This is a genomic window from Croceibacterium soli, assembly GCF_009828065.1.
GTDB lineage: Bacteria > Pseudomonadota > Alphaproteobacteria > Sphingomonadales > Sphingomonadaceae > Croceibacterium_B > Croceibacterium_B soli.
On record NZ_WTYK01000001.1, the window covers coordinates 164,498 to 217,083 of the forward strand.

64 protein-coding genes (2 of these 64 running past the window's edge) are annotated in these 52,586 nt (G+C 67.5%); 38 read left to right on the plus strand and 26 right to left on the minus strand.

Annotation, left to right across the window (positions count from 1 at the left end; all coding sequences use genetic code 11):
• The 3 genes from rho to hemE form a co-directional block, all read right to left on the minus strand.
• On the minus strand, nt 1–335 hold the 5' portion of the coding sequence (gene rho, locus GRI75_RS00845) for a transcription termination factor Rho (RefSeq protein ID WP_160745045.1). It extends 922 nt beyond the left edge of the window; the window shows 335 of its 1,257 coding nt (coding positions 1–335); its start codon is at nt 333–335; its stop codon lies off the left edge, out of view.
• A 179-nt stretch (nt 336–514) separates the two neighbouring features.
• Entirely contained in the window at nt 515–958 is a 444-nt protein-coding gene (locus GRI75_RS00850) for a CopD family protein (RefSeq protein WP_160745046.1), read from the minus strand.
• Between the two features lie 32 nt (nt 959–990).
• Nucleotides 991–2,013 (minus strand): uroporphyrinogen decarboxylase, encoded by a 1,023-nt coding sequence (gene hemE, locus GRI75_RS00855; protein WP_160745047.1) that lies wholly within the window; start codon nt 2,011–2,013, stop codon nt 991–993.
• Nucleotides 2,014–2,310: 297 nt separating this feature from the next.
• Between hemE and GRI75_RS00860 the strand changes: the two genes are divergently transcribed.
• From GRI75_RS00860 to GRI75_RS00905, 10 genes are all read left to right on the plus strand, one after another.
• Complete coding sequence (locus GRI75_RS00860) at nt 2,311–3,150, plus strand: pyruvate, water dikinase regulatory protein (protein ID WP_160745048.1); 840 nt, start codon at nt 2,311–2,313, stop codon at nt 3,148–3,150.
• The gene (locus GRI75_RS00865) at nt 3,147–3,725 is read left to right on the plus strand and encodes a Maf family protein (RefSeq protein WP_160745049.1); all 579 of its coding nucleotides are present in this window, start codon (nt 3,147–3,149) and stop codon (nt 3,723–3,725) included. The genes GRI75_RS00860 and GRI75_RS00865 overlap by 4 nt, the downstream gene beginning before the upstream one ends.
• Entirely contained in the window at nt 3,722–4,591 is an 870-nt protein-coding gene (locus GRI75_RS00870) for a shikimate dehydrogenase family protein (RefSeq protein ID WP_160745050.1), read from the plus strand. The genes GRI75_RS00865 and GRI75_RS00870 overlap by 4 nt, the downstream gene beginning before the upstream one ends.
• Complete coding sequence (coaE, locus tag GRI75_RS00875) at nt 4,588–5,181, plus strand: dephospho-CoA kinase (RefSeq protein ID WP_160745051.1); 594 nt, start codon at nt 4,588–4,590, stop codon at nt 5,179–5,181. The genes GRI75_RS00870 and coaE overlap by 4 nt, the downstream gene beginning before the upstream one ends.
• A gap of 47 nt (nt 5,182–5,228) precedes the next feature.
• Entirely contained in the window at nt 5,229–5,912 is a 684-nt protein-coding gene (gene dnaQ / locus GRI75_RS00880; RefSeq protein WP_160745052.1) for a DNA polymerase III subunit epsilon, read from the plus strand.
• 50 nt (nt 5,913–5,962) lie between these two features.
• Complete coding sequence (gene hpf / locus GRI75_RS00885) at nt 5,963–6,526, plus strand: ribosome hibernation-promoting factor, HPF/YfiA family (protein ID WP_160745053.1); 564 nt, start codon at nt 5,963–5,965, stop codon at nt 6,524–6,526.
• 114 nt (nt 6,527–6,640) lie between these two features.
• On the plus strand, nt 6,641–7,102 hold the full coding sequence (locus tag GRI75_RS00890) for a PTS sugar transporter subunit IIA (protein WP_160745054.1): 462 nt from the start codon (nt 6,641–6,643) through the stop codon (nt 7,100–7,102).
• The gene (locus GRI75_RS00895; RefSeq protein ID WP_160745055.1) at nt 7,077–7,562 is read left to right on the plus strand and encodes a PaaI family thioesterase; all 486 of its coding nucleotides are present in this window, start codon (nt 7,077–7,079) and stop codon (nt 7,560–7,562) included. The genes GRI75_RS00890 and GRI75_RS00895 overlap by 26 nt, the downstream gene beginning before the upstream one ends.
• 3 nt (nt 7,563–7,565) lie before the next feature.
• Nucleotides 7,566–7,907: a DUF1491 family protein gene (locus GRI75_RS00900; protein ID WP_160745056.1), complete on the plus strand. Its 342-nt coding sequence runs from the start codon at nt 7,566–7,568 to the stop codon at nt 7,905–7,907.
• A 209-nt stretch (nt 7,908–8,116) separates the two neighbouring features.
• Entirely contained in the window at nt 8,117–8,791 is a 675-nt protein-coding gene (locus tag GRI75_RS00905) for a cell wall hydrolase (RefSeq protein WP_160745057.1), read from the plus strand.
• Between the two features lie 343 nt (nt 8,792–9,134).
• Here GRI75_RS00905 and xth read toward each other — a convergent pair whose 3' ends face one another.
• From xth to GRI75_RS00920, 3 genes are read right to left on the minus strand one after another with little or no spacing between them, the layout of a single operon-like run.
• Entirely contained in the window at nt 9,135–9,908 is a 774-nt protein-coding gene (gene xth / locus GRI75_RS00910; RefSeq protein ID WP_160745058.1) for an exodeoxyribonuclease III, read from the minus strand.
• 10 nt (nt 9,909–9,918) lie between these two features.
• Complete coding sequence (gene erpA, locus GRI75_RS00915; RefSeq protein ID WP_160745059.1) at nt 9,919–10,248, minus strand: iron-sulfur cluster insertion protein ErpA; 330 nt, start codon at nt 10,246–10,248, stop codon at nt 9,919–9,921.
• Nucleotides 10,249–10,279: 31 nt separating this feature from the next.
• Nucleotides 10,280–10,711 carry a CBS domain-containing protein gene (locus tag GRI75_RS00920; RefSeq protein ID WP_160745060.1) on the minus strand — a complete coding sequence of 144 codons (432 nt, stop codon included), beginning with the start codon at nt 10,709–10,711 and terminating at the stop codon, nt 10,280–10,282.
• 102 nt (nt 10,712–10,813) lie between these two features.
• Between GRI75_RS00920 and GRI75_RS00925 the strand changes: the two genes are divergently transcribed.
• Nucleotides 10,814–11,107, plus strand: a complete 294-nt coding sequence (locus GRI75_RS00925) for a hypothetical protein (protein ID WP_160745061.1) — start codon at nt 10,814–10,816, stop codon at nt 11,105–11,107.
• Here the strand turns inward: GRI75_RS00925 and GRI75_RS00930 are convergent.
• From GRI75_RS00930 to GRI75_RS00945, 4 genes are all read right to left on the minus strand, one after another.
• Complete coding sequence (locus tag GRI75_RS00930; protein WP_328597897.1) at nt 11,104–11,412, minus strand: (2Fe-2S) ferredoxin domain-containing protein; 309 nt, start codon at nt 11,410–11,412, stop codon at nt 11,104–11,106. The genes GRI75_RS00925 and GRI75_RS00930 overlap by 4 nt on opposite strands.
• An 82-nt stretch (nt 11,413–11,494) precedes the next feature.
• A complete protein-coding gene (locus GRI75_RS00935; RefSeq protein ID WP_160745496.1) occupies nt 11,495–11,953 on the minus strand; it encodes a DUF2497 domain-containing protein in 459 nt (152 codons plus the stop codon).
• On the minus strand, nt 11,953–13,416 hold the full coding sequence (locus GRI75_RS00940; protein WP_160745062.1) for a TolC family outer membrane protein: 1,464 nt from the start codon (nt 13,414–13,416) through the stop codon (nt 11,953–11,955). Before GRI75_RS00940 ends, GRI75_RS00935 begins: the two co-directional genes overlap by 1 nt.
• 2 nt (nt 13,417–13,418) lie before the next feature.
• On the minus strand, nt 13,419–14,024 hold the full coding sequence (locus GRI75_RS00945; protein WP_328597898.1) for a protein-L-isoaspartate O-methyltransferase family protein: 606 nt from the start codon (nt 14,022–14,024) through the stop codon (nt 13,419–13,421).
• 189 nt (nt 14,025–14,213) lie between these two features.
• Between GRI75_RS00945 and GRI75_RS00950 the strand changes: the two genes are divergently transcribed.
• The 3 genes from GRI75_RS00950 to GRI75_RS00960 all read left to right on the plus strand — a co-directional run bounded on the left by GRI75_RS00950 (nt 14,214) and on the right by GRI75_RS00960 (nt 17,801).
• Nucleotides 14,214–15,740, plus strand: a complete 1,527-nt coding sequence (locus GRI75_RS00950) for a fumarate hydratase (RefSeq protein ID WP_160745063.1) — start codon at nt 14,214–14,216, stop codon at nt 15,738–15,740.
• A gap of 85 nt (nt 15,741–15,825) precedes the next feature.
• Nucleotides 15,826–17,052 carry a sensor histidine kinase gene (locus GRI75_RS00955; RefSeq protein WP_328597899.1) on the plus strand — a complete coding sequence of 409 codons (1,227 nt, stop codon included), beginning with the start codon at nt 15,826–15,828 and terminating at the stop codon, nt 17,050–17,052.
• Nucleotides 17,049–17,801 (plus strand): LytR/AlgR family response regulator transcription factor, encoded by a 753-nt coding sequence (locus GRI75_RS00960; RefSeq protein WP_160745065.1) that lies wholly within the window; start codon nt 17,049–17,051, stop codon nt 17,799–17,801. The genes GRI75_RS00955 and GRI75_RS00960 overlap by 4 nt, the downstream gene beginning before the upstream one ends.
• A 25-nt stretch (nt 17,802–17,826) precedes the next feature.
• Here the strand turns inward: GRI75_RS00960 and GRI75_RS00965 are convergent, their stop codons facing one another.
• A complete protein-coding gene (locus GRI75_RS00965; RefSeq protein WP_160745066.1) occupies nt 17,827–18,135 on the minus strand; it encodes a UrcA family protein in 309 nt (102 codons plus the stop codon).
• Between the two features lie 212 nt (nt 18,136–18,347).
• On the opposite strand from GRI75_RS00965, the gene GRI75_RS00970 reads away from it, so the two are divergent.
• The 4 genes from GRI75_RS00970 to GRI75_RS00985 are packed head-to-tail and all read left to right on the plus strand — an operon-like array spanning nt 18,348 to nt 21,451.
• Nucleotides 18,348–18,611: a hypothetical protein gene (locus tag GRI75_RS00970; RefSeq protein ID WP_160745067.1), complete on the plus strand. Its 264-nt coding sequence runs from the start codon at nt 18,348–18,350 to the stop codon at nt 18,609–18,611.
• 38 nt (nt 18,612–18,649) lie between these two features.
• Nucleotides 18,650–19,495: a diacylglycerol kinase family protein gene (locus tag GRI75_RS00975; RefSeq protein WP_160745068.1), complete on the plus strand. Its 846-nt coding sequence runs from the start codon at nt 18,650–18,652 to the stop codon at nt 19,493–19,495.
• The gene (locus tag GRI75_RS00980) at nt 19,492–20,352 is read left to right on the plus strand and encodes a metallophosphoesterase family protein (protein WP_407925126.1); all 861 of its coding nucleotides are present in this window, start codon (nt 19,492–19,494) and stop codon (nt 20,350–20,352) included. The genes GRI75_RS00975 and GRI75_RS00980 overlap by 4 nt, the downstream gene beginning before the upstream one ends.
• A 19-nt stretch (nt 20,353–20,371) precedes the next feature.
• A complete protein-coding gene (locus GRI75_RS00985) occupies nt 20,372–21,451 on the plus strand; it encodes a winged helix-turn-helix domain-containing protein (protein WP_160745069.1) in 1,080 nt (359 codons plus the stop codon).
• A 54-nt stretch (nt 21,452–21,505) separates the two neighbouring features.
• Here GRI75_RS00985 and rpsI read toward each other — a convergent pair whose 3' ends face one another.
• The 4 genes from rpsI to GRI75_RS01005 form a co-directional block, all read right to left on the minus strand.
• A complete protein-coding gene (gene rpsI / locus GRI75_RS00990) occupies nt 21,506–22,051 on the minus strand; it encodes a 30S ribosomal protein S9 (RefSeq protein WP_160745070.1) in 546 nt (181 codons plus the stop codon).
• Nucleotides 22,051–22,530: a 50S ribosomal protein L13 gene (gene rplM, locus GRI75_RS00995; RefSeq protein WP_160745071.1), complete on the minus strand. Its 480-nt coding sequence runs from the start codon at nt 22,528–22,530 to the stop codon at nt 22,051–22,053. The genes rpsI and rplM overlap by 1 nt, the downstream gene beginning before the upstream one ends.
• Nucleotides 22,531–22,694: 164 nt before the next feature.
• A complete protein-coding gene (gene cutA / locus GRI75_RS01000) occupies nt 22,695–23,015 on the minus strand; it encodes a divalent-cation tolerance protein CutA (RefSeq protein ID WP_160745072.1) in 321 nt (106 codons plus the stop codon).
• On the minus strand, nt 23,012–24,058 hold the full coding sequence (locus GRI75_RS01005; RefSeq protein ID WP_160745499.1) for a COX15/CtaA family protein: 1,047 nt from the start codon (nt 24,056–24,058) through the stop codon (nt 23,012–23,014). Before GRI75_RS01005 ends, cutA begins: the two co-directional genes overlap by 4 nt.
• A 109-nt stretch (nt 24,059–24,167) precedes the next feature.
• On the opposite strand from GRI75_RS01005, the gene GRI75_RS01010 reads away from it, so the two are divergent.
• The 5 genes from GRI75_RS01010 (at nt 24,168) to GRI75_RS01030 (ending at nt 27,028) form a co-directional block, all read left to right on the plus strand.
• Nucleotides 24,168–24,536, plus strand: a complete 369-nt coding sequence (locus tag GRI75_RS01010) for a MerC domain-containing protein (protein WP_160745073.1) — start codon at nt 24,168–24,170, stop codon at nt 24,534–24,536.
• A 36-nt stretch (nt 24,537–24,572) separates the two neighbouring features.
• Nucleotides 24,573–25,565: a sulfur carrier protein ThiS gene (thiS, locus tag GRI75_RS01015; protein ID WP_160745074.1), complete on the plus strand. Its 993-nt coding sequence runs from the start codon at nt 24,573–24,575 to the stop codon at nt 25,563–25,565.
• Nucleotides 25,566–25,694: 129 nt separating this feature from the next.
• Nucleotides 25,695–25,916, plus strand: a complete 222-nt coding sequence (locus GRI75_RS01020; protein WP_160745075.1) for a hypothetical protein — start codon at nt 25,695–25,697, stop codon at nt 25,914–25,916.
• An 84-nt stretch (nt 25,917–26,000) separates the two neighbouring features.
• On the plus strand, nt 26,001–26,528 hold the full coding sequence (locus GRI75_RS01025; protein WP_160745076.1) for a hypothetical protein: 528 nt from the start codon (nt 26,001–26,003) through the stop codon (nt 26,526–26,528).
• A 2-nt stretch (nt 26,529–26,530) separates the two neighbouring features.
• Nucleotides 26,531–27,028 (plus strand): hypothetical protein, encoded by a 498-nt coding sequence (locus tag GRI75_RS01030; RefSeq protein WP_160745077.1) that lies wholly within the window; start codon nt 26,531–26,533, stop codon nt 27,026–27,028.
• Here GRI75_RS01030 and GRI75_RS01035 read toward each other — a convergent pair.
• The 4 genes from GRI75_RS01035 to GRI75_RS01050 form a co-directional block, all read right to left on the minus strand.
• Nucleotides 27,025–28,824, minus strand: coding sequence for an AMP-dependent synthetase/ligase (locus GRI75_RS01035; protein ID WP_160745078.1), 1,800 nt, complete (start codon nt 28,822–28,824; stop codon nt 27,025–27,027). The genes GRI75_RS01030 and GRI75_RS01035 overlap by 4 nt on opposite strands.
• Nucleotides 28,825–28,903: 79 nt before the next feature.
• A complete protein-coding gene (ggt, locus tag GRI75_RS01040) occupies nt 28,904–30,616 on the minus strand; it encodes a gamma-glutamyltransferase (RefSeq protein WP_160745079.1) in 1,713 nt (570 codons plus the stop codon).
• A gap of 10 nt (nt 30,617–30,626) precedes the next feature.
• The gene (locus tag GRI75_RS01045; protein WP_160745080.1) at nt 30,627–31,664 is read right to left on the minus strand and encodes a quinone-dependent dihydroorotate dehydrogenase; all 1,038 of its coding nucleotides are present in this window, start codon (nt 31,662–31,664) and stop codon (nt 30,627–30,629) included.
• Between the two features lie 236 nt (nt 31,665–31,900).
• Complete coding sequence (locus GRI75_RS01050; protein ID WP_160745081.1) at nt 31,901–32,461, minus strand: hemerythrin domain-containing protein; 561 nt, start codon at nt 32,459–32,461, stop codon at nt 31,901–31,903.
• A 210-nt stretch (nt 32,462–32,671) separates the two neighbouring features.
• Between GRI75_RS01050 and GRI75_RS01055 the strand changes: the two genes are divergently transcribed.
• The 8 genes from GRI75_RS01055 (at nt 32,672) to GRI75_RS01090 (ending at nt 38,908) form a co-directional block, all read left to right on the plus strand.
• A complete protein-coding gene (locus GRI75_RS01055; RefSeq protein ID WP_160745082.1) occupies nt 32,672–33,088 on the plus strand; it encodes an SUF system Fe-S cluster assembly regulator in 417 nt (138 codons plus the stop codon).
• Nucleotides 33,085–34,566: a Fe-S cluster assembly protein SufB gene (gene sufB / locus GRI75_RS01060; protein ID WP_160745083.1), complete on the plus strand. Its 1,482-nt coding sequence runs from the start codon at nt 33,085–33,087 to the stop codon at nt 34,564–34,566. The genes GRI75_RS01055 and sufB overlap by 4 nt, the downstream gene beginning before the upstream one ends.
• A complete protein-coding gene (locus GRI75_RS01065) occupies nt 34,566–35,045 on the plus strand; it encodes an endonuclease domain-containing protein (RefSeq protein WP_160745084.1) in 480 nt (159 codons plus the stop codon). Before sufB ends, GRI75_RS01065 begins: the two co-directional genes overlap by 1 nt.
• Nucleotides 35,029–35,772: a Fe-S cluster assembly ATPase SufC gene (sufC, locus tag GRI75_RS01070; RefSeq protein WP_160745085.1), complete on the plus strand. Its 744-nt coding sequence runs from the start codon at nt 35,029–35,031 to the stop codon at nt 35,770–35,772. The genes GRI75_RS01065 and sufC overlap by 17 nt, the downstream gene beginning before the upstream one ends.
• Before the next feature lie 142 nt (nt 35,773–35,914).
• Nucleotides 35,915–36,667 carry a SufD family Fe-S cluster assembly protein gene (locus tag GRI75_RS01075; protein WP_160745086.1) on the plus strand — a complete coding sequence of 251 codons (753 nt, stop codon included), beginning with the start codon at nt 35,915–35,917 and terminating at the stop codon, nt 36,665–36,667.
• 146 nt (nt 36,668–36,813) lie between these two features.
• Nucleotides 36,814–38,004, plus strand: a complete 1,191-nt coding sequence (locus GRI75_RS01080) for an aminotransferase class V-fold PLP-dependent enzyme (protein WP_235911092.1) — start codon at nt 36,814–36,816, stop codon at nt 38,002–38,004.
• Nucleotides 38,001–38,501, plus strand: a complete 501-nt coding sequence (locus tag GRI75_RS01085; protein WP_160745088.1) for an SUF system Fe-S cluster assembly protein — start codon at nt 38,001–38,003, stop codon at nt 38,499–38,501. The genes GRI75_RS01080 and GRI75_RS01085 overlap by 4 nt, the downstream gene beginning before the upstream one ends.
• A 50-nt stretch (nt 38,502–38,551) precedes the next feature.
• Complete coding sequence (locus GRI75_RS01090) at nt 38,552–38,908, plus strand: HesB/IscA family protein (protein WP_202389517.1); 357 nt, start codon at nt 38,552–38,554, stop codon at nt 38,906–38,908.
• Nucleotides 38,909–39,064: 156 nt separating this feature from the next.
• On the opposite strand, the gene GRI75_RS01095 is transcribed toward GRI75_RS01090, so the two are convergent.
• Complete coding sequence (locus tag GRI75_RS01095) at nt 39,065–39,508, minus strand: hypothetical protein (RefSeq protein WP_160745089.1); 444 nt, start codon at nt 39,506–39,508, stop codon at nt 39,065–39,067.
• Nucleotides 39,498–40,193 carry an EI24 domain-containing protein gene (locus GRI75_RS01100; RefSeq protein WP_160745090.1) on the minus strand — a complete coding sequence of 232 codons (696 nt, stop codon included), beginning with the start codon at nt 40,191–40,193 and terminating at the stop codon, nt 39,498–39,500. Before GRI75_RS01100 ends, GRI75_RS01095 begins: the two co-directional genes overlap by 11 nt.
• A gap of 110 nt (nt 40,194–40,303) precedes the next feature.
• Here GRI75_RS01100 and GRI75_RS01105 point away from each other — a divergent pair, with 110 nt between their 5' ends.
• The gene (locus GRI75_RS01105) at nt 40,304–41,299 is read left to right on the plus strand and encodes an adenosine kinase (protein WP_160745091.1); all 996 of its coding nucleotides are present in this window, start codon (nt 40,304–40,306) and stop codon (nt 41,297–41,299) included.
• A 291-nt stretch (nt 41,300–41,590) separates the two neighbouring features.
• Here GRI75_RS01105 and purD read toward each other — a convergent pair whose 3' ends face one another.
• The gene (gene purD / locus GRI75_RS01110; RefSeq protein WP_160745092.1) at nt 41,591–42,895 is read right to left on the minus strand and encodes a phosphoribosylamine--glycine ligase; all 1,305 of its coding nucleotides are present in this window, start codon (nt 42,893–42,895) and stop codon (nt 41,591–41,593) included.
• Between purD and xseA the strand changes: the two genes are divergently transcribed.
• The 5 genes from xseA to GRI75_RS01135 all read left to right on the plus strand — a co-directional run bounded on the left by xseA (nt 42,894) and on the right by GRI75_RS01135 (nt 49,341).
• Nucleotides 42,894–44,348 (plus strand): exodeoxyribonuclease VII large subunit, encoded by a 1,455-nt coding sequence (xseA, locus tag GRI75_RS01115; RefSeq protein WP_160745093.1) that lies wholly within the window; start codon nt 42,894–42,896, stop codon nt 44,346–44,348. The two genes, purD and xseA, sit on opposite strands and share 2 nt — an antisense overlap.
• Nucleotides 44,349–44,374: 26 nt before the next feature.
• Entirely contained in the window at nt 44,375–44,578 is a 204-nt protein-coding gene (locus GRI75_RS01120; protein WP_160745094.1) for a DUF2093 domain-containing protein, read from the plus strand.
• Nucleotides 44,575–45,507, plus strand: coding sequence for a M23 family metallopeptidase (locus GRI75_RS01125; protein ID WP_160745095.1), 933 nt, complete (start codon nt 44,575–44,577; stop codon nt 45,505–45,507). Before GRI75_RS01120 ends, GRI75_RS01125 begins: the two co-directional genes overlap by 4 nt.
• A gap of 434 nt (nt 45,508–45,941) precedes the next feature.
• Nucleotides 45,942–48,974, plus strand: a complete 3,033-nt coding sequence (locus GRI75_RS01130) for a TonB-dependent receptor domain-containing protein (RefSeq protein ID WP_235911094.1) — start codon at nt 45,942–45,944, stop codon at nt 48,972–48,974.
• Nucleotides 48,975–49,062: 88 nt separating this feature from the next.
• The gene (locus GRI75_RS01135) at nt 49,063–49,341 is read left to right on the plus strand and encodes a hypothetical protein (RefSeq protein ID WP_160745096.1); all 279 of its coding nucleotides are present in this window, start codon (nt 49,063–49,065) and stop codon (nt 49,339–49,341) included.
• A 394-nt stretch (nt 49,342–49,735) separates the two neighbouring features.
• Here the strand turns inward: GRI75_RS01135 and rpmB are convergent, their stop codons facing one another.
• Nucleotides 49,736–50,023, minus strand: a complete 288-nt coding sequence (gene rpmB, locus GRI75_RS01140) for a 50S ribosomal protein L28 (RefSeq protein WP_160745502.1) — start codon at nt 50,021–50,023, stop codon at nt 49,736–49,738.
• A 123-nt stretch (nt 50,024–50,146) separates the two neighbouring features.
• Here rpmB and GRI75_RS01145 point away from each other — a divergent pair, with 123 nt between their 5' ends.
• The gene (locus tag GRI75_RS01145) at nt 50,147–50,602 is read left to right on the plus strand and encodes a nucleoside deaminase (protein ID WP_160745097.1); all 456 of its coding nucleotides are present in this window, start codon (nt 50,147–50,149) and stop codon (nt 50,600–50,602) included.
• On the opposite strand, the gene GRI75_RS01150 is transcribed toward GRI75_RS01145, so the two are convergent.
• The 3 genes from GRI75_RS01150 to nadC all read right to left on the minus strand — a co-directional run.
• Complete coding sequence (locus tag GRI75_RS01150) at nt 50,599–51,306, minus strand: ribonuclease T2 family protein (protein ID WP_235911095.1); 708 nt, start codon at nt 51,304–51,306, stop codon at nt 50,599–50,601. The two genes, GRI75_RS01145 and GRI75_RS01150, sit on opposite strands and share 4 nt — an antisense overlap.
• Nucleotides 51,303–51,740 carry a hypothetical protein gene (locus tag GRI75_RS01155; RefSeq protein WP_160745099.1) on the minus strand — a complete coding sequence of 146 codons (438 nt, stop codon included), beginning with the start codon at nt 51,738–51,740 and terminating at the stop codon, nt 51,303–51,305. Before GRI75_RS01155 ends, GRI75_RS01150 begins: the two co-directional genes overlap by 4 nt.
• Before the next feature lie 63 nt (nt 51,741–51,803).
• Nucleotides 51,804–52,586 carry the 3' portion of a carboxylating nicotinate-nucleotide diphosphorylase gene (gene nadC / locus GRI75_RS01160; protein WP_202389518.1) on the minus strand. The gene runs 81 nt beyond the window's last position, so the window shows 783 of its 864 coding nt (coding positions 82–864); its start codon lies off the right edge, out of view; the stop codon is at nt 51,804–51,806.

A 52,586-nucleotide genomic window follows, 5' to 3' on the forward strand; every position in this document is an offset into this window, starting at 1 on the left:
GCGAAATAGCGCTCGCCATCCTTGGGCGCGCGGATTTCGCCTTCGACCGTGTCGCCGGTGCGCAGGCCCGACTTACGGACCTGGTTCGGCGAAACGTAGATGTCGTCCGGGCCGGCGAGATAATTCGCCTCCGGGCTGCGCAGAAAGCCGAAGCCGTCCTGCAGCACTTCGATCGTGCCCTGGCCGATGATTTCCTCGCCGTCTTCGGCGACTTCCTTGAGGATCGCGAACATGAGATCCTGCCGGCGCATCGTCGAAGCGCCTTCGATCTCGTACTCCTCGGCCATCGAGACGAGCTCGGCCGGCGTCCTTTTCTTTAGTTCTTTCAGATGCATGGCTGTGTTCCAGTATTCGGGGAAGGAGCCGGCAGTCGCAATGGGCTTGGGGAAAGCTGGACTCGGCCGCTCGGGACGGCGGCCTCAGCCGGTCCGGCCGAAATAGGTCGCGCGCTAAAGGCCGTCAATTCGCAATCGCCTGAGCGGCGGCACCGCTCGTCGCAAAGCGTCGGCCGGAATCAGAAGGGCTTGATCACCACCAGGATCACGATCAGCGCCACGGCGACGCCCGGCACTTCGTTGAGCATGCGCAATTTCTTGCCCTCGATCGGCCGTTCGCCGCGAGCCAGCTTCTTGGCGTAGGCGCTCAGGTAGCCGTGATAACCCGACAGGATCAGCACCAGCAGCAGCTTGGCGTGGAGCCAGCCCTGGTCCCAGGCGCCGATCGTCACGGCCAAGGCAATGCCCAGGGCCCAGACGGCGATGATGGAGGGCAGGAGGATGATCTTGAGCAGCTTGCGCTCGCGGTCGACCCATGCCGCCGCCTCGATCGAATCCTTGGCCGCTTCCTGGTGGTAGACGAAGAAGCGCGGCAGCATGAACAGCCCCGCCATCCAGAAAATCACGAAGATGATATGGCCGGCCTTGAGCCAGTAGTATGTGATCGAAAGCACGTCCTGCATGGGGAGCGCTGTAGAGGCCGGCGCGGCTGCCGTCACGCGTTTCCGCGAACCACCTCCAGCAGGCGCTCGACATGGGCGATCGGCGTTTCCTTGTCGATCCCGTGGCCCAGGTTGAACACGTGCGGCCGGCCCTCGAACGCTCTCAGGATCGCCCGCGCCCGCCGCTCGAGCTCTTCGCCGCCGGCGAGCAGCAGCAGCGGATCGAAGTTGCCCTGCACCGGCAGGCCCGCCGGCAGCTCGCGCATGGCCCAGGCCGGATCGACCGTTTCGTCCAGCCCGACTGCATCGACCCCGGTCTCCCTGGCATATGCCGGCAGCTTGGCGCCGGCGCCCTTGGGGAAGCCGATCACCGGCACGCCCGGATGGCGCGCCTTCACTCCGTCGGCGATCGCGGAATTGGGCGCGATTACCCAGCGTTCGAACTGGTCGGGCGCCAGGCTGCCGGCCCAGCTGTCGAACAGTTGCACTGCTTCCGCCCCGGCGGCGATCTGTCCGCTCAGGTACTCGATGGAGACCGCCACGATCGCGTCGATGATCGCCTGGAACGCAGCCGGATCGCGGTAGGCCAGGGCCCGGGTGACATGCTGGTCGCGGCTGCCCTCGCCGGCGACCATGTAGGTCGCGACCGTCCAGGGACTGCCGGCAAAGCCCAGCAGCGTCGTCTCAGGGCCGAGAGTCTCCCGCACCAGGGCCACGGTGCGGTAGATCGGCTCGAGGCGCTCAGGCACGGCTTCCAGGGCACCCAGGGTCGTATCGACGAGCCGGGGCGAGAGCCGCGGGCCTTCGCCGGCCAGAAACGCGAGGTCCTGCCCCATCGCATGGGGAACGATGAGGATGTCGGAAAACAGGATCGCGCCATCGAAACCGAAGCGTCGGATCGGCTGCACGGTGATCTCGGCCGCCGCTTCGCTGTCGTAGACCAGCTGCAGGAACCCACCCTTGGCGGCGCGCAGTTCGCGGTACTCGGGCAGGTAGCGGCCGGCCTGGCGCATCAGCCAGACCGGGCGCCGGGAACCGGATTTACCGCGCAAGGTTTCAAGAAGGAGACCGGGCATCGAGGAGTCCTATCCAAATACTATATTATTTTTAATAGGATTCAGGACTCTGTTGGTCCTGTGGATTGTGGGGATTGGGGCCCCGTGCCCGATTTTTCCCGCGATGAACAGGCCCGGCTGCGGTGCGAATCCGCAAGGCCTCGCGTCAAGCGATGCTTCTCCCCGTTATCCCCAGCCTGTCGAGAACGATGCTCACCTGTCGGCAAGCGCGGGCGGCGAACCGGTTTAGCGGGCACGGAATCCCCCGCCGAACTTGTCCGCAGGCCACTCCCGTGGTTTATGCCGGCACTTGTCCACATGACCCGGCTCCATCTCCACCTCCTTTCGGACTCGACCGGCGAAACGCTGGAGATGATCGCCAAGGCGGCGCTCGCCCAGTTCGACGATGCCGAGGTCATTCGCCACTTCTGGCCGATGGTGCGCAGCCAGCAGCACCTCGACCGGATCGTCGGCGAACTCGCGGCAAACCCCGGGCTCGTGCTCTATACTCTCGTCAACGCGGAGATCCGGCACATGCTGGAGGATCGTTGCCGCAAGCTCGGCCTGCCACACGTGCCGGCGATCGATGCCGTGACGGCTGCGCTCGAGGACCGGCTCGGCCAGCAGGCGAAGGGTCGGCCCGGACGCCAGCACGCGATGGACGATGCCTATTTCGCCCGCGTCGACGCGATCCAGTTCACCATCGCCCATGACGACGGGATCGGCTGGGAGAACTGGGAAGAAGCCGATATCGTGCTCGCCGGCGTCTCGCGCACGTCGAAGACCCCGACCAGCATCTACCTCGCCAACCGCGGCTACAAAGTCGCCAACATCCCGGTCGTCGTGGAGAGCCCGCCGCCGCAGAACCTGTTCGAGCTGCGCCGGCCGCTGGTCGTCGGCCTGACCACCGCGGCCAAGCGGCTGATCGAAATCCGCCGAAACCGCCTGCTCTCGCTCAACCAGACGACCGAGACCGCCTATGTCGAGGAAGAGAAAGTCGAGCGCGAGCTGGCTTTCGCCCGGCGCATGTTCGCCGACAACGGCTGGCCCGTGATCGACGTCACGCGCCGCTCGATCGAGGAAACCGCCGCCGCGATCATCCGCCTGATGGGTGAGCGCGACGGGGACGGCACGATTGCCGGGATCAAGCCGATATGATCGTCCTCGCCTCCAAGAGCGCCTCCCGCCAGGCGATGCTCGCCGCTGCCGGCGTGGCGTTCGAGGCCCGCCGCGCAGCCGTCGACGAGCGCGCGCTCGAAGCCTCCCTTGGCGGCGCGCAGCCGGACCAGGTCGCCCTCGCCCTCGCCGAAGCCAAGGCCCTCGCCATCCCCGACGAGGAGAGGCCGGTCCTCGGCAGCGACTCGCTCGTCGTGGTCGGCGACCGGCGCTTCGACAAGCCCGCCAGCCGCCAGGAAGCGGCCGGACATTTGCGCGCCTTCTCCGGCCGGGTAATGCAGCTTCATTCCGCCGCCGCAATCGCCAAGGATGGCGCTATCGTCTGGCGCCATGCCGCCCTGGCGTCACTCCAGGTGCGCGACCTGTCGGAGCAGTTCATCGCCACCTACCTCGACGCAGAGTGGCCCGAGGTCTCAGGCTGCGTGGGCGTGTTCCGCATCGAGGCGCTCGGCGTGCAGCTGTTCGATCGAATCGAAGGCGATCACTTCACCGTGCTCGGCATGCCGCTCCTCCCCGTGCTCGGCGCCCTGCGTGATCTCGGGGAGCTGCCGGCATGAGCGAGGCGCCACAGGCCTATGCCGAAGTGATCGGCGATCCGATCGCCCAGTCGAAGTCCCCGGCGATCCACGGCTACTGGATCGGCCAGCTCGGCCTCGATGCGCGCTACGAAGCCTGCCACGTCACCGCGGCGGATCTTCCCGACTACATCGCCACCCGGCGCAAGGACCAGGCCTGGCGCGGCTGCAACGTGACCATGCCGCACAAGCTCGCCGTCATGCCCCTGCTCGACCGGCTCGACCCTTTGGCGGTGCGGATCGGCGCCGTGAACACCGTCGTGCGCAGGGAAGACGGTTCGCTCACCGGCTACAACACCGACGCGCCTGGATTCCTCGAACCGCTGAGGCCTTGGCTCGACCGGCGGCACCTGTTCCGCATGGCCCGCGTGCTCGGCACCGGCGGCGCGGCGCGGGCGATCGTCGCCGCACTGGCGGGCGAGAACATGGTCATCGTCCTCGCCGGGCGCGACCCGGCCAAGGCCCGCGCCCTGCTCGACGAGCTGGACCCCGCAGGCGAGCACCACGCCGCCGATCTGGCCCACTTCGCCGATCCGACCGACTTCGCCTTCGACGACCGCGAAGGGTGCCTCGACCTGATCGTCAACGCCAGCCCGCTCGGCATGGCCGGCCAGCCGCCGCTGCCGTTCGACTTCAGCCACGCTCCGCCCGGCAGCCTCGTGTATGACATCGTCACCCACCCGCCCGACACCCAGCTCCTGCAGCAGGCGCGCGCCGAGGGCTTCCGCACGATCGACGGGCTCGCGATGCTGATCGGCCAGGCGGCCGCCGCCTTCGAACGCTTCTTCGGCCGCCCTCCCCCGCGAAAAGACGGCGACACCGGCCTCCGGCGCCTGCTGACGGCATGAGCCGCCCGCTGGTCCTCGGGCTGACCGGCTCCATCGCCATGGGCAAGTCGACCGTGGCAGCAATGTTCGAGCGCCGCGGCGTTCCTGTGTTCGACGCCGACCGCGAAGTTCGCCGCATGCAGGGCCCCGGCGGCCCCCTGGTCGAGCAGATCGAGCACGCATTCCCCGGCACGACCGGCCCCGGCGGCGTCGACCGGGCGACGCTTGGCGCCCGCGTCTTCGGCGATCCCGCGGCCCTGGCCCGCCTCGAAGCCATCGTCCACCCGGCGGTGCGCGCCGCCCGGCGCGACTTCCTCGCCGCGCATGCAGATGCGCCGCTGGTCGTGCTCGACATCCCCCTGCTGTTCGAGAAAGGCGGCGCTGACGAGGTCGATCGCATCGCGGTCGTTTCCGCGCCTGCCCCCATCCAGCGCGAGCGTGCCCTCGCCCGCCCGGGCATGACCGCGCAGCGCCTCGCCGAAGTCCTCGCCCTGCAGATGCCTGACGCAGAAAAGCGCGCCCGGGCCGATTACGTGATCGGCACCGGCGGCACCCTGGCGGAGACCGAGGCGGAAGTCGCGGCGCTCGTGGAGAAGCTTGCCTCGGCATGATTTCTGGCTCTTGCCAGCCGCGCGCGAGAGGCCGATAGTTGCAGCCGATGCGGGAAATTGTGTTCGATACCGAAACCACGGGGCTCGATCCCAGAACCGGGGATCGGATGGTCGAGATCGGTTGCATCGAGCTGGTCAACCGAATGCCCACCGGCCGCACTTTCCACGCCTACTTCAATCCGGAACGGCCGATGCCGCTGGAAGCGGAGCAGGTCCACGGCCTGTGCGACAGCTTCCTGGCCGACAAGCCGTGCTTCCGCGAAGGCGTGCTCGAACTGCTGGACTTCATGGGCGATTCGCCCCTGGTGGCGCACAACGCGCAGTTCGATTTCGGCTTCCTCAACTACGAACTCGATGTCTGCGGCCACCCGTGCATCTCGCTGGATCGCATGGTGGACACGCTGGCCCTCGCCCGCCGCCGCCATCCCGGCGCCAAGCATTCGCTCGACGCGCTGTGCTCGCGCTACGGAATCGACCGCAGCCACCGGGTCCGCCACGGGGCGCTGCTCGATGCCGAGCTCCTGGCGCAAGTCTACGTCGAGCTGACCGGCGGCCGCCAGATCGGTCTCGGCCTGGTCGCCGAACGCGTCGAAACGGTGGTCCAGGTCGCCAGGTTCAGCCCGGCCCGCCGCGAATTCCGTCAGCCGCGCTTCCACGCGGCCAGCGCAGAGGAGCTGGCCCGGCACAAAGCCTTCGTCGAAACGTTGGATTCACCGCTCTGGGCCGCCTGACTTCCGTCGCGGCTCCACCGGTAACCGACAAGACAGGAGATCCCCGACACATGGAAATTCGCGTATCCGGCCATCAGATGGACACCGGCGCGGCGCTGCAGGAGCACGCCGCCGAGCGCCTCGACGGAATCGTCGAAAAGTATTTCAACCGCGCGATGTCCTCGCAGGTCACTTTCGGAAAGGCGCCCGCCAGCGCGTTCGCCTGCGATATCGTGATGCACGTGAACAACGGGCTGGTGCTGAAGGCGCACGGGCAGGCGCAGGATGCGCACCAATCCTTTGATCAGGCGGCCGACAAGATCGAGAAGCAGCTGCGACGCTACAAGCGCCGGCTGAAGGACCGGCACGAGCAGGCGAACCATGCCGCCCGCGAGGAAGACGCCGCCTATACCGTGTTCGCGCCCGAGGAGCCGGAGGCTGAGGAAGCCGCGGATGCTCCGCCGGTGATTGCCGAAACTCGCATCGACGTGCCGGAAGTGAGCGTTTCCGATGCGGTGATGATGCTGGACTTGCGCCACACCAACGCGCTGTTCTTCAAAAACGCTGGCACCGGGCGGCACAATATGGTTTACCGCCGCGATGACGGTTCGATCGGATGGGTCGAGCCGTCCTGAAGGCGGCGTTTCGGCCGCTATCCAGGCCCCACAGGCTCATAGCATTGCGGAGGCTCGGGCGCGCGCCGGCCTCCGCGTTTCGCGCCCGGAAGGCGCGAACCCACGGAACTCTCGATGAACGCACATTTCCTGTTTGAGCCCGATGCCGTCGGCATCGTTTCGGCGAAGTCGAAGGATTCGATCCTGGAGCTTCTGGCCCAGCGATTCGCCGACAGCTATGGGCTGGACGCCGGCGACGTGCTCGATCGGCTGCAGGAGCGTGAACATCTTGGCAGCACCGGCTTCGGGCGCGGCGTGGCCATCCCCCACGCGCGGGTCGACGGCCTGCGCAGGCCCGTGGCGGCCCTGCTCAAGCTGCAGGACCCGGTGGAGTTCGCCGCGGCCGACGGCTTGCCTGTCGATCTCGTTTTCGGCCTGGTCTCGCCCGAGCAGAGCGGCGTTGGCCATCTCCATGCCCTCGCCGCGATCTCGCGCCTGGTGCGCGATGAGCGGGTGCACGATGCCCTCAGCGAAGCGCCGGACGTCGAAGCGCTTTACGGGCTCATCGCCAATGCCGCCGACCGCGACGCGGCCTGACGGGGCCGCTCCCGGGGCTGCGCTGCATTTCCGCGGGCTCGAAGCGCTCTATGCTTCGGCGCCGATCAACGCCCAGTTCGATTCCCGGCTGACGATTCCCGAGGAAGGCCACGCCAGGATCGCTTTCACGGTCGACGAGCGGGTCCACCACGCCGCGGGCGCGGCGCACGGAACGATCTACTTCAAGATGCTCGACGATGCCGCGTTCTACGCGGCGAATTCGCTGGTCACCGATCGCTTCCTGCTTACGACCGCTTTCAACCTGCACTTCACCAAGCCGATCCGTGCCGGCCGCGTGGTGGCGGAAGGGCGCTGGGTCAGCGGGCGGCGGCGGGTCTTCGTCGCCGAAGCGCACCTGACGGATGAGGAAGGCGACGAGATCGGCCGCGGCACCGGCACATTCATGCGCTCCCGCATCGCGCTGTCCGGCCTGCCCGGCTACCGCCCCGAAAGCCGCTGAGCGATGGAAGACCGGCTTCCCGCGCATATGGAAGTAACCGGTTTGCTGCGCGCGGTGGAGACCGCCGGGGGCTTCGGCATGGTTATCGCGAAAGGTGAACGCGACGCCGGCACATTGCTCGTCGTGTGTTGCGAAAACGGCACAGCCTGCCGCGCCTACGAGCGCATGCCCCGCGCCGATGGCACCCGCGGGTGGGCCCTATCCAAAGCACAAGATCCTGAAAATCCCTCCGAATTTGCCGATTACCTGCAGCGGAGGGCGTGCCAGGACCGCGATTTGTGGGTCGTGGAGCTGGACGTCGCGAATGGTGAACGGTTCATCGGTTTGCCGGGAACCATCGATTGACTGCCCGGCCCCGCAGGGTATGGGGCCGCATCTTCCAACAGCGCAGGCGGTCAAACGGCACCGAATACTTCGGTTGCCCGGATCAGCGCGCAGTCGGGGGGCGGCCGGCAGGCTGCAGGACGGATCACGGGGAATTTCCCAGGTTGTCGAACGTACAACCGTGACCGCCAGCCTGCGTCGGGGCGTCAACCGCCTTGAACCGGGTAAGTATGAGTCGCAGGAATCATCGGGTCGCCATTTTCGCGGCGGCCGCCACGTTGCTGTTTTCTTTTATCACCACCGACGGATCCGGTGCTTACGCACAGGCCAACGAACCCCTGACCGCCCAGAGCGTGCCCGCCGGCACCCAGGCGAGCGCTCCTTCAGCTCCGGCGAACGAGCCGCGCTTCGTCGCCCATGAGGTGGTTCAGCCCCTTACCCCAGAAGCCGACGACTCCGTCGAAGACACCGACGATTCCGTCGAAGCTGCCTCCCTGCGCGATCTCGTCGCCATGATGGACACCGGCGCGGAGCCTTCCGGCGACATGCTGTGCCTGGCCCAGGCGATCTACTTCGAAGCGCGCGGCGAACCCCTCGCCGGCCAGCTCGCCGTCGGACGCGTGGTCGTCAATCGCGCCGAATCCTCCGCATTCCCCGACGATTACTGCGGCGTGGTCAAGCAGCCGGCGCAGTTCTCGTTCGTGAAGAATGGCTGGATCCCCCAGGCGAAGAGCGGCTCGCCCGCCTGGCACCGCGCCAAGGCGATCGCCCGCATCGCCCACCAGGAACTGTGGGATAGCGCCGCGCACGACGCCCTGTTCTTCCACGCCACCCGCGTGCGTCCCAGCTGGGCCCGCCAGAAGATCGCCCGCGCCACCATCGAACGCCACGTCTTCTACCGCTGAGGGCGGCTCCAAGCCGCCAGCTACAAACCCTTCACCCGTCATCCCCGCGAAAGCAGGGACCTACCGCCAGATCGCGCCTGGGTCCCCGCCCCCGCGAGGATGACGATGAGGACAACATTCTCCGCGCCTTTGCGCCTCTGCGAGCGCATATCCTGCACCGCATCGCGGCGCTGCCCGGTTGATTGATTGCGCACGCAGAGGCGCGGAGGCGCAAAGGGCCTCTCATCGACGCTGCTATTCTCCAGTATCCGTGCGCCAGCGGCAACCTCCGCCATAGGTTCCCGCTTTCGCGGGATTGACGATGAGGGATAGACGTCGCCGCTGATCCTTCGGCACCGAGGCCCTAATCCCGGATGCCGACCCACACCGGCGCATGATCGCTGGCTTTCTCGCGCCCGCGGTATTCCTTGTCGACTCCGGCGGAGACCATTCGGTCGGCCGTTTCCGGCGACAGCAGCAGGTGATCGATGCGGAAGCCGTGGTCGCGCTGCCAGGCGCCGGCCTGGTAGTCCCAGAAGGTCCACACCCCGCCGCGCGGGTTCAGCGTCGCCAGCGCGTCGGTCCAGCCGTCGCCCAGGATGCGGGCGTAGGCCGCGCGCGATTCCGGCTGCATCAGGGCGTCGTTGGCCATCGCCGAAACCGACCACACGTCGCGGTCCTCCGGGATCACATTAAAATCGCCGACCACCACCGTGGGCCGCTCGCGCTCCAGCAGTTCGCACAACCGGATGCGCAGGCGTTCCATCCAGGCGAGCTTGTAGTCGAACTTCGGCCCGGGCTGCGGATTGCCGTTCGGCAGGTAGAGGTTCACCACCCGCACGCCGCGGACGTCCGCTTCGATGAATCGCGCCTGTTCGTCCAGCGGATCGCCCGGCAGGCCGTGAACGACCTCCAGCGGGTCTTCCCCATCGACCAGGATGGCGACGCCGTTGAAGCCCTTCTGCCCGTGCCACGCGGCGCGGTAGCCGATCTTCTCGAACTCCTCCGCCGGGAAGCTTTCGTCCTGGCACTTGATCTCCTGCAGGCAGGCGACCGCCGGGCGCGTCTCCTCGAGCCACTCCAGAAGGCGCGGCAGGCGCGCCTTGATGCCGTTGATGTTGAAGGAAGCGATCCGCACGAGCGGCAGTCTAGATGCCGAAGCTCGATCCGCAACCGCATCCCGCCGCGGCGTTGGGGTTTTCGACCTTGAAGGCCGCTCCGCCGAGCGATTCGACGAAGTCGATCGTGCTGCCGGCGACGAGGTCCAGGCTGACCGGATCGACCACCAGCCGCACGCCGTCGGTCTCGCTCACGTAATCGTCGCTCTCGCTCGTGTCCGCGAGATCGAACTTGTACTGGAACCCTGAACAGCCCCCTCCTTCCACGGAAAGGCGCAGGATCGGCGGCTTGCCCTGGCGTTCGGCGATCCGGCCGACCCGCTTGGCGGCGGCCGGGGTGAGGGCAAGGTTGGTGCTCATGCGCCCGATGTAGGGTGCCGGGCCGGTGCTCTCAAGCCATCTGGATATATTGGCGCATCTGCTCGGCTTCGGCGGTGACCTCGTCGATCCGGCTTTTCACCAGGTCGCCGATCGAGATGAAGCCGATCATTGCGCCGTGCTGCATAACCGGCAGGTGGCGGATCCGGCGGCGGGTCATCAGCGCCAGGGCTTCGTCCACCGTCGTGCCGGGCGAGATCGTCACCGGCGGCGATGTCATGACGTCGCCCACCTGGCGGTCGAGGCACAGCGAACCCTCGTCGGCCAGGCTGTAGAGCACGTCGCGTTCGGAGAAGATCCCGGCCACTTCGCCGCCGAGCAGGACCGGCATCGCACCGATCCGCTTTTCGGCCAGCAGCTGCACGGCTTCGCGTACCGTGGCCCCGGCTGGACACGTGTAGATGTCGGCGGGATTTCGGGTGGCAATCAACTGGGCGATGTCCATGGCGCTCTCCCTTTGCCCGGCCATTGTGCCACATCACGCGGCGAAGAGCGAATCTGCGCTGGGGGAATTGCCAGTACGCCCGGGGAGGCCCATGTGGGCCCCATGGCCCGACGTTCTCCGCTCGACGATCCGCAGAAGGCCGCGCACGCCTGGGCGCGCTACCGGCGGCTGATGCGCGGGATGTTCCTGTTCACGGTCGCGGTCGTGGTCCTGGCGCTGGCGGCGATCTACAACCAGACCGGCATGGTGTCGGTGCACTTCTTCATCGCCACCGCCCTCGGAATCGGCCTGGCGATGCTGCTGATGGCCGCCCTCATGGGGCTGGTTTTCCTATCGAGCGGGACCGGGCATGACGAATCCGTCTCCGATCACATGCACGAAGATGATAAAGATTAGAGTTCCCGCCCCCGTAGCCGAAACTCCTCCACCGGCACCCCGCCGATGAGGTGTTCCTGGATGATCCGTTCGAGCACCTCCTCGGTGCAGGAATGGTACCAGACCCGGTCCGGCCACACGACCGCGATCGGCCCCGCCGCGCAGATCTGCAGGCAATCCGCCTTGGTCCGCTGAACCCCGCCCTTGCCGACGAGGCCGAGCTGCTTCAGCCGCTTCTTGAGGTACTTCCAGGCGCGCTCGCCTTCCTCGCGACTGCAGCACTCCTGCTTTTCGGACATCGCGCACAGGAAGATCTGGCGGCCCACCGTTTCGCCGCCGATCTTGTCCAGCGCGGCTCTGGCCTGCGCCAGTTCCCCGGCTGTTGTCGCTGGATCGCTAATGAGCCGCTCAGCCCTTCTTGCCGGCGATGCGAGCGATTTCCGCCTGCACCAGGCGATCGACGATCGGGGGAAGATTGGTTTCGAGCCACTGCGCCAGCATCGGCCGCAGCATCTCCCGCACCAGCCCTTCGAGCGACGTCTCGCCGGAACGGACGATCTGCGGCTGGGCGCCAGGTTCGGCGATCATCGCCAGCGCCGCGAGCGATTCGCGCATCGCTCCGGCCGTGCGTTCGGTGGTCAGGCCGTCGGCCCGCGCCTGGTCATCGACCATTTCGCCGGCTTCGGTCAGCTCGAGCACTTCCTCGGTCTCGTCCTCGGCAGCCGTCAGCGGCTGTGCTCCGGCCGTGCTGCCGTTCGACTCACGGCGCCGCCGTTCAAGCTGCGCCATCTCGCGATTGTCGCGCGCGATGACCTTCTTGATCGAGTCGAGGATCTCTTCGACCGAGGGTTCGCCATTCTGCCGCATCATCGGGGCCCTACCAGCTGCTGGGCGGGAATTTCCGCGTCCTGCGCGGGGATGTCAACGGTGCGGGAGGATTGGACTTCGGGATCGGGATCGCGCGCCCAGTCCCACACGATGCCGCGCACGCGATCGTAGTTCACGACGGGATCGTACAGCGGCCCTTCGTCACCCAGGCCGAGATCGCGCGCTTCGGCACGGCCCATCGCCGCGAGCAGGTTGAACCCGGCGACATAGGCGTTGCGGCGGGCGGTCACCAGCTGCACCTGAGCGGACAGCAGCTCCTGCTGCGCGTCGAGGATGTCGAGGATCGTGCGATTGCCGACGCTGTTCTCCGCCCGCACGCCTTCGAGGCTCAGCTCCGCCGCGTCGACCGCACTTTGTGTCGAAGCGATGATCGCGTTGGCGGCCCGCCAGCTCGAGAAGGCCGAGCGAACGTCGGCGATCACGTCCCGCTCCGCGGCGACGACCTCTTCCAGCGCCGCCGAGGCGCGCGCCTGCGCCTGGCGTTCGAACGCGGCCGGCCGGCCGCCCTGGAACAGCGGGATCGTCGCCCGCACGCCGGCGGTGGCGCCGCTGGAGGTATTGTCCCGCACGGCCGCCAGCTCGTCCGGCACGGATCCGAGCGCATTGGCGTAATCGCCGCCGACGAAGACCGAGACCTGCGGCAGCCTGCTCGCACCGGCGACGCGGATGTCGTAGCCGGCGGCGGCAGCGCGCTCCCGCGCCGCGATCAGGTCGGGATTGCTGGCGAGCGCCACTTCGACCGCACCTTCGACCGAGTCGGGCAGGCCGGGCAGCGGCGGCGGAGGCTGGAGGTCGTCGGGGGCATCACCCACGAGGGCGATGTAGCTTTCCCGCGCCGTGATCAGGTTGGCCTGCGCGGTGCGCAAGTCGCCACGAGCGAGCGCGAGGCGGGATTCGGACTGGGCCACGTCGGTGCGGGTGAGATCGCCGATCTCGAACCGGTCGCTCGTGGCCTCAAGGTTCACCGCCAGCACGTCGACGTTGTTCTGGGTCAGGCCGACGAGCGCTTCGTTGCGGATCACGTCCATGTAGGCCGCGACCACCTGGGTGAACAGCGCGCTTTCGGTGCCGCGCAGCTCCGCCCGGCCGGCGCCGACACGGGTCTCCGCGGCGCGGATGGCATTGCGGGTGGCGCCGCCGGAGTAGACCGGCATGCTCAGGCTGAGTTGGCTGCCGAGCTGGCGGCCCTGGCCCGGTGCGTCGCTGCTGTCGTAGAGGTATTCGGTATAGCTCGCGGTGGCGCTGGCCGAAGGCAGCGCCTCGGAACGCTCGATCACCACGTTCTCGTCGGTCGCCCGCAATGTCGCTCGGGCGGCCTCGAGCCGTGGGTTGTCGTGGTAAGCCTTGGTCAGCGCTTCCTTCAGCGTGTCGGCATGAGCCGGCGCCGTGAAGCTGAGGCACGCGCCGGCAAGCAGGGCTATCCGCGTGACCGTCAGGCGCATGATCAGAAGCTCCAGCCCTTGGGCTTGGCGAATTCGGGCAGAGCCGGGATGCCGATTTCAGCAAGCGGGAGCAGGGCCACCTCGCCGGCCGCCAGGCGGCCGGTGGCGAGGCGGGTGATCCCGTCGCGCACCCAGCCGGTGACGACGCGGCCATCGTCTGCAAGTCGGCTGACGAGGCTGTCGGGCAGTTGCTCGATTGCGCCGTCGACGATCAGCAGCGAGAAATCGCCCTGCGCGCCTGCAGCCGCCGCCGCGTCTTCGGGGGAGATCACTTCGAGCGATCCGACCAGCGGGCGCAGCAGCTCCGCAAGATAACCGCTGCCACCATCGACCAGCAACGCCTTGTCCGAACGTTCCGGGCGGGCTTCCTGCAGCATCATGCCCTGCACCAGCGGGGGCGCCAGATAGCGGCCGTTCTCCAGCGAGATCGCCCGGTCCATGTAGGCGAAGCCCTTGGCGGCGGCTGGCACGAAGTCCTCCCGCGGCACGGCGGCCATGCGGGCGAGCACGCCATGATCGTTGACGCCGCTGGTTCGCAGCTGGCTGTCGATCATCGCCTTGCGGGCGGCCTCATATCCGGCTGCGGGCCGGTCCTCCACGATCGTCACTTGTGCAAATCTCTTGTCGGTTAAACCGGGCGAGCCTTAGGGCCTGAGACCGGTGCGGGCAATGGGCGGGATTGTCGCAACTGGTCGCTGTCCTGCGGCGGCAGCCCCTCGGATGAAGTAAGCGCTTTGACGGTAAGCTCCCTACGCGCCTATGGGGCTGCCGTTTCGACGAGAAGGAGTGCTGGCCCGATGGGCGACATGGTGACGATCCGCGAGGAAGATCTGATCGAGAGCGTCGCCGACGCCCTGCAGTACATCTCCTATTACCACCCGATGGACTACATCCGCGCGCTCGGCGCCGCCTACGAGGCGGAGCAGGGGCCGGCGGCGAAAGACGCGATCGCGCAGATCCTGACCAACAGCCGGATGTGCGCCGAAGGGCACAGGCCGATCTGCCAGGACACCGGCATCGTCAACGTGTTCGTGAAGTGGGGCCAGGACTGCCGGCTGGAATCACGCCGCAGCCTGCAGGAGGTCGTCGATGACGGCGTGCGACGGGCCTACACCCACCCGGAGAACACGCTGCGCGCCTCCGTTCTCGCCGATCCCGCCTTCACCCGCCGCAACACCCGCGACAACACGCCTTGCGTGCTGTCGGTAGAGATGGTCCCCGGCAGGACCGTGTCCGTCGATGTCGCCGCGAAGGGCGGCGGCAGCGAGAACAAGAGCAAGTTCAAGATGATGAACCCCAGCGATAATATCGTCGACTGGGTGCTGGAGATGCTCCCCCAGATGGGCGCCGGCTGGTGTCCCCCCGGCATGCTGGGGATCGGCATCGGCGGCACGGCGGAGCACTGCGTCAAGCTCGCCAAGCAGAGCCTGATGGAGCCGATCGACATGGCCCAGCTCAAGGCGCGTGGGCCGCAGAGCGATATCGAGGCGCTGCGGATCGAGATTTTCGACAAGGTCAATGCGCTCGGCATCGGCGCGCAGGGCCTCGGCGGGCTCGCGACGGTGCTCGACGTCAAAATCCTCGACTGGCCCTGCCATGCTGCGGGCAAGCCGGTGGCGATGATCCCGAATTGCGCCGCCACCCGCCACGCGCATTTCACCCTGGAGGGAACGGGCCCCACCTATCTCGAGCCGCCGAAGCTCAGCGAATGGCCCGAAGTGCACTGGAAGCCGGACGCCCAGGCCAAGCGGGTGGATCTCGATACGCTGACGGCGGAGGAAGTGCAGAGCTGGAAGGCCGGCGACCGGCTGCTGCTGAACGGCGCTATGCTTACCGGCCGCGACGCCGCGCACAAGCGCATCCAGGACATGCTCGCCCGCGGCGAGGAGCTGCCGGTCAGCTTCGAGGGGCGGGCGATCTACTACGTCGGACCGGTCGATCCGGTGATGGACGAAGTCGTCGGCCCGGCGGGCCCGACGACCGCCACGCGAATGGACAAGTTCACCGGCACGATGCTCGACCTCGGCCTGCTGGCGATGATCGGCAAGGCCGAGCGCGGGCAAGGCGCGGTACAGGAAATCGCTCGGCACAAAGTGGCTTACCTGATGGCTGTCGGCGGAGCGGCCTATCTGGTAGCGCGGGCGATCAAGCAGGCGAAAGTCGTCGCGTTCGAGGATCTCGGGATGGAGGCGATCTACGAGTTCACCGTGCAGGACATGCCGGTGACGGTGGCCGTCGATAGTGAAGGCAGCAACGTCCATACGATCGCTCCGGCCCATTGGCGGGCGCGCATCGCCGACGAGCGCTTGCTCGAACCGCTCTGACGCCGGGCTCGGCAATCGACCAAGCGCCGACGGGGATCGACATCGGCGCTGGCGAAGCGGCGGGATGAGGGGCTATGCCGGCAAAGTGAACAGCGAACGCCAGGAGCCATCAAGCGCGCGAGTGCCTTTTGCGACGGTGCTCGCCTCGATCGGCGGGCTGTGGCTGTGTTACTTCCTGCTGGTCACGATCCGGTCGCTCCTGCTGGACCTCGGCTTCGAGGATGAGATGCTCTGGCGCCGGGCCGTGGTCTGCGCCGCAAGCGCGGTCATCATGCTGGGGCTGTGGCTGGTCCTGCGGTTGTTCGACACCCGGCCGCTGTGGGCGAAGATCTCCGCCGCCTTGCTGCTGTCGCTGCCGATCTCGGTGCTGCTCGCACAAGCCAACCAGCTGGTGTTCGCGGACCTGGAACTGCGGGCCTGGAAGGAAATGGCCGAGCAACAGGGGCTGCGGGTCCGCATCGAGGAATCGGGCGATCTGCTGGTCGAAGCGCCGGTTCCCAACCTGACGCGCGAAGATGGCGGTCCGGTCATGGTGCCGATAGACAGGAAGTCGGAAGATGCGCGGTTCTGGGAAAGCATCGCCGAGCTCGCCTTCGGCCGCTACTTCATGTCGCTGGCCTGGTGCGCCCTCTATCTCGCGCTGCTGACGGGGGAGAAGGCCCGCGCTGCCGAACGGCGCGAGGGAGAGTTCCGGCGGGCGGCCAAGGCTGCCGAGCTGCGCAGCTTGCGCTACCAGGTCAATCCGCACTTCCTGTTCAACACGCTCAACTCGCTTTCGGCGCTGGTGCTGACCGGCAAGACCGCCGCCGCCGAGCGGATGATCCAGATGCTGTCCACGTTCTATCGCCGCAGCCTGGCGAACGACCCGACAGCGGACGTGCCCCTGCGCGAGGAGTTCGCGCTGCAGAAGCTCTATCTCGATATCGAGACGGTGCGGTTTCCCGAGCGGCTTCAGGCGGAGTACGATCTGCCCGACAGCCTGGCCAATGCGCAAATCCCCGGGATGATCCTGCAGCCGCTGGTGGAGAATTCGGTCCGCCACGCGGTCGCCCCCGCCTCGCGCAAGGTGACGATCACATTGTCCGCGCGGGAGGAATACGGGCGCCTGGTGGTGACTGTTGCCGACGACGGCGCAGGAGGCCGGCGGGAGGCCGATCATCAGCCCGGCTTCGGCATCGGCCTCAACAACGTGCATGAACGCCTTGCCGCGCGCTTCGGGGACGAAGCCAACGTGGTTTCCGGCCCGACTGCCCATGGCTATGCGACCCACATTCGCATACCATTGGTGGGCCAGGCGAGGAATGCGGCGTGACGGAAGAGCTCAAGCCCCCACTGCGGACCCTGATCGTCGACGACGAACCGCTCGCGATCGAGCGGATGCAGGTCCTCTGCGCGGAGATCGATGCGCTGTCGGTGATCGGCACGGCGTCCGACGGTGCGGCGGCCCTGTGCCTCGCGGCCAAGCTCGTGCCCGATCTCGTGCTGCTCGACATGACCATGCCCGGCAGGGACGGGCTGGCCGTTGCCGGCGATCTTGCCCGGCTGGAGAGCCCTCCGGCGGTGATCTTCGTTACTGCCTACGAGGATTTCGCGGTCGAGGCGTTCGACCTCGAAGCGGTCGACTACGTGCTCAAGCCCGTTGCCGTCGAACGGCTAGAGCGGGCGGTTGCGCGGGCCCTGTCACGGCGGGGCGCCAGCCAGGACGGCGGGGGGCGCTGGCTGGAAGAGTTCTGGGTCCCGCACCGGTCGGAACTGCTGCGCATCGAAGCATCGCTGGTCGAGCGGATCGATGCCGAGCGCGACTATGTCCGGCTCCATGTCGGAGAGAATGGCAGCGAGGCGCGCAGCTACCTGCTGTTGCAGACCATCGCCGGGCTGGAGGCGAGGCTCGATCCCGAACGGTTCATCCGCATCCATCGGTCCACCATCCTGCGGCGCGACTGCATCCGCGGGCTCCGGCACGAAGGGCTCGGCGTGTGGTCGGCCGAGCTCGAAAACGGCGAGACCCTGCGGATCGGCCGGACCTATCTGCGTAAGGTGAAGTCGATGGCCGGCCGCTAGGGCCGGCCACCCAATGCGCCGGCGATCAGCCGCGCTCCTTCTTGGCGACAGCGGCTGCGATATTGTCGCCCAGCCGTTCCTTGGTTTCCTTGTAGCACGCACGAGCCTCGCGGGAGGCGATGCGGGTGCCGGTGGCGACCTGGTCGATCTGGCAGACCGATTTCGCGGCCTTGTCGAGCCGCCGGTCGAGTTCGCTCGCGCCTGCAGCCGAGGTAAGATCGAGGTCGTGGTAGCGCACTTCCACCGACCGCGGAGCATCGTCGGCGGCGATCGCAGGTCCGCAGACCAGAGCGGCGGCGATCGCCGATGAGAGAGTAAGGGTACGGATCGTCATGTCGAAATCCTCCTGTGTGCGCCGCGGTTCGTCGGGACTGAGGTCGAACCGCGGCGCAAGAGAAGGAATACCGCAGGCGGACGGCGCGGGCGCGCCGTGATCGACAAGGTATCGGGCCGGGCCGATGAACGATTCCGGCCGCCGACGAACGGCCATCGACACCCGGTGAAGTGCAATTGGCAATTCATGTGCGATGCCTCAGACTAGCGGGAATGGCTGCGCTGCTGCTCACATTCCTGCTCGGAATCGGAAACTTCGCCCTGCACAAAGCGGTATTGGAAAGCCGGCACCCGCTGCTGAGTCGCATGCCGAGCCTTGTCCTCGGCGGCAGGGCGAGCCTCCTGGCCGAGTTCATCGTGCTGCTCGGCGCGCTCCTGCTGGTCGGCAACGGCTATTCCGGCTGGAGCCTGGCATACCTCGGGTACACCGGTTTCAACGCGCTCGCCGCCTGGCTCATTCTGACGCGGCGCATCTGAGCCGGGAACCGGGTCCGGCGCACGAGCGCTTGGGTGCCATGGAACGAACGAAGCGGATCTGGCTCGTTGCGAACGACGCCAGCGGGAGCAACGATGAGCAGGCCCGCGAAGAACTCGAGCAGTGCTGCGGCAATGCCGGCTTCCATGTGGAGCGGATGGTCGGCTTCCCCGCCGAAGACCTGCCCGATGCCGCGGCTCTGGACGCCGCCGGGATCGAGCTGCTTGCGGTGTTCGCCGGCGACGGCACGACCAATGCCGTGATCGGAAACCTCGCCGGATGGGGCGGGGCGGTCCTAGTCCTTCCGGGCGGGACGATGAACCTGCTCTATCACCGGCTGCATGGCGAGCGGACGTTCGACGAAGTGATCCACATGGCAGCTGCGGGCAGGGCCGCCCGCCGCAGGCCCGGCGTGATCCGCTGCGGCCGCGGCACGGCTTACGTCGATCTCCTCGCTGGGCCAGGCACGAGCTGGTACGAGGTGCGCGAAGCGATGCGCGAGTCCGATGTGCTCGGCGTTGCCGAAAGCGCGGCCAACGCCATAGGGGAAACGCTTGCGACTGCGGGGATCGTCTGCCGCGATCCGGCTCTCGGGCGTGAAGAGGGCTACCCTCTGGTCATGCTTACGCCTGAGGATGAGGGCATCCGGGTGTCCGGATACTATGCGGAGACGATCGGGGATTACCTCAAGGAGGGGATGGCCCTGCTCGCGAGGCGGTTCCGCGACGGCCCGCACGACGATCTCGGCACGGCCGGCCAGGTGACCCTCGAAAGCTCTGACGGCGGATCGTACGGGATACTGATGGATGGCGAAAAGGTGGAATCGCCGGCGGCGGAGGTTTTCCGGCTGGTCCCGTGCGAGGTCGACCTGCTAGCCACCGAATGATGGCCGACCAGACGCTCCTGTTCCACCTTTCCGACATCCACTTCGGGCTGGAGGACGACCGCGCGCTCGACTGGGTCATGCAGGAAATCGCGGAGAAGCGACCCGCCGCCGTCGCGATCACCGGCGACCTGACGATGCGCGCCCGACACCGCGAATTCGACGCCGCGACGCACTGGATCAGGAACCTCGACGTGCCGGTGACGGTGGAAGTCGGCAATCACGACTTGCCTTACTTCAACCTGCTCGAGCGGTTCACCACGCCTTACAAGCGCTTCCGCGGGATGCTCGACCTGATCGACCGGGAGCTCGATCTGCCCGGCCTGGCGGTCGTGCCGCTCAAGACCGTGCGCCGCTGGCAGCCGCGCTGGCCGTGGTCCCACGGCTGGGTGACCGACAAGGCGCTGCAACGGACGCTGGCGGCGCTCGACGCACTGCCGGCGGGCACGCGGGCACTGGTGACCTGCCACCATCCGCTGGTCGAGGCCGGCACGCGCGGCAGGGCCTGGACCCGGGGCGGCGACAAGGCGCTCGCCGAACTGGCCAAGCGCAACATCCTCGCCACGCTCAGCGGCCATGTCCACGATGCCTTCGACATTGTCGCGCAGACGTCCAATGGGCCGGTGCGGATGATCGGCGCTGGGACTTTGTCGAAGCGGATCCGTTCCACTCCGCCGAGCTTCAACGAGCTCACCTGGGACGGCACGACGCTGAAAGTCTGCGTGCGCAACATCGACGACGTTCCGACCGAAGCCATGCAGATCAGCGAAGTGCCCGAGGACGCGATGCCGCCGCGCACGCCGGAAGAGCCGGTGGCTCCGGTCCACCAGGTCCCGCGGGTCGACCCCCCGGTCCACTGAGCGGAGAGCGGGGGGAGCGATGACGGATATCCCGAAGAGCCGCGTGGCCTTCGATGGGTTCGTGCTCGATCCCGCCGACCGCCAGCTCAGCCGGGGCGGAACGCCGGTGGAGATCAATGCCCGCTACCTCGACGCGCTCGCCCTGCTGGTGGGCGAGCGTGGCAAGCTGGTCACCAAGGACCGCTTCCTGCAGCAAGTCTGGCGCGGCATCCCTGTGACCGACGAGGCGCTGACGCAGTGCATCCGCACGCTGCGGCGGCAGCTCGGCGACGACGCGGCCGCACCGCGCTTCATCGAAACGGTGCCCAAGCACGGCTACCGCTTCATCGCCGCAGTCCGGGCGGCCGATGACGAGAGCGCTGCTTCGGCGATAAGGGAAGCGCCCGCCGATCCGCGTTGGCGGCAGGTCCGCACGCTGGGCGTCGCCGGCACTCTGGGCGGCGGGCTGGCCGGCGCCATGGGCGGGCTGTTCTACGGCTTCGCCGGGGCCAGCCAGACGGCGCAGCCCGGCATGGGCGCGGCTTCGGTGCTGATCGTTCTGGTCTGCGTTACGGTTGTCGTCGCGCTGATCGGCGCGGCGGGTGTCGCCTTCGGGATCTGCGCAGCGACCCTGGCCACCAAGCGGCAGTGGCAGTGGAGCGTTGCGGGCGGAGCTTTCGGTGGGCTGGTCGTCGGGGCGGTCGTCAATCTCCTCGGGATCGACGCGTTCAACCTTCTGCTCGGCAGCGCGCCCGCGGGGATCACGGGTGCTCCCGAAGGCGCTGTGCTCGGTGCAGCGGTGGGGTTCGGAGCCGGGCTGGCGAGGAGTGGCCGGGTCTCCGTCCGCCGCGGGGTAGCCTTCGCTGCCCTGGCGGGCGGCGTCACCGGGGTAGCGATCCCGCTGCTCGGCGGCCGGCTGATGGGCGGAAGCCTGGCCCTGCTGGCGGACAGCTTCCCCGGCTCGCGCCTGTCCCTCGACCGGATCGGCAGTTGGTTCGGCGAAGACGGGTTCGGCCCAACGAGCCAGGCAGTCACAGGCGGCCTTGAAGGCCTGCTGTTCGCCGGCTGCATCGTCGGCGCGATGCTGTTCGCCGAACAGGCCGACAGAACGCGCGCATAAAGAAAGGGCGGCCCCTCGCGGCGCCGCCCTTCTCGTGTCCTGGTCTCGCGAAGCTTAGCGCTTCGAGAACTGGAAGCTCTTGCGGGCCTTGGCGCGGCCGTACTTCTTGCGCTCGACGACGCGCGGGTCGCGGGTGAGGAAGCCGGCGGCCTTCACGGTGGTGCGCAGTTCCGGTTCGAACTTCGACAGTGCCTGGCTGATGCCGTGCTTCACCGCACCGGCCTGGCCCGAAAGTCCGCCGCCCTTGACGGTGCAGACGACGTCGTACTGGCCTTCGCGGTCGGCGATCTGGAACGGCTGGTTGATGACCAGGCGCAGCGTCGGACGGGCGAAGTAGACTTCCTGTTCGCGGCCGTTGACGACGATCTTGCCGGTGCCGGGCTTGAGCCAGACGCGGGCAACCGCGTCCTTGCGGCGGCCGGTCGCGTAAGCGCGGCCCAGCGAGTCGACTTCCTTCTCGCGCAGCACGGCGGCGGGGCCGGTGCGGACGACGGGAGCGGCCGAGGCTTCACCTTCTGCAGCGGCCTCTGGAGCCGGAGCGCCGGCGCCAAGGTTCTTCAGATCGGCGAGATCGGAGACGGTGTTGTTTTCGTCAGCCATTACTTGGCAACCTTGTTCTTGCGGTTCATCGAAGCGACGTCGAGCGGCTGCGGCTGGGTGCCGGCATGCGGGTGCTCGGTGCCGGCATAAAGGTGCAGCGCACGCATCTGCGCACGGCCGAGCGGCCCGCGCGGGACCATCCGCTCGACAGCCTTCTCGAGCACGCGCTCGGGGAAGCGGCCTTCCAGCACTTTGCCGGCGGTCACGTCCTTGATGCCACCCGGGTAACCGGTGTGCTTGTAGTAGTGCTTGTCCTTCAGCTTATTGCCGGTGAAGTGCACTTTGTCGGCGTTGATCACGACGACATGGTCGCCGCAATCGACGTGCGGGGTGAAGCTCGGCTTGTGCTTGCCGCGCAGGAGGTTGGCTACGATCACCGCAAGACGGCCTACGACCAGTCCTTCGGCATCGATCAGGTGCCATTTCTTCTCGACCTCGGCCGGCTTGATCGACCGGGTCGTCTTGCTGAGCGCCTTCATGGCTGGGAAATCCTTAGTTTTACGAAAAGCATGCGCGCGCCGGAGTCGCACCGGCTGCCGCGAATGGGCGCCGTTTGTCGCCTGAGGCTGCGGAAGTCAAGGTTTCTGCGGTTCAGCGGGGAGGTAAAATAATACCGTCACCCCCCGGCGCATTCCCGCTGCGGCTAGACGAGGCTCCCGAGCCAGGCTGCCGTGGCAGGAGCCGCTGCGTCGGCGCGCCAGCCGGTCACCGCGGGAGTGTCGTAAGGGTGGATCGCGGCCAGGCGGGCGATCGCTTTCTCGAGCAGCGCGGCGTCGGTCTTGAACAGCGCGCCGCATTCGCGCGAATCGCCGCGTTCCCCCTGCCACACGTAAAGCGAGCGGATGCCCGGCAGGATATTGGCACAGGCGACGAGTCCTTCGTCGAGCAGCTGGCCGGCGATGCGGGCGGCATCGTCCTCGCCGCCGAACGGGCACCAGATCAGTGCCGGGCCTTCGGCACTCATGTGCGCTTGCCCACGGCATGCGCGGCATAGGCCGTCGCGGCGACGAGCAGCGCGCCGCCGAGCTGGTGGAGCACGGCGACCCACAGCGCCATCCCCGAAAGGACCGTGGCGATGCCGAGCAGGATCTGCACGCCGAAGGCGCTATGCAGGACCACCGAAGCCATCCGCTCCCTGGCCTTCTTCGCCTGCCTTGCCAGCACGATGAGTGCCGCCACGGCGAACCAGGCCCACCAGCGGTGGAGGAAGTGGATCAGGAACGGATCGTGGGTCGCGGCCCACCAGAACCCGCGAGCTCCATCGTACTCGGGCACGAAGCGTTCCTGCATCAGCGGCCAGGTGTCGGAGGCGTGACCGGCATCGAGTCCGGCAACCCAGGCGCCGAGCAGGAGCTGGACGAACAGCACGGCGCCGGCCAGCGCGGCCAGGCCGGTCAGGCGCGCGGACCGGGTTTCCGGTTCACGCGCCATCGCAATCATGTCGAGCGCCACCCACACCAGCAGGGCGAGGGTCAGGAGCGCGGTCAGCAGGTGGATCGAAAGCCAGAAATGGCTGACGTCGGTGACTTCGCCCGAAAGCCCGGAGCGGACCATGAACCAGCCGAACACGCCCTGCAGCCCGCCCAGAGCCAGCAATCCCACGAGCGGCAGCTTGTAGCCCTTGGGGATCGCGCCGCGGACCCAGAACCAGGCGAGCGGCAGCGCGAAGGCCAGGCCGATCACGCGGCCGAGCAGCCGGTGCAGCCATTCCCAGAAGTAGATGAACTTGTAATCGGCCAGCGTCATCCCGGCCGGGCCGGTGATCTGTTGGTACTCGCCGATCTGCCGATAGGCTTCGAACTCCCGCTGCCACTGCGCTTCGGTCAGCGGCGGGATGGCGCCGGTGACGGGCTTCCATTCGGTGATCGAGAGCCCGGATTCGGTCAGCCGGGTGATCCCGCCGACTACGACCATCAGCACGACGAGCACGGCGACGGTTATAAGCCAGCTAGCGATTGCCAGCGGGTGAGTTCCCCGCAGCCGCCCTGCCTCCGTCGTCTCGCGCATTGTGCTCATCGCGTGAGCCTCTGCGCCGCAGCGCCGCGAATCGCAAGCCCACGGCTTTTCTGGACCGAGTCCACTTGCATGATGATACATCGTCACATACATGGCGCTCATGGCTTCGCTCCTGCTGCAGATTCGCGATCGTTTCGATAGGCTTGGCATGATCCTGTCCGGCCTGTGCCTGGTGCATTGCGTCGCCGGGCTGGTGATCGTCGCCGGCCTCGGGCTTGGCGGTACCTTCCTGCTCGACCCGATGATTCACCGGGTCGGTCTGCTGCTGGCGGTCCTGGTCGCCGGTGCGGCGATCGGCCTCGGCGCCTTGCGCCACCGCCGGCGGTCGCCGCTGGTGGTGGCAATAGCCGGGCTCCTCTTCATGACCGGTGCTCTGGTGGTCGATCACGGCTTCGAGGAAGCCGTGCTGACCGTGATCGGCGTTTCCCTCGTCGCGATCGGGCACCTGCTCAACTTGCGCGCCGCCTAGCTTGCACGGGCGGCCAGACCCGCTATCTCGCGGGTCATGTCCGAAACACGCACTCTCACCGTCAACGGCGAACCCCGCCGGACTGCCGCCGCCACGATCGCCGCGCTCGTCTGCGAGCTCGAGCTGAAGCCCGAGAAGGTGGCGGTGGAGCGCAACGGGGTGATCGTGCCGCGCTCGACCCTGGCCGAAGTCGCGCTGGCCGAAGGCGACGTGCTGGAGATCGTCCACTTCGTCGGCGGCGGCGATCATGTGCCGGTAGAGGCCGACACGTGGACAGTGGCCGGCCGCACGTTCCGCTCGCGCCTGATCGTCGGCACCGGCAAGTACAAGGACTTCGCCCAGAACGCCGCCGCCGTGGAGGCGAGCGGGGCGGAGATCGTCACCGTCGCGGTGCGCCGGGTCAACGTGTCCGATCCGAACCAGCCGGTGCTGATGGACTATATCGATCCGAAGAAGGTCACCTACCTGCCTAACACCGCCGGCTGCTTCACGGCCGACGAGGCGATCCGCACGCTGCGCCTGGCGCGGGAAGCCGGCGGCTGGGACCTCGTCAAGCTGGAGGTTCTCGGCGAAGCGCGCACGCTCTACCCGAACATGCGGGAGACCCTGCGGGCCACCGAAGTACTGGCCAACGAAGGCTTCAAGCCGATGGTCTACTGCACCGACGATCCGATCGCCGCGAAGCAGCTGGAAGAGGCGGGGGCAGTGGCGGTGATGCCGCTCGGCGCACCGATCGGATCCGGCCTGGGCATCCAGAACCGCGTGACCATTCGCCTGATCGTGGAGGGCGCCAGCGTCCCCGTGCTGGTCGACGCCGGAGTCGGCACAGCCAGCGACGCGGCCGTGGCGATGGAACTCGGCTGTGACGGCGTGCTGATGAACACCGCCATTGCCGAGGCCAAGGACCCGATCCTGATGGCCCGCGCGATGAAGCGGGCGGTGGAGGCAGGCCGCGATGCTTACCGCGCCGGCCGGATGGCCACGCGCAAGTACGCCGATCCGAGCAGCCCACTGGCGGGCCTGATCTGATCGAGCCCCATCGGCGCACACGCACGCGAGCAGACGAAGAAACATCCATTTCGGACCCGATTCGTCGCAGCTAACGGAACGTAAACGAACGTTGGCCATAGTGGGGGTATGGTTGGCACGTTCTCGACAATGCTGGGGCTGTTGCTGAAGACCAGCGTGGTTCTGCTGGTTCTCAACGAAGTGCGCGGCCTCGTGCTCGCGGCACCGGTAATCTACGGCATGTACCAGGCGGGCGGATCGCTGATGGCGATCTGGATCGGGCTCTGTTCGCTAGCCGGCATAGCCTTGTCGGTCATCGTGCCGATGTTTGCAGCTAGGAAGGTGCAAAAGTTCGTGCAGTCACGGGCCTGACGCGCTGCTCGCAAACCGCGGCCACGTTTACCGAACGCTAACCAAAATCCCCCACACTGCTCTCCTCACCATTCGGGGGCATTCATGGCCAGGACCGGGACTGCATCGCTGACAATCGCCGAACTGCGCGAGTTCGCCAGTTTCTCGGAGGGGGAGCAGCGCTTCATCGAGCGCAGCCTGGACATCGCCCTCGGCCGCGGGGACGCCTTCAAGTCCTGGAGCGCGGAGCCGGGCGACACATCGGCCATCCGCGCGCAGTATCTCGCCTACCGCCAGCTCAGGCGGCTGCGGGAGAGCATTCCGGGCCATTCGGCATCGGGCGGGCTGGAAGCGTTCATGGGCCCGCTGATGCGGATCACCGCGCAGGACCTTGCCCTCGACCGGATCGAGAGCTTCTCCGCCTACCGGTTCCTCTACGAACGCCTGCTCGGCGCGCGCGCGCGGCCGTGGCTGCCGTCCGCCTTCTGCGCCGCCGCGGCCCTGCCGCAGATCCCTCCCATGCGCCGCAAGACGCTGCTGCAAAGCCTCAGCGAAGCCGCCGCCCCCGCCCCCGCCTGGTCCGACCGCGAACCGTGCTTCTATCCCGAGCGGGTGCAGGCAGAGGCGGCCTGAGCTTGGCGACCGGTGAATTGCCGCCAAGGCCTCTTGATATCGCGGCATCGCAGATCGACGCCTGGCGAGGCCGTTGCATCAGTCTGTTTGCGCGCGCCGAAAGTGCGGTGGGTCGATCGCTCGAACTGGCCGCAGTCCACGGGAATGCAGTGAAGCTTCGACACCTCGGTGGGCAACGGCTGGCGGATCTCATCGCATTAACGGAAGGCTGCGCAGGGACTGCGAAGCAGGCCGAATCCCTGCGTTCGGCCCTGATACAGTGGAAAGCCGTCGAATCGCACAGGACATTCTTCGCATATGGCGTGGCGACGGCGCTCCTGAACAAGAAGTCGCACTGGTACGTGGTCCTCGACTTCACCGCTTATCGCGGAAATTCCCCGGAAGCGGAGAGATGGACGCTGAGCAGTCAGGAGGCGGAGGAGTTCGAAGAGCGGCTGGCCCGCTGCTTCGCCGATCTCTCGCGGGAACTCGGCCTGTTCCGCGTACGCTTGGCGGCCTAGCCCTTGTACAGGGCGTCCAGGCGCTTGCCGTAGCGGTCGCGGATGGGGGCCCGGCGGATCTTCATGCTAGGGGTCATCATGCCGTTGTCGATGGTGAAGCCCTCGTCGGCGAAGGCGAACTGGCGGATCTTTTCGGTGACCGAGAGGTCCTGGTTCACCCGGTCGATAGCGGTGCGCACCGCGCTGCGGTAGGCGGGGAGCTGCTGGAGGCCGGCCAGGTCGAACTTCTCGCCGTTGGCCTGGGACCATTCGCAGGTCCATTCCGGATCGGGCACGATCAGCGCGACGATGTAGGGCCGCTTGTCGCCGCTGACCATCGCTTGGGCGATTTCCGGCTGCAGGGTCAGCATGCCTTCGAGCTTCTGCGGGGCGATGTTGTCGCCCTTGTCGTTGACGATGATGTCCTTCTTGCGGTCGGTGATGACGATCCGCCCGGCATCGTCGAAGTGGCCGATGTCGCCGGTGTGGAGCCACCCATCGACGATCGTCTTCGCCGTCTCCGCCTCGTTCTGCCAATAGCCGAGCATGACCAGTTCGCCGCGCACGAGGATCTCGCCGTCGTCCGCGATCCTTACCTCGACGCCCGGCAGCGGCGGGCCGACGGTCGACAAGTTCACGCCGGCCGACGGGCGGTTGACGCTGACCACCGGGGCGGCCTCGGTCTGGCCGTAGCCCTGGAGCATGACCAGGCCCATCGCTTCGAAGAATGCCCCGACTTCCGGATTGAGCGGCGCGCCGCCGGAGACGAGCGCCTTGATCCGCCCGCCGAAGCGCTTTCGTATCTTCGGCCGCAAGGTCAGGTCGAGCAGCTTTTCGACCGCCCAGTCGCTCAGGCGGCCCTTGCCCGCCGCGCGGCGCTCAGCAAGCGAGAGCGCCTGATCGAGCACGAAGTTCGCGATCTTGCCCTGGCTTTCCACCTGCTTGAGGATGCGGGCGCGCATCATCTCGAACAGGCGCGGGACGACGACCATGAAGGTCGGCCGTGCTTCCTCGATATTGGCGCTCAGCCTGTCGAGCCCTTCGGCGAACCAAATGTCGGCGCCGAGCCCGATCGGCAGGAACAGCCCTGCGGTGTGCTCGAGAGCGTGCGACAGCGGCAGGAACGAGAGGAAACGCTCCTCGCCCCAGCCGAAATCGCCGGCCAGCACCCGCGCGGCGCCGTCGACGTTCCGGAGGATGGCGCCGTGGTGGAGCAGGACTCCGCGGGGGGCGCCGCTCGTGCCGCTGGTGTAGATGATGCAGGCCGGATCGCGCCGCTCAATGCGCAAGACGCGCGCGTCGACGGCGGCGCGGGCGGCCGCAGCATCGCCTTGCAGCAGGTCCGACCACAAGTGGCAGCGGAAGTTGCCCTGGCCGGTGCGGAGGGCTTCGATGCCGATGACATGTTCGGCCAGGCCGATGCGGACCATCGCCGATAGCAGCGGCTTCGCCAGCTTTCCGTCGGACACGACCACCGCGCGTGCCCCGGAGTTCTCCAGAATGTGCGCGTGGTCGCGCTCGGTGTTGGTGGTGTAGGCCGGGGTGGTGATGCAGCCGGCGGCCATGATCGCTAGATCGGCCAGGGCCCATTCCGGGCGGTTCTCCGACACCAGCACCACGCGGTCGCCGTCCTGCAGGCCCAGCTTGCGCAGTCCTTCGGCCAGCAGACAGACCTGCCGCGCGGCCTCGCGCCAACTCAGCGATTGCCATTCGCCGCCGAGCTTGGCGGTCAGGAAGGGCTTTTCGCCGAGCTCGTCGGCACGCTGGAGAAACAGGGCGACCAGATTGGGCGCGGCATCGAAGTCCGTGATCTGCACGCGGCGCTCATCCTCCACTACGGCCGCTTTGCCGGCCTTGTGGGTGGAGGATTAGGGTGCCGCGCGGGTGGCGGCAAGCTCACTCGGAGACGGCGGCGCCCTCGCTGCGCGGATCGGCCGCGCCGACCCAGCCGGAGGGCGTGCGCAAGGCGGCGTTGATCTTCAGCGGCAGTTCCCGCGCAGTGACTTGCGCGTGGCCGAGCGCCTGGAGTTCGGGGATCATCGCTTCCAGCGCGGAGCCCTGCTCGATCGAGACGGTGTCTCCCGGGGAGAACAGCACCGGCAGCGCCAGCGCGCCGTCCAGCGGCAGGCGGAAATCGATTACCCCGATCAGCGCGCGGGCGACCTGGACCGGGATGGTCCCGCCGCCGGCCGCGCCCACGGCCATGAACAGCCGCCCTTGCGGATCGTAGACCAGGGTCGGCGCCATCGAACTGCGCGGCCGCTTGCCGCCCTCGACCCGGTTGGCGACCACGCGGCCCTCCACTTCCGGCACGAAGCTGAAGTCGGTCAGCTCGTTGTTGAGGTAATAGCCGCCGACCATGATGCCCGAGCCGAAAGAGCCCTCTATGGTGGAGGTGTAGCTGACCGCGTTCCCTTCGCCGTCGATGGCGACGAAGTGCGAGGTGCCGGCTTCGGTGGGTTCGGCCCCGTCCGGCGGCGCGAGGGCGACCCCTGCCGGGGTTCCGGCCGAGACCGTTGCCAAAGTCCTGGCAGGCGAGATCAGCGCCCCGCGGGACGCCAGGTAATCCGGATCGGTCAGGCCCGCGACCGGAACCGAGACGAAATCGCTGTCAGCCAGGTACCGCTCCCGGTCGGCATAGGCGAGCCGCTGGGATTCGGCGAACAGGTGCCAGAACGTCGGCGACCGTGGGCCGAGGGCGCCAAGGTCGAAACGCTCGAGCTGCTTGAGGATCGCGTAGACGGTCGTCGCGCCGGAGGAGGGCGGGCCCATTCCGCAGATGCGGTAGCGGCGGTAGTCGCCGCAGACTTCGGGCCGCTCCTTGCCCTGATAGGCGGTCACATCGGCAACCGTCATGGCCCCTTGCCGCGGGGTTTCGGCAGCGACTTCGCCGGCGATCGCAGCCGCGTTAGGGCCGGAGTAGAACCAGTCCGGACCGCGCGTGGCGAGTTGCCCGAGGGTTTCGGCAAGCTGCGGATTGCGGAGCACGGTGCCTGCGGGCAGCGGCTCCCCGTCCGCGCCGTAGAACAGGGTCCGGCCTTCGGCTTGGTGCGCTGCGCGGTTCTTCGCCCGGACCAGGAACTCGCGGCTGCGCTCCGACAGGCTCCAGCCGTCGCGGGCGAGCCGTGTAGCGGGCTCGAACAGCGCCGCCCACTCGAGCTTGCCGTACCGGCGGTGCGCTTCCTCTGCGAGGCGGATGTTGCCTGGGACGCCGACGCTGAGGCCGGAGATCACTGCGTTCATGAACGGCAGGGGCTTGCCGTCGGGGCCGATGAACCACTCGCCATCGGCCCCGACAGGCGCGGTTTCGCGCCCGTCGAGGGTGGCGATCTCGCCATCGGGGGTGCCGCGCACGAAGAACCCGCCGCCGCCGATGCCGGAGCTCTGCGGTTCGACCACGGTCAGCGCCAGCATCGTGGCGATCGCGGCATCGGTGGCGCTGCCGCCCCGGCGGAGCATTTCCGCGCCGGCTTCGGCCGCACGCGGGTCGGCGGCGCTGACGAGGCCTGCGCTGCCACTCTGCGGAGCGGCGACGGTCGTAGCGGGAAGTGTGGCGCAGGCGCCCAGCAGGAGCGGCGCGGCGGCGAGGGCGATCTTGCGGAACAGCATCGCCCGTCTGCTATTCGCTTCCCACCGCTTCGGCAACCGAAGCGAAGCCGTCGCGCCGCATCAGTCGTTCCAGGCCTTTGACGATGCGCCGGGCGATACCCGGGCCTTCATAGACCATCGCGCTGTAGAGCTGGACCAGGCTGGCTCCCGCACGGATCCGTTCCCAGGCGTCTTCCGCCGTGGCGATCCCGCCGACACCGACCAGGGGCAGTGCGCCGCCGGTGGCTTTGCGGAAATCCCGCAGGCGTTCGAGCGCCAGCGCCTTCAGCGGCGCGCCCGAGAGGCCGCCCGCCTCTCCGGCGTGGCGTGAGGCCAGGGGCGGGCGCGATATCGTTGTGTTGGAGACGATCAGCGCGCCCAGTCCCTTGTCGACCGCGATCCGGGCGATCGCATCGACGTCGCCGGGGGTGAGATCCGGCGCGACTTTGAGGAACACCGGCAGGCGCGCGCCCACCTTCTCGTTCCGCGCTTCCATGACGGCATCGAGCAGGTCGATGAGCGCGGCTTCGTCCTGCAAGGCGCGAAGGCCGGGGGTGTTGGGGCTGGAGATGTTCACCGCCAGATAAGACGCAAGCGGCGCCATGATCCGCGTCATTGCGGCGTAGTCGGCGATCCGATCGGGCGAATCCTTGTTCGCGCCGACGTTGATGCCGACGATCCCGGCCCGGCCCCGTCGCGCGGCCAGGAGCTTGGCCGCCGCTTCGGCCCCGGCGTTGTTGAAGCCCATGCGGTTGATGACGGCGCGATCCTCGGCCAGGCGGAACAGGCGCGGCTGCGGATTGCCTGCTTGCGGCAGCGGAGTGATCGAGCCGACTTCCGCAAAGCCGAAGCCCTGCGCCAGCAACGCGTCCGGGACTTCGCCGTCCTTGTCGAACCCCGCCGCCATGCCGACCGGATTGGGGAAAGCCAGCCCCGCCACCTCGACAGCCAGCGGCCCGGGCCTGGGCGGCGCTCCCGCCGGCCGCGCCTTCAGCGCGGCGAGGGCGAGCCCGTGCGCGCGCTCGGCGTCCAGGGTGAACAAGGCAGGGCGAAGCAGGCGGTAGAACATGCCCGGCCTATGGCAGCGCGCGGCGCGGCTGTCGATTGCAGCACGGTCGCCTGCCGTGCCACCGATCCTGCCCCTAATCGTGCGCAGCTGTCGGGTTTCTACAAGCCCGACTCGGTTAGCTTGCTTAATGCCGAACTTGCGACCCGAAGGGCTCGGCGCGAAAACGCGGCGAGTTCTCGACTTTCAGAGGCGGTCCCGCTGGTCGGGGCCGCCCCTTTTTTGAGTCGCGCCTTGCCTCAGGCGAGCTTCAGCCCTTCCTTGTTCATTGCGGCGGAAAGGTGCTGGTTCTCCTCCTCGCTTAAGGCGCGGCGCAGCCTCGGGAAGTGATCGTTTTCCTCGAGACGCATATGCTCCTCCAGCTCGGTGCGGAGCGCGCGAACTTTTCCGATCCACTGCGGATCGCTCTTCGGCATCTCCGTCAGTTCGAACAGGAACTGCTTTATCTCGGCATGATCCTCGTTCAGCGCCTTGGCGGGCTCAAGCAGCTCGCGCTGCCGCATCATCGCGTAGACAGTGTTCTCCTCCTGGAAGGAGTGCTTGCCGATCGCATGCTTGAGCTGCGCCAGCAAGATCGACCGCCGGCCGGTGTCCTGTTCGGTGGTCTTCTCGATCAGGTCCATGAGGGCGAGAGTCGCCTTGTGCTCGGCCGCGAGCGCCTCGTCCCAGACTTTCTTGAGCATTGTCGGGGCTTGCACGGCCAGCTTGCGCATCGGATTGGCCAGAAGGCCGAGAAGAAGCCCTGCTCCACCGGCGAGCAAGGCGTTGCCGGGAGTGACGTGGCGGTGTGATCCAAGCATGATCTGGTTCCTGTTCCTGCGCGGGTGGTTCCGGGGTCGTGGGCGCCCGGCGGCTCAAGCTGCAACGTGAGCCCCGCAGCGAGGTTCCCCCGCTTCTCTTGAGCCCTCTTCTCTTGAGAACGACTCGCAGGAAAGTGTTTGCCGTTGAAAGACTTGGCGTGACTTCCTAGGTGAATTGGACCGATCCGCTCCGATTAGGAATTTGCGCAGATGCGCCTGTCCAGCATGGCCGATTACGCCGTCGTCACGATGAGCGCCGCCGCGCGCCATTGCGGCGGTGCGCGCGTGTCGGCGGCGGATCTGGCCGTGGAGACGGGCCTTCCGGCGCCGACGGTGCAGAAGCTCGTCAGCATGCTCAGCAAGGCCGGCCTGCTGCGCTCCGCTCGCGGCGCCGGCGGCGGGCTCCAGCTCGCGCGGCCGGCGGCGGCGATCTCCCTGGCGGATATCGTCGAAGCCGTCGAAGGCCCGATTGCGCTGACCTCCTGCGTCCAGCATGGGCGCCACGATTGCGCGCTGGAAGGCACCTGCAACGTCCAGCCGCACTGGGCCGTGGTGAACGAGGCGCTGCGTGGCGCGCTCGCCAACGTGCCGCTGACGCAGCTTGTACAGATGAAAGTACCCGCATGACCGAGGAAGTAGACATCCAGGACCGCGAGGCTCGCGAGGCCGCCGCCCGTGCCGCGGATTACGAGCACGGCTGGTCGAGCACGATCGAGACCGAGTTCGCCCCGAAGGGGCTGAACGAGGACACCGTGCGGTTCATCAGCGCCAAGAAGAACGAGCCGGAGTGGATGCTCGAATGGCGACTGAAGGCCTTCCGCCTGTGGCTGGAGATGGAGGAGCCGAACTGGGCGAAGGTCGGCTACCCGAAGATCGATTACCAGGACGCGTTCTACTATGCCGCGCCGAAGAAGAAGCCGACGCTGAAGAGCCTCGACGAACTCGATCCCGAGATCCGCGAAGTCTACCAGAAGCTCGGCATTCCGATCGAGGAGCAGAAGGTCCTCGCAGGCGTCGAAGGCGCGCGCAAGGTCGCGGTCGACGCGGTGTTCGACTCGGTCAGCGTGGCGACCACCTTCCGCGAGGAGTTGAAGAAGGCCGGCGTCATCTTCCTTTCGATCAGCGAGGCGATCCGCGAATACCCTGAGCTGGTCAAGAAATGGCTCGGCCGCGTGGTGCCGCAGCGCGACAACTTCTTCGCCACGCTCAACAGCGCGGTCTTCTCCGACGGCACGTTCGTCTACATCCCGGAAGGGGTGCGCTGCCCGATGGAGCTGAGCACCTATTTCCGCATCAATGCGGAGAACACCGGCCAGTTCGAACGCACGCTGATCATCGCTGAGAAGGGCAGCTACGTCAGCTACCTCGAAGGTTGCACCGCGCCGATGCGCGACGAAAACCAGCTCCACGCAGCCGTGGTCGAGCTGGTCGCGCTGGACGATGCCGAGATCAAGTATTCGACTGTGCAGAACTGGTACCCGGGCAATGCCGAAGGGCTGGGCGGGATCTACAACTTCGTCACCAAGCGCGGTCTTTGCCAGGGCGCCCGCAGCAAGATCAGCTGGACCCAGGTCGAAACCGGCAGCGCCGTCACCTGGAAGTACCCGAGCTGCGTGCTCAACGGCGAGGATTCGGTCGGCGAGTTCTACTCGGTTGCGGTGACCAACAACCACCAACAGGCCGACACCGGCACCAAGATGATCCACAACGGCAAGGGCAGCCGCTCGACGATCATCTCCAAGGGTATCAGCGCCGGCAAGTCGAACAACACATATCGCGGACTGGTGCGCGTCGCGGCCAATGCCGACAACGTGCGCAACTTCACCCAGTGCGACAGCCTGCTGCTCGGCGACCGCTGCGGGGCCCACACGGTGCCCTACATCGAGGTCAAGAACCCGACCGCGCAGATCGAGCACGAGGCGACCACCAGCAAGATCAGCGACGACCAGCTGTTCTACGCCATGCAGCGCGGGCTCGGACAGGAAGAAGCGGTGGCGCTGATCGTCAACGGCTTCGCGAAAGAAGTGATGAAGCAATTGCCGATGGAGTTCGCCGTGGAGGCGCAGAAGCTGCTGGCCATTTCGCTCGAGGGGAGCGTGGGTTGATGACCGAGCGTAAGAAACTGTCGCTCGGTGCCGTCACCGCCCGCGCGGACGAGCGCGATGCGGCCGACCGTGCACGTGCCTGGAAGGTCTCGCCCGCGCGGGCGGAGGCGCTGAAGGAGCGGGCGCGCGACATGCGGCGCAACCCGACGCCGGCGCAGCAGGCGCTGTGGGAACGGCTGAAGGACAAGCAGTGCGGCTTCACGTTCAACCGCGAGGTCGTGATGGGCAGCGCGATCGTCGACTTCGCCTGCAAGACCCGCTGGCTCGTCGTCGAAGTCGGAGAGACCGAAGGCTCGGCCGCGACGATCGCGGAGCTGAGCGACCGCAAGCTGCGCGAAGTCGGCGTGCGGGTCCTGCGTTTCGCGGAGCCCGACGTGCTCGAGAACATCGATACCGTCGTCAAGGCGGTGAAGGACGAGCTGCAGAAGCCGTTCGAGAAGCCCAAGATGCAAGAAGGTTCCAATGCTGCAAATCGATAACCTGCGCGCCTCCGTCGGCGGCACCCCGATCCTCAACGGCCTTTCGCTTTCGGTGAACGCGGGCGAGATCCACGCGATCATGGGCCCGAACGGAGCCGGTAAGTCGACCCTCGCCTACGTGCTCGGCGGACGGCCCGGCTACGAAGTGACCGGCGGCTCGGTGAGCTTCGGCGGACAGGATCTCCTCGCCATGGAGCCGCACGAGCGCGCCGCGGCCGGCATGTTCCTGGGCTTCCAGTACCCGGTCGAGATTCCCGGCGTGTCGAACGTCCAGTTCCTGCGCGAGGCGCTCAACGCCCAGCGCAAGGCGCGGGGGCAGGAACCGCTCTCGGGCGGCGACTTCCTCAAGCTGGCGCGCGAGAAGGCCGGGCTGCTCAGGTTGGACATGGACATGCTCAAGCGCAATGTGAACGTCGGCTTCTCCGGCGGCGAGAAGAAGCGCGCCGAGATGGTCCAGATGGGCATCCTCGATCCGCAGTTCGCCGTGCTCGACGAGACCGATTCCGGGCTCGACATCGATGCGCTGAAGATCGTCGGCGAAGGGATCAATGCGATCATGCGCAAGCCCGACAAGGCCGTGCTGCTGATCACCCACTACCAGCGCCTGCTCGACTACGTGAAGCCGGACAAAGTGCACGTCCTGGCTGCCGGCCGCATCGTCAAGACCGGCGGGCCCGAGCTGGCGCACCAGCTCGAAAGCGAAGGCTACGAGGCGGTGGCGGCGTGATGCCCGTGTCGAACTCCCTCCCTCGTCATCCCGAATTCGTTTCGGGATCCATCGTGCCGCCTGAGATGACGGTGCGCGCGGAGAGATGGACCCTGAAACAAGTTCAGGGTGACGGGATGTTTTTGTCGTGGGGGGTGTATCGGTGACCGACGCAGTCCTCCCCACCTGGCGCGACGAGGAATGGCGCTACGCCGATTTTACGGCGCTGGAGACGCTTGCCCCGGAGAGTTTCGGCGAGTGGCGCGACGTCGAGGTTGCGCCGGGCGCGACATGGCGCGAGTGCACGGTTGTGGGCGGCTCTCAGCCGGGCTTGCACCGCATGCGCATCACCATCGGCGAAGGCGGCCGGGCCGAGCTGTTCGCGGTGAACGCCGGCGCGGACTACACGCGCGTCGAGTGCGTCGTGCGCCTGGCCAAAGGCGCGCACTTCGAGTTCGGCGGCGTGACCATTGGCGGGGGGGAGGCGACGCGCGAGTTCGTCACCCGGCTCGAGCATGCGGAGCCCGAGGCGACCAGCAACCAGGTCGTGCGCGCGGTGCACTGGGGCACGGCGACGGGCAACTTCCTCGGCCGCATCGATGTCGCCCGCGATGCGCAGAAGACCGACGCCGCGCAGGACTTCAAAGGCCTGCTGCTGGAGCGCGGCGCTTCGACAAACGCCAAGCCGGAGCTGGAGATCTACGCCGACGATGTGAAGTGCGCCCACGGCGCGGCCATCGGGCAGATGGACGAGATGGCCGGCTACTACATGGCCGCGCGCGGGATTCCGCCGGAAGCCGCCCGCAAGCTGCTGGTGCGGGCGTTCATCGCCGACGCATTCGCAGGGCTTGAGGATGAGGGCGAACAGGAACGGCTGCTCGAAGCTGCGCTCGAAGTGCTCGGAGACGCGGTATGAATGCTGCTGACCAGATCCTCCCCGGCACGGGGAGGGGGACCGCTCGCGAAGCGAGTGGTGGAGGGGGCTTGCCTCCTGGCGCCACGCTTGCCGCGAACCCCCTCCACCAGCCTGCGGCTGGTCCCCCTTCCCGTCCCGGGGAGGATTTGAGGAAGGATTTCCCCGGCCTGCAGAACGCCGACGGCTCGCCGTGGCACTACCTCGACACCGCGGCGACTTCGCAGAAGCCGCAGGCGGTGATCGACGCGGTGACGCGGGCGATCGGCAAGGATTACGCCACCGTCCACCGCGGAGTCTACACCCGCTCGGCCGAGATGACGCTCGGCTACGAAGCGGCGCGGCGGCGGGTCGCGGCGTTCATCGGCGGGCGGGAGGACGAGATCGTCTTCACCCGCGGTGCGACCGAGGCGATCAATCTCGTCGCGCAAAGCTGGGGCTCGGCCAATCTCCAGGCCGGTGACCGCATCCTGCTTTCGGTGCTGGAGCACCACTCGAACATCGTGCCGTGGCAGCTTCTGCGCGATCGCACCGGCATAGAGATCGACGTTTGTCCGCTCACGGAGGACGGCCTGATCGACCTCGATGCGGCGGAGCGGATGCTGACGCCGCAGCACAAGCTGGTGGCCTTCGCTCACGTCTCCAACGTGCTCGGCTCGGTGCTCGACGTGAAGCGGGCGGCGGAATTGGCGCACTCCGTCGGGGCGAAGCTCTTGCTCGACGGCTGCCAGGCCGTGCCGCGGCTGCCGGTCGATGTGACGGCGCTAGGCTGCGACTTCTACGCCTTCTCCGGACACAAGCTCTACGGCCCGACCGGCGTCGGCGCGCTCTGGACCCGCAAGGAGATCCTCGACGCCATGCCCCCGTGGCAGGGGGGCGGGGCCATGATCGACCGGGTGACTTTCGAGAAGACGAGCTACGCCCCGGCGCCGCAGCGGTTCGAGGCGGGAACGCCGGCGATCGTCGAGGCGATCGGGCTCGCCGCCGCTTGCGACTATGTCGCCGGGATCGGGCTCGAGGCCATTCACGCCCATGAGGCACGGCTGGTGACACAGCTGCGCGAGGCGCTCCGGGGCATGAACGACGTGACGCTGTTCGGCCCGGACCAGAGCGCCGGGATCGTCAGTTTCGCGATCCGCGGGGTTCACCCGCACGATCTCGGCACCATATTGGACGAGGAGGACGTCGCCATCCGCGCCGGGCACCACTGCGCGCAGCCCCTGATGGACCGGCTTGGGGTCGACGCCACGGCACGGGCGAGCTTCGGATTGTACAGCGACGAGGACGATGTCGCGGCGCTTTTGCGCGGGATCGAACGGACAAAGAGGATTTTCGGATGATCGAGGAAGCGGACAAGCGCTTCAGAGTGGAGGAAGTGGATGCGGTGGCCCCGCCGCCCCGCGCGCGCGTCGAGGACGCTGCGGAAGACGCAGCGCCCGCGGAGAGCGCGAGCCAGAAGCTCGAGCGCAAGAAGGACTATCTCGATGGCTTTCTCTCGCAGAAGCCGGTCGAAGCTGCGGCCGGCGAACCGGGCGGCGAGCTTTACGAGAACGTTATCGGCGCGCTGAAGGAGATCTTCGACCCGGAGATCCCGGTCAACATCTACGATCTCGGGCTGATCTACGGCGTCGAGGTCAGCGACGAGGCCGACGTTACGATCATGATGACGCTGACCACCCCGCATTGTCCGGTCGCCGAATCGATGCCCGGCGAAGTCGAGCTGCGCGCCAGCTCCGTGCCCGGCGTGCGCAGCGCCGAGGTCAACCTGGTGTGGGATCCGCCATGGGACCCCGCCAAGATGAGCGACGAAGCGCGCCTCGAACTGGGCATGTTGTAAGCAGGCCCATATCTCCGCCCGTGCACCGGGCGGGAGAAGGAAACGAGCTGATGAGTGACACGAAAACCCGCACCCGCCCCGCCGCCGTCCTGCTGACGCCCGCGGCCGAGCAGCGCGTTGCGGATCTGATGGCCAGCGCGCCTGAGGGTGCGATCGGCGTGAAGCTTTCCACGCCCCGGCGGGGCTGCTCGGGCCTGGCCTATTCGGTCGACTACGTGACCGAGGAAGCTGCGTTCGACGAGAAGATCGAGACGCCCGGCGGCACGTTCTACATCGACGGGGCCAGCGTGCTCTACCTGATCGGCAGCACGATGGATTGGCGCGAGGACGACTTTACCGCCGGCTTCGTGTTCGAGAACCCCAACGCCAAAGGCGCCTGCGGCTGCGGCGAGAGCTTCACGGTCTGAGGACTGGCTGACAGGGCGCGCCAGCGTCCTTCGACAAGCTCAGGACAAACGGGGAATGGTTGGGACGGGTCTGCGCGCGGCCACCAGGCCCCTTCATCCAACGATCTCCGTTCGTGGTGAGCTTGTCGAACCACGATCAGGCGCAACAGTCGCCCCCTAGCGCCTCGCCAACGCCGCAACGCAGGCGGCCCGGTCCACGTCCGCCCCGTCGCTGGGGCGGCGGGCGTCGACGTACGTGGCCACCGGCTCCGCGCCCGGGCGCAGCGGGTAGAGGAACACGTCGAGCACGCAGGCCTGGCCCGAAAACTGCAGCTTGCGCATGTCGCCTTCGCGCACGTCGAGGCGCGGGGTGCCGAACTGCTGGATCAGTGCACCGGCATTCTGCTCGATGACCCGCTCCAGCCCCGGCATGCGCATGATCTGCGGTGCGCGGAAGACGGCGCTCGGCGGAGGTGTGGGGGTCGTCGGCGGGATGCCGGAACGAGGCGGCTGCTGTTGCGGAGCCGGGGCGGCCGGTCCGCCGGGCGTCGGCACGGCGGCGCAGGCGGCCAGCAGAGGCAGCAGCAGGAGGGCGGCGGCTTTCGATAACTCAGGTCGCATGGACAGTCCCTAACCGGCGGTGCACGAGATGGGTCGCCGCCGCCGCGCCGAGCACCGGCGCCAGCAAGTTCACGAACGGCACGGCGAGAAGCGCCGCGATCGCCCCACCGAGCAGGAAGCGTTCGGCCGGGGCGACGGGGGCGAGGTTGGCGGATGCGGACGGCCTGTGGCGCAGCCAGACCATATCGGTCAGCTCGCGGCCGAGCAGCCAGGCGTTGACCGCCCAGAACAGCAGCGCCGGGCCGATGCCCGTGAAAAGCAGCATCAGCGCGAAGGGCAGGGCAGCGAGGTTGGCGACCAGCGCCCGCAGCGCACCGCGCAGGCTGTTGCTCAGTTCCTCGGCCAGCGGCAGCTTGCGGGCGGCGGCGGCCGCTTCCGGATAGCATTTGCCTTCGACCGCCTCGACGATCTCGTCGGCGAAGAACTGTAGCACGGCCAAGGCGACGATGCGGAACAGCAGCCATGCGCCGATCACGGTCAGGACCACGGCCAGGAGCCCGCTGAGGCCGTAATCTCTCCCGAAACCGGCTGCATCGAAGGCCGCATCGAGCCCGAATCCCATGGCGATGCCCAGCGTAACGAAAATCGCCAGCGTCAGCGCCACGCTCTTGGCGATGACCCGCAGCACCGGCGGTTCGGTCAATTGCCCGGCGGCGCGCAGCAGCGATGTCGGCAGGCTGGTCATCCGCCGGGTGGAGTGCCGCCCGCGGCCACCCAAGTCAATCGCGGCAACCCGCGCTTGGCCGCGCGGGCAAGCGCCGCTAAGGCCGCGGCGCAACTGCACAGGACCCCCAGATGACCGAACCTCGCTTCGACGTACTCGCCATCGGCAATGCCATCGTGGACGTGATGGCTCCTTGCGATGACTCGCTGCTCGAGCGGTTCGCGATGGCGAAGGGCGGCATGACGCTGATCGACGACGCGGAGGCGACCACGCTCTATGAGGCGATGGGCCCGGCGCGGGAGATTTCCGGCGGTTCGGCGGCGAACACCATCGCCGGCCTGGCGGCGCTCGGCGCCAAGTGCGCCTTCGTCGGCCAGGTGGCGGAGGACCAGCTCGGCGAGGTCTTCGCCCACGACATCCGCGCCGCCGGCGTTCATTTCGCCACCGCCGCGCGCCCGGGCGAGCCGCCGACCGCGCGCTGCCTTATCTTCGTCACGCCGGATGGGCAGCGCACGATGAACACCTATCTCGGGGCGACCCAGTTCCTTCCGCCATCGGCGCTTGACCTCGAAGCCGTCGCTGCGGCGAAGATCCTCTATCTCGAAGGCTACCTGTGGGATCCGGAAGAGCCGCGCGCGGCCATGCGCCGGGCGATCGCCGCCGCGCGCGAGGCCGGCCGGCAGGTGGCGCTGACGCTGTCCGATCCGTTCGTGATCACGCGCCATGGCGACGATTTTCGCGCACTGATCGCCGAAGGACTGCTCGACATCCTGTTCTGCAACGAGAGCGAACTTGCAGCGATGACCGGCAAGGACGATTTCGAGGAGGGCCTCGCGCAGCTCGGCTCGCAAGTGCCGGTGCTGGTGGTCACCCGCAGCGAGAAGGGCGCGGTTGCCGTGCGCGGATCGGAACGCGCCGAAGTGCCGGCCGAACCGGTCGGCGAAGTGGTCGACACGACCGGTGCCGGCGACCTGTTCGCCGCCGGGTTCCTGTTCGGCCATGTGCGCGGCAAGAGCCTGGAAATGTCGCTGACGATCGGCGCTGTCGCAGCCGCCGAGATCATCTCCCACTTCGGCGCCCGCCCGGAGGCCGACCTGAAGGCGCTGGTGGAGAAGCGGCTCCGCTAACAGGTACTGCCGTTCGCCCTTAGCCTGTCGAGGGGCGGGAAGCGCGGTGCCAGTCGTGGTTCGACAAGCTCACCACGAACGGAGGTGGGGCCCGAAACGGTTGTTTAGTGTCCGCTGCCGATCAGAACCTTCGCCCGATCCTACTCCGTCACCCTGAACTTGGTTCAGGGTCCATTTCTCCGCCCGCACTGTCGCGGCTGTGGAAGCATGGATGCTGAAACAAGTTCAGCATGACGGGAGGCGGGGCGGGGCACGCCGAAGCGGGTCGCGTAGCGGCCGCCAGCGAAGGCCCTAGCCTTCTGCCCGTTTGGCCTCGCGGGCGACTTCGCGCCAGCCGATGTCGCGGCGGCAGAAGCCGGTCGGGAAGTCGATCGCGTCGACGGCGCGGTAGGCGGCCTGCTGCGCTTCAGCCACGGCGGGCGCGCGTGCCGTCACGTTGAGCACGCGGCCGCCGCTGGCCACGAGCGTGCCGCTGCCGTCCAGCGCCGTTCCGGCATGGAAGACTTTCGCACCCGTCGCCTCTGCCTCGGCAATCCCCTTGATCGCACCGCCTTTCGCCGGCGTGTCCGGGTAGCCCTTGGCCGCCATAACGACCGTGAGCGCCGTGCCCTGCGAGAACTTGGGCGGGGGCAGCGAGGAGAGGCTGTTGGTGGCGCAGGCGTAAAGGTATTCGCCAAGGTCGCTTTCCAGCCGCATCATCAGCACCTGGCACTCGGGATCACCGAAGCGGCAGTTGTATTCGACCAGCTTCGGGCCATCGCGCGTCAGCATCAGCCCGGCATAGAGCACGCCCGAATAGGGCATGCCTTCCTGCGCCATAGTGTGGACGGTCGGCGCGATGATCCGCTGCAGCGCCTCGCCCCGCAGTTCGGGCGTCAGCACCGGCGCGGGGCTGTAGGCGCCCATGCCGCCGGTGTTCGGACCGGTGTCGCCCTCACCCACGCGCTTGTGGTCCTGCGCGCAGCCGAACGGTACGATCGTGGAGCCGTCGGTAATTGCGAAGTAGCTGGCCTCCTCGCCCTCCATGAATTCCTCGATCACCACTTCCGCGCCGGCCTGCCCGAACGCGCCGCCGAACATGTCGGCGAGCGCGTCCTCCGCCTCCTGACGGCTCTCGGCGATCACGACGCCCTTGCCGGCGGCCAGCCCGTCCGCCTTGAGCACGTAGGGCGCGGCGAACCGGTCGAGCGCCGCCAGCGCGTCTGCGAGCGACGCCGTGCGGACATAGCCGGCGGTCGGGATCCCGGCGCGTTCGCAGAGGTCCTTGGTGAAGCCCTTGCTCCCTTCCAGCTGCGCCGCCGCCCTTGACGGGCCGAACACCGCGATACCCTTGCCACGCAAGGAGTCCGCCAGCCCGTCGACCAGCGGCGCCTCAGGCCCGACTACGACGAAGCCGATCTGTTTCGCGGCGCAGAACGCGGCCACGGCGGCATGATCGGTCACTTGCAGCTCCACGAGCTCGGCATGTGCCGCCACGCCGGGATTGCCCGGGCTGGCGTAGAGCGTACCGCCCTCGGCCGCGATGAAGCGGGATTGCGCCAGCTTCCACGCCAGCGCATGCTCGCGCCCGCCCGATCCCAGCAAGAGGATATTCATGTCCGGCCCTACTTTCGAAGACGATGATCCAAACGATGCCGGGCTCGTAGCCAAGGGTCTCGCCGGGGACAACGCCGCCCCGCTCTCGATCACCGAAATTTCCCAGCTGCTGAAGCGTACTGTCGAGGACCGCTTTGGCTATGTGAAGCTGCGCGGGGAGCTGTCCGGCGTCAAGCGCGCCGCCTCGGGCCATCTCTACTGCTGCCTGAAGGACGACAAGGCGGTGATCGACGGGGTCATGTGGCGCACGGGCGTCCAGCGGCTCGGCTTCGTGCCGGAAGACGGGATCGAGGTCGTCGCCACCGGCAAGCTGACGACGTATCCGGGCCGCTCGAAGTACCAGATCGTCATCGAGCGGATGGAGATCGCCGGCGAAGGGGCCCTGCTGGCGCTGCTGGAGAAGACCCGCCGGCGGCTCGAGGCCGAAGGGCTGTTCGCCGCCGAGCGCAAGCGGCCGCTGCCGTTCCTGCCGCTGGTGATCGGCGTCGTCACCTCGCCGACGGGAGCGGTGATCCGCGACATCCTCCACCGCCTGGCGGACCGCTTCCCCAGCCGGGTGCTGGTCTGGCCGGTGCTGGTGCAGGGGCAGGGCTCGGCCGAGCAAGTCGCTGCCGCGCTCCGCGGGTTTGCCGAGCTCACCCACGGCGGCGCGATCCCTCGCCCGGACCTGCTGATCGTCGCCCGGGGCGGCGGCTCGATCGAGGACTTGTGGGGCTTCAACGAGGAAGTCGTGGTGCGGGCCATCGCCGGATCGCCGATCCCGGTGATCAGCGCTGTCGGCCACGAGACCGACACCACGCTGGCGGACCACGCCGCCGACCGCCGCGCGCCGACGCCCACAGCGGCGGCGGAGATCGCCGTGCCGGTCCTGCGGGAGCTGTCCGCCGCGATCGACGAATTCGGCTTGCGGATGCGCAAGTGCACTCACCGCCCGCTGACGCTCGGCCGCGAACGGCTGGAAGGGCGGCTGCTGCGCATGCCCCGGCCGGAGACGCTGGTCGCGCAGGCGGCGCAGAAGCTCGACGATGCGGCCGAGCGCTTGCGCCGCGGTCTGGCCGACCGGGCGGTGCGCGCGCGTACGGTGCTGCAGGACGATCGCCACAGGCTCTCTGCGCCCTTGCTGCAGTCGAACATGAAGGCGGCCAAGCAGCGCTTCGACACGACGCGGTTCAGCGCCGATCTCGTGCTGCGCCGCATCGCGGAGCGGCGCGAGCGGCTGGACGCGCTGGAGCGCGTGCGGCGGCAGCTCGATCCCAAGGCGCCGCTGGCGCGCGGCTACGCTCTCGTCAGCGCGGCGGGGCAGCCGGTGATCGCCACGCGCGATTCGGCGGCGAAGCAAACCCTGCTGACCCTGGAGTTCGCCGACGGAACGCTCGACGTGGTGCCGGGCGGCGCGCCGAAGAAACGCCCTGCCGCGCCCAAGCCTGCCGGGGAGCAGCCGAAATTGCTTTAGACCGAAGCGCTTGGTAGGAGCGGGCCATGTTGATGTCTTCCGGCGAGAACGCCGCCACGCTGCTTTATGGCCCGAACGGTTTTCGAGTGATCAGGCCCGGCCACTTTGTGCTCTGTGCCGTCACCGGCGAGCCTATTCCACTTGAGGAACTGCGCTACTGGTCGGTCGACCGGCAGGAAGCCTATGCCAGCCCCGAGATCGCGGCGAGGCGCCTGACGGGCGGCGAATGACGCGTCTGCGGGCAGGCATTTCGGGCCTCTTGGCCGGCGCGGCCGTGCTTGCTGTCGCAAGTTGCGTTGCACCTCCGGCCGGGCCGCCGGTGGGCCAGGGGGATCAGGTGGTGGTCCAGCCCATCCCGTCCCCTTCCCCGCGCCCCGCGCTGCCGGCGGCCGGGCCGACCACCTTCGTGTTTTCCGGTGAGCTGACCCAGGGCGGCTGGATCCGCGGACAGGCACCGGCAGGCACGGTCTCGGCCCGCCTCGGTTCGCAGCCGCTGGTGCTCGACGCCGAAGGGCGCTTCTTTGCTGCTTTCGATCGGGATGCCGGATCCTCGGCCGTGCTCATGGCCCAACTCGCCGACGGGCGAACCGTCGAAAGCCCGCTCGCCATTGCTCCGCGTGCGTGGAACATCGAGCGCGTGAACGTCGCCCGGAGGCCGGGCGGGGCTACCGAAGAGTTCATGCGGATCCGCCGGCCGGAGCTGGACCGCATTGCCGCGGCGCGGGGCGTGGAGTCCCCGATCGCCGGATGGCGGCAGGACTTCATCTGGCCCGCGAAAGGGCGGATCTCCGGCCGCTTCGGTTCGCAGCGCATCTATCGCGGCGGGGAGGCGGGCAGCTATCACTCCGGGATCGACATCGCCACTGGCGGAAGCGGCGCGCCGTTCGTCGCCCCGGCCGACGGAGTCGTGGTGCTGGCGGCCGAGACCCCATTCTCTCTGGAAGGGCACCTGCTGATCATCGACCACGGCGCTGGGCTCAACAGCGCCTTCCTGCATTGTTCGCGCTTGGCGGTGAGGGAAGGCGATGTCGTGCGCCAGGGCCAGCATATCGGCAACATCGGGGCATCCGGCCGGGCGACCGGGCCGCACCTGCACTGGAGCCTCATGTGGCGCGGCGCGCGTCTCGATCCGCTGTTGTTCACCGGTCCGATGGGGTGACTGGCAGTAGAGCGCATCTAAAGTTTTCTCGAAGTTCATGGTGTTGTAATTTTGCATCCCACAGAACGTTTCGACTGAAACATCCTTACTCTCCTATATCATTTGTCGACATACGGAGGGCTTTGATCGGCTTCGCGAGCCGTGTGGCAAATTGGTTACAGATGAAAATCAATGTCTGCCGCGCTCGGTACAAACGCTTTACCGGGCAAGCGCTTTTCCCCCAATGACACCCATCATTTCCCGCATGGGTTCGTACGTTCCGGGTACGAATTAAGGCCGAGCGGCCGCCGAGCGGGAGTGTTTCAGGCATCGTCGCAGTTCGGGCGGCGGCCTCGGGAAAAAGGGACTGGACCGTGAAAAAGACACTCATCACAGCTATGCGTATCAGCGCTGCGCCGCTTGCGATCGGCATCGCCTCGATCGCTGCACCAGCGATGGCTCAGGACGGCGCAGCCGACGTGGCGGCCGAGGCTCCCGTCCCCGGCGGTGGAGCGATCATCGTCACCGGTTCGCGCATCGCTTCGCCGACCGCGACTTCCGATGCCCCGCTGCAGATCGTCGATGCCCAGGTGATCGACGACGCCGGCGCAACGAACATCCAGGAAGTTCTCCTGGAGAACCCGGCTTTCGGTACGCCGGCTCTCAGCCGCACCAACTCTGCGTTCCTCACGTCCGGCACCGGCGTCGCCACCGTCGACCTTCGTGACCTTGGTTCCGATCGCACCCTGGTGCTGATCAACGGCCGGCGTGTGGTCTCCAGCCTTCCTGGCAGCGCGACCGTCGATCTCAACGTCATCCCGACCCAGTTCATCGAGCGCATCGACGTCCTCACCGGCGGCGCCTCCTCGCTCTACGGTTCGGACGCCGTCGCGGGTGTGGTCAACTTCATTTACAAGACCGATTTCCAGGGCATCGAGGCTAACGCCCAGTATGGCATCAGCGACCAGGACGATGACCAGCGCTACCAGCTGAACCTGACCGCAGGCACCGACTTCGCCGAGGGTGACGGCAACATCATGGTGCACTTTGGGTACACCAACGAAAGCGGCCTCTACGCGAACCAGCGGAAAAACACTGAGGTTGATGACCTCAGCACGATGCTCTTCACTGGAGATCCTGCCGATTGGGGCACGCCGACCGAGCCGTTCTTCTCGAGCTTCCCTCCCCAGGGCCGGTTCATCGTTGGGGACCGCTTCCGTTCGAGTGGCGACTACACGTTCACTTTCGGTCCCAACGGGCAGCTTCAACCATGCTTCAACACCAACGGCGCGAGCTGTGTGAGCTTCCGCCCGGGCCTTGCTCAGGACAATCCGAACACACCGCAGGACGAAACGCAGCCTGTTCCTAACATCGGAACCGGTGTTGGGCCCAACGGCTTCAATCGACAGGCGTTCCGCACGCTGGCCGTTCCGGTCGAGCGCTATCTCTTTGCCGCAGCTGGCGAATATCGCATTGCCGACAACGTGGATGCTTTCTTCGAGGGCACCTTCAATAAGACCTCCGCTTCGCGCAGGATCGAGCCGTTCCCGCTCGAGTCCGGCGGCGCCAACGGCGTGTTCCCTGACGATGGCGGGTTCAATATCGAGAACTACGTCACCCGTGACTGGGATGGTGATTCCGATACCCCTGACACCAGGCAGATCGTCGTCAACCCGACCGTGCCTGCCGCGATCGTGGGGGCCGCGACCGACACCAACGGTGACGGGCTGCGCGACATCGGCTTTGCTCGCCGCATTTCCGAATTCGGTCCGCGTTCGGGCAGCACCGAGCGTGACTTCTACCGCTTCGTGGTAGGCCTGAAGGGCGACCTTCTCGATGGCGGCCTGCGCTGGGACGCAAGCTACAACTACGGTCAGGTTACCGAGAACCAGGTCTCCTCGGGCCAGGTGAACGTGGTCAACTTCCGCGATGCGCTCGCGGCTCAGCCGGACTTCGACGATGTCGATGGCGACGGCAACAGGACGGAGGCTGTCTGCGTCAACTCGAACGCTCGTGCGAATGGATGCACTCCGGCCAACATCTTCGGCGAAGGAAGCATCTCGCAGGCTGCCGTGGACTACATCACTGCGCAGGGTACCTTCCAGACCGGTATCAAGCAGCACGTTATCCAGGCCAATGTTTCCGGTAATCTGATCGAGCTTCCTGCAGGACCGCTCGGCTTCGCCTTTGGCACAGAATATCGCGCCGAGGAGTCGTTCGAGGACAACGACGCCCTGACCAATGCCGGTCTTAACGCCGGCAACAAGCTGCCCGACACGCGCGGCGAGTTCGACGTCAAGGAGGCCTTCGCCGAAATCCGGGTGCCGATCCTCGCCGATCGTCCGTTCTTCGAACAGCTCGATGTCGGTGGCGCCGTACGAGTCGCCGACTACTCGACGGTTGGTGTGGTGACGAGCTGGAACGTAACCGGAAACTGGATGCCGGTGCGTGATGTCCGCTTGCGCGGCACTTACGCCCGCGCAGTCCGGGCTCCCAACGTGAGCGAGCTCTTCTCCGGCCTGTCGCAGACGTTCCCGTCGGGCCTGACGGATCCCTGCGAGGGAATCGGCGCGAGCGGCGGTGGTGCCATCGGCGACAACTGCCGGGCAGACCCCGGCGTGGCGGCGAACATCGCAGCAAACGGCGTGTTCACCCTCAACCAGGCGGACATCCAGGGCATCAGCGGCTTCAACGGCGGCAATCCGGATCTGAACGAGGAGACCGCTACGTCCTGGACGGTCGGCGCGGTCATCCAGCCTCGCTTCGTTCCGCGGCTGACGCTGACGGCCGACTACTACAACATCGAGATCGAGGACGTGATCGCCGCATTCCCGCGGCAGTTCACCCTCGACCAGTGCTACAGCCAAGGCAATGCAACGTTCTGCGATCTGATCACGCGCCGTCCGACCGCTACCGCGGTGAACAGCTCAGGGTCGATCGATCTGATCAATGCTCTCTCGGTGAATGCCGCCACGCTTGAGACGGACGGTCTCGACGTGACCGCCAACTGGAACTCGCCGCTTGGTCTGATGGGCAACGATCGAGTCTCGCTGCGCGTTGCCTACACGCACGTTTTCGCCAACGACTATACGCCGGTGGCGGGTGCCGATGTGGACCCGTCCGCGGGCGAGATCGGCACGGCGAAGGATCGCTTCACCGCCAACGCTGCGTATATGCTCGACAACTTCCGGATGAGCTTCACCGGAACGTACATCGGCAAGTCGTATGAAGACGATCAGTTCTGCGCCGCATTCGATCTCGAGCCGAAGTGCGTCGGCGTTCCTGCGCAGTTCTACCTCGACACCCAGGCGAGCTACCGCGTCTCCGAGAAGGTCGAGTTCTACGCTGGTATCGACAACGTGCTGGACAACGATGCTCCGAACATCCTCTCGGGCACGACGTTCAACGTTACGGGTTCGGACACCGCTGCGGATGTCTACGACATCTTCGGCCGTCGCTTCTACGGCGGCGTTCGTCTCAACTTCTGAGCGCGTTTCCGCTTGAAACCAAATGGGGCGGCAGTAGAAATACTGCCGCCCCTTCTTTTTGCCTGCCGCACATTCCAGAGGACGCGACATGAGTAGATTTCACCTGGCGTCGATCGCGTTGCTGGCATCCGCCGTGACGACATGGGCGCCCGTGCATGCCGCCACTGCGGAGCGCAGCGAAGCGCAAGAGCAACAGGCGGAGCCCGACCCGGTCCGCTGCAAGGACACCATGGTCATCGGAAGCCGCATCCCTGTGCGGGTATGTCGCCCCAAATCCGAATGGGATGCCGAGGCGCGGGCGCTGCAGGAGGAGCGGAGATCCAACTCACGGTCGGGCGGCCGCTGCGGCGAAGTGGCGAAGTGCTGAGCCGCTAGCTGGCGGCTCTGCGCAGGGGCAGGGCCGCATCTACCTAGCTGCGGTTCGCTCTATGCTTGGAGCGCAGCCACGCGCCAGAACGTGTTCAGCGGCGACGGGAACGGCATACAGGCTGCCGGGGATTATGACGATGAGGGTGCAGCAGGAGCCCGGAGCGTTGGCTCCGAACGGGCTCTGCACGCAACGCGAGCAATCGAGAGCGCGATAGCTCGTCAGTCGTAAGGCTGCGTACGGCGCCTTACCTGCGCTCGGGCAGCGTCAGCAGCCGGGCAGCGCGTAGTAGAGGGGGTCGGCGCGTGCGATCCTCAGGCGGCGTGAGCCGCGCATACGGCGCCGGATCGGACGTCCCGATCCGCCTTTGGGCGGACCGGGTACGTGTCCAGGCTTAGGCGGCCGCGGCGGCCTTCTTGAGGTCGCGCTTGACCTTCAGCGCGCGGGCGCTGAGCTTGTCGTCGGCGGTCTTGAGCAGCCAGTTGTCCAGGCCGCCGTTGTGCTCGACCGAGCGCAGGCCGTGGGTCGACACGCGGAACTTGAAGCTCTGCTCGAGCTTCTCGCTCATCAGAGTCACGTTCTGCAGGTTGGGCAGGAAGACCCGCTTGGTCTTGTTGTTGGCGTGGCTCACGTTGTGGCCGACCTGGCGGCTCTTGCCGGTCAATTCGCAAATGCGCGACATGGTTGCTCTCGTCTCGTAAATCGGATGGTGTCCGGGAAAGCGGCGCGCATAGCGGGGCATCGGCATGTGGTCAAGCATTCCGGCGCCATTGCCGCGGCTCCGGCCCGGGGCTAGCGCAAGCCCATGACCAGCTGGCCGCTTCCCCCGCCGATGAAACGCGCGCTCGAACTGGCGCGCGATGCCGAGGCGGCGGGCGAGGTGCCGGTGGGCGCCGTGGTCACCTGCGCCGGCGAGGTCGTCGGCGAGGGGCACAACCGCCCGCGCGGCCTCGCCGATCCGACCGCCCATGCGGAGATCCTCGCGATTCGCGCCGCGGCGGCGGTGCTGGGCAGCGAACGGCTGGAGAACTGCGAGCTGTGGGTCACGCTGGAGCCCTGCGCCATGTGTGCCGGGGCGATCGTCCACGCGCGAATCGGCCGGCTCTACTACGGCGCCTCCGATCCCAAGGGCGGCGCGGTCGAGCACGGGGCGCGGGTGTTCGAGCAGGCCCAGTGCCTGCACCGGCCGGAGGTCTATAGCGGGATCGGGGAGCGCGAGGCGGCCGCGCTGCTGCGGGGCTTCTTCGCGGCGCGGCGCTAGAGCCCGCGCCAGATCTTCACCGGCGCCTCGTCTGCCGGGCCGTAGCGGCGGCGGTCGCAATCGGCTGGCATGAAGTCCTTGCCGTAGCAAAGCCGCATTTCCTGCAGCCAGCCGCGTGGGTTGAGCACGAGGCCGACGTGCTCCGGCTCCCAATAAGGGTTTGCCTCCGCGAACGCAGCCCGAATCGCGCCGGCGGTGAGGCCCTGGCGGCGCGAGAGACGGTCGAAATCGGGCCAGCGCAGGCTGTTCCAGAGGATCCGCTCGATCCTGAAGTAGGTCGCCGGCCGCTGGGCCATGCAGCTGCCGTGCTTCGCCCACTCGTGAACCAGAAGTGGGGCCGAGGGGGTGAGGCAGAGGTTCGGCCGCAGATCGTTCGGCGCCGGCTGCCGGGCATTGCACCACTGGATCCGGCGCCCGCCTTCGCCTTCGGGCCACAGGCCGTGGACGATGAAGCCGAAGCGTCCGTTGCGTCCAGAGCATTGCCGGACATGTTCCGGCGCGTTCGCGCGGAAGCGGCAGAACTCGGGCGACCAGCTCAGCGCCAGCGTATAGCCGGCCAGCGGCGCGCGGCGTTCAGGCTCTCCGCGGGTGACAGGCGGCACCGGAGGGGCAGCCTCGGGCACGCGGCACTGGTAAGCCTGGGCGTAGGCGGGCAGTGGCGCCAGGAGCAGCGCCGGCGCAGCGGCGGCCGCGCGCAGCCTCAATCCGGATCTGCGAGGCTCGTGTCCGGTGACTCGGCCCGCTCGTCGAGCCATGCCTTCGTCTCCGGCCGGAACAAGTAGTAGATCGCGACCGCCGACAGCAGGAGGCTGAGCAGCGAGATCGCGGTCTGCACGGTGAGGCCGACCGTGAAGATCGCCCGCAATCCGGTCAGATTGACGAGGAACAGCAGCACGATGATCCACCTGGCGATACCCACCCGCCGGCGGGAAACCAGGAACCACAACAGGAGGTAGAGGACCATCCCGAAGGCGAAGCTGCCGATGGCCACGTTCGCGCCCATCTGCAGCCCGGCGGCGGAGGATTCCGCCTCCACGCTGGCGACGATGTCGTCATAGCCGAGCAGGAAGGCGAGCGCGGACAGCGCGAGCGCGGCGAGATAGAACAAGTCGAACTGGCGGATCGATTGCGGGCGCATGGCGGCCTCCTCCCCTGTGAGTGTCGGCGTTTGTGGCGCAAGGCTCCGGCCTTGGCAATCGCCCTAGGCTGGGGTGAAATCGAGCCCGATATCGGCCGCCGGTGCGCTCTGGGTCAATCGCCCGACCGACACGAAGTCTACGCCGGCGGCCGCGATGGCGCCGATGGTCTGCAGCGTAACCCCGCCCGAAGCCTCCGTCGGCACGCGCCCGGCCACCAGCGCCACGGCCCCGCGCAAGGTTTCGGGCGCCATGTTGTCGAGCAGCAGGTGGCTGGCCCCGGCGGCCAGGGCCGGCTCGATCTGCTCGAGGCGATCGACTTCGCAGATGATCCGCGCCACCCCGGCGTCGCGCGCCCGGCGCACCGCTTCGGCGACCCCACCGGCGACGAGGATGTGGTTGTCCTTGATCATCGCTGCATCCCAGAGGCCCATGCGGTGGTTCTGCGCCCCGCCGAGACGGGTGGCGTACTTCTCCAGGTGGCGCAGGCCGGGCAGCGTCTTGCGGGTGTCGAGCAGCACCGCGTTCGCTTCGCCCATCGCCTGCACGTAGGCGCGCGTCATCGTCGCCACCCCGGACAGATGCTGCACAGTGTTGAGCGCGCTGCGCTCCGCCGTCAGCATGGCGCGGGCATTGCCGGAGAGCCGCATCAGGTTGGTGCCCGGGGAGACCTGCTCGCCCTCCTGCACCAGAAGCTCGATCTCCATCGCCGGGTCGAGCGCCGCGAAGAAGGCGGCGGCGATGGGCAGGCCGGCGACGACGATCGCGTCGCGGCTGTCCATCACGCCCGAAAAGCGCGCGTCGGCCGGGATGACGCTTTCCGCCGTGACGTCGTACCCACCGCCGGG

What these genes read in the sequence shown, in the direction of transcription:
- GRI75_RS01130 (WP_235911094.1), top strand. Translation starts at nt 45,942, where the DNA reads ATGGCTCAGGACGGCGCAGCCGACGTGGCGGCCGAGGCTCCCGTCCCC.
- GRI75_RS01100 (WP_160745090.1), bottom strand. Translation starts at nt 40,193, where the DNA reads ATGACCAGCCTGCCGACATCGCTGCTGCGCGCCGCCGGGCAATTGACC.
- GRI75_RS01105 (WP_160745091.1), top strand. Translation starts at nt 40,304, where the DNA reads ATGACCGAACCTCGCTTCGACGTACTCGCCATCGGCAATGCCATCGTG.
- GRI75_RS01055 (WP_160745082.1), top strand. Translation starts at nt 32,672, where the DNA reads ATGCGCCTGTCCAGCATGGCCGATTACGCCGTCGTCACGATGAGCGCC.
- GRI75_RS01010 (WP_160745073.1), top strand. Translation starts at nt 24,168, where the DNA reads ATGGCTTCGCTCCTGCTGCAGATTCGCGATCGTTTCGATAGGCTTGGC.
- GRI75_RS00905 (WP_160745057.1), top strand. Translation starts at nt 8,117, where the DNA reads ATGAGTCGCAGGAATCATCGGGTCGCCATTTTCGCGGCGGCCGCCACG.
- hpf (WP_160745053.1), top strand. Translation starts at nt 5,963, where the DNA reads ATGGAAATTCGCGTATCCGGCCATCAGATGGACACCGGCGCGGCGCTG.
- coaE (WP_160745051.1), top strand. Translation starts at nt 4,588, where the DNA reads ATGAGCCGCCCGCTGGTCCTCGGGCTGACCGGCTCCATCGCCATGGGC.
- GRI75_RS00925 (WP_160745061.1), top strand. Translation starts at nt 10,814, where the DNA reads ATGGCCCGACGTTCTCCGCTCGACGATCCGCAGAAGGCCGCGCACGCC.
- hemE (WP_160745047.1), bottom strand. Translation starts at nt 2,013, where the DNA reads ATGCCCGGTCTCCTTCTTGAAACCTTGCGCGGTAAATCCGGTTCCCGG.
- GRI75_RS01025 (WP_160745076.1), top strand. Translation starts at nt 26,001, where the DNA reads ATGGCCAGGACCGGGACTGCATCGCTGACAATCGCCGAACTGCGCGAG.
- purD (WP_160745092.1), bottom strand. Translation starts at nt 42,895, where the DNA reads ATGAATATCCTCTTGCTGGGATCGGGCGGGCGCGAGCATGCGCTGGCG.
- GRI75_RS01020 (WP_160745075.1), top strand. Translation starts at nt 25,695, where the DNA reads ATGCTGGGGCTGTTGCTGAAGACCAGCGTGGTTCTGCTGGTTCTCAAC.
- sufC (WP_160745085.1), top strand. Translation starts at nt 35,029, where the DNA reads ATGCTGCAAATCGATAACCTGCGCGCCTCCGTCGGCGGCACCCCGATC.
- GRI75_RS00980 (WP_407925126.1), top strand. Translation starts at nt 19,492, where the DNA reads ATGATGGCCGACCAGACGCTCCTGTTCCACCTTTCCGACATCCACTTC.
- sufB (WP_160745083.1), top strand. Translation starts at nt 33,085, where the DNA reads ATGACCGAGGAAGTAGACATCCAGGACCGCGAGGCTCGCGAGGCCGCC.
- ggt (WP_160745079.1), bottom strand. Translation starts at nt 30,616, where the DNA reads ATGCTGTTCCGCAAGATCGCCCTCGCCGCCGCGCCGCTCCTGCTGGGC.
- GRI75_RS01065 (WP_160745084.1), top strand. Translation starts at nt 34,566, where the DNA reads ATGACCGAGCGTAAGAAACTGTCGCTCGGTGCCGTCACCGCCCGCGCG.
- GRI75_RS01120 (WP_160745094.1), top strand. Translation starts at nt 44,375, where the DNA reads ATGTTGATGTCTTCCGGCGAGAACGCCGCCACGCTGCTTTATGGCCCG.
- GRI75_RS01005 (WP_160745499.1), bottom strand. Translation starts at nt 24,058, where the DNA reads ATGCGCGAGACGACGGAGGCAGGGCGGCTGCGGGGAACTCACCCGCTG.
- GRI75_RS00950 (WP_160745063.1), top strand. Translation starts at nt 14,214, where the DNA reads ATGGGCGACATGGTGACGATCCGCGAGGAAGATCTGATCGAGAGCGTC.
- GRI75_RS01090 (WP_202389517.1), top strand. Translation starts at nt 38,552, where the DNA reads ATGAGTGACACGAAAACCCGCACCCGCCCCGCCGCCGTCCTGCTGACG.
- GRI75_RS00890 (WP_160745054.1), top strand. Translation starts at nt 6,641, where the DNA reads ATGAACGCACATTTCCTGTTTGAGCCCGATGCCGTCGGCATCGTTTCG.
- erpA (WP_160745059.1), bottom strand. Translation starts at nt 10,248, where the DNA reads ATGAGCACCAACCTTGCCCTCACCCCGGCCGCCGCCAAGCGGGTCGGC.
- GRI75_RS00940 (WP_160745062.1), bottom strand. Translation starts at nt 13,416, where the DNA reads ATGCGCCTGACGGTCACGCGGATAGCCCTGCTTGCCGGCGCGTGCCTC.
- rpmB (WP_160745502.1), bottom strand. Translation starts at nt 50,023, where the DNA reads ATGTCGCGCATTTGCGAATTGACCGGCAAGAGCCGCCAGGTCGGCCAC.
- rpsI (WP_160745070.1), bottom strand. Translation starts at nt 22,051, where the DNA reads ATGGCTGACGAAAACAACACCGTCTCCGATCTCGCCGATCTGAAGAAC.
- thiS (WP_160745074.1), top strand. Translation starts at nt 24,573, where the DNA reads ATGTCCGAAACACGCACTCTCACCGTCAACGGCGAACCCCGCCGGACT.
- GRI75_RS01050 (WP_160745081.1), bottom strand. Translation starts at nt 32,461, where the DNA reads ATGCTTGGATCACACCGCCACGTCACTCCCGGCAACGCCTTGCTCGCC.
- GRI75_RS01085 (WP_160745088.1), top strand. Translation starts at nt 38,001, where the DNA reads ATGATCGAGGAAGCGGACAAGCGCTTCAGAGTGGAGGAAGTGGATGCG.
- cutA (WP_160745072.1), bottom strand. Translation starts at nt 23,015, where the DNA reads ATGAGTGCCGAAGGCCCGGCACTGATCTGGTGCCCGTTCGGCGGCGAG.
- GRI75_RS00985 (WP_160745069.1), top strand. Translation starts at nt 20,372, where the DNA reads ATGACGGATATCCCGAAGAGCCGCGTGGCCTTCGATGGGTTCGTGCTC.
- GRI75_RS01125 (WP_160745095.1), top strand. Translation starts at nt 44,575, where the DNA reads ATGACGCGTCTGCGGGCAGGCATTTCGGGCCTCTTGGCCGGCGCGGCC.
- GRI75_RS00895 (WP_160745055.1), top strand. Translation starts at nt 7,077, where the DNA reads ATGCCGCCGACCGCGACGCGGCCTGACGGGGCCGCTCCCGGGGCTGCG.
- GRI75_RS00860 (WP_160745048.1), top strand. Translation starts at nt 2,311, where the DNA reads ATGACCCGGCTCCATCTCCACCTCCTTTCGGACTCGACCGGCGAAACG.
- GRI75_RS00920 (WP_160745060.1), bottom strand. Translation starts at nt 10,711, where the DNA reads ATGGACATCGCCCAGTTGATTGCCACCCGAAATCCCGCCGACATCTAC.
- GRI75_RS00965 (WP_160745066.1), bottom strand. Translation starts at nt 18,135, where the DNA reads ATGACGATCCGTACCCTTACTCTCTCATCGGCGATCGCCGCCGCTCTG.
- GRI75_RS00850 (WP_160745046.1), bottom strand. Translation starts at nt 958, where the DNA reads ATGCAGGACGTGCTTTCGATCACATACTACTGGCTCAAGGCCGGCCAT.
- GRI75_RS00870 (WP_160745050.1), top strand. Translation starts at nt 3,722, where the DNA reads ATGAGCGAGGCGCCACAGGCCTATGCCGAAGTGATCGGCGATCCGATC.
- GRI75_RS00900 (WP_160745056.1), top strand. Translation starts at nt 7,566, where the DNA reads ATGGAAGACCGGCTTCCCGCGCATATGGAAGTAACCGGTTTGCTGCGC.
- GRI75_RS01045 (WP_160745080.1), bottom strand. Translation starts at nt 31,664, where the DNA reads ATGTTCTACCGCCTGCTTCGCCCTGCCTTGTTCACCCTGGACGCCGAG.
- dnaQ (WP_160745052.1), top strand. Translation starts at nt 5,229, where the DNA reads ATGCGGGAAATTGTGTTCGATACCGAAACCACGGGGCTCGATCCCAGA.
- GRI75_RS01095 (WP_160745089.1), bottom strand. Translation starts at nt 39,508, where the DNA reads ATGCGACCTGAGTTATCGAAAGCCGCCGCCCTCCTGCTGCTGCCTCTG.
- GRI75_RS00975 (WP_160745068.1), top strand. Translation starts at nt 18,650, where the DNA reads ATGGAACGAACGAAGCGGATCTGGCTCGTTGCGAACGACGCCAGCGGG.
- GRI75_RS01135 (WP_160745096.1), top strand. Translation starts at nt 49,063, where the DNA reads ATGAGTAGATTTCACCTGGCGTCGATCGCGTTGCTGGCATCCGCCGTG.
- GRI75_RS00865 (WP_160745049.1), top strand. Translation starts at nt 3,147, where the DNA reads ATGATCGTCCTCGCCTCCAAGAGCGCCTCCCGCCAGGCGATGCTCGCC.
- xseA (WP_160745093.1), top strand. Translation starts at nt 42,894, where the DNA reads ATGTCCGGCCCTACTTTCGAAGACGATGATCCAAACGATGCCGGGCTC.
- GRI75_RS00935 (WP_160745496.1), bottom strand. Translation starts at nt 11,953, where the DNA reads ATGCGGCAGAATGGCGAACCCTCGGTCGAAGAGATCCTCGACTCGATC.
- rplM (WP_160745071.1), bottom strand. Translation starts at nt 22,530, where the DNA reads ATGAAGGCGCTCAGCAAGACGACCCGGTCGATCAAGCCGGCCGAGGTC.
- GRI75_RS01145 (WP_160745097.1), top strand. Translation starts at nt 50,147, where the DNA reads ATGACCAGCTGGCCGCTTCCCCCGCCGATGAAACGCGCGCTCGAACTG.
- GRI75_RS00970 (WP_160745067.1), top strand. Translation starts at nt 18,348, where the DNA reads ATGGCTGCGCTGCTGCTCACATTCCTGCTCGGAATCGGAAACTTCGCC.
- GRI75_RS01155 (WP_160745099.1), bottom strand. Translation starts at nt 51,740, where the DNA reads ATGCGCCCGCAATCGATCCGCCAGTTCGACTTGTTCTATCTCGCCGCG.